The following is a 57,671-nucleotide window of genomic DNA, read 5'->3' as shown; positions in this document are numbered from 1 at the left end:
AAATTTTAGAAGATGCCCCCAAACATGTATGTTTCTTTCTGATCAATCATTCTATAGGATTAGTTTTACCAACAATTAAATCCCGGTGTTTCACGTTAAAATTTTTACCATTGCAAGAAACAATAATAAAAAAACTTTTGGCTTCTTATTTAGATGATACTCTTGATGAATCTTACCAAAAAACTTTATATCACCTTTCAAATGGTAGTATAAAAAAAGCTATGTTTTTACATGATATAAATATTATAAATTTTTTTCCCTATATTGAACAGGCAATATTATCCAAAGATTATAACTATTTGTTTTTATCCACAATGGAAGAATTTTCAAGCAAATATAATTCAAAGGATTTTTTTAATATTTTATTGTATGCTTTACAACAGTGGCTTGAAATTATAATAAAGTCCAAGTCCCATATCACGGACCCCATTACTCAAACATTTTTTGATTTAAATAAAATAGATCTATCAAAAATTTTTGATCATGAAATATGGGTATTATTTGATAAAATTAAACAACTCCCCCATCAAATAAATCTTTTAAATTTTGATCCACAAATGATATGGATTGATTTAGTATCTGATTTTAGAAAAGTATTTAAACTGGTATAAAATAATGTCACAAACTAATAATTCTTTTTATATTACAACCCCTATATATTATGTAAATGATACCCCGCATATTGGACATGCTTATACAACATTAGCGTGTGATGTATTGGCCAGATTTGCACGATTAGATGGCAAAGATGTTAGATTTGCAACTGGAACTGATGAACATGGGCAAAAAGTTCAAAAATCAGCAGAATTGGCTGGAATAGATCCACAAACATTTACAGATAAAGTTTCAAAAAATTTTCGTGATTTGGCAGATACATTAAATTTTAGTTATGATGATTTTATTCGTACCACAGAATTAAGACATCAAAAAGCATGTCAAACACTTTGGCAAAAATTAAAAAGCAATGATCAAATTTATCTGGATAGTTATAAAGGTTGGTATGCAATAAGAGATGAAGCCTTTTATGATGAAAGTGAATTGCGTCTTAATGCAGAGGGTAAAAAAATAGCCCCCAGTGGGGCAGAGGTTCAATGGTTAGAGGAACCCAGTTATTTTTTTAAATTATCGAATTGGCAAAAACCTTTGTTAGATTTTTATAAAGAAAATCCAGATTTTATTGCGCCCACAAGCCGTAGGAACGAAGTGATTAAATTTGTTGAAAAAGGATTACAAGATCTTTCTATATCGAGAGTAACGTTTAAATGGGGGATACCAGTACCGGATGATCAACAGCATATTATGTATGTTTGGCTTGATGCTTTAACCAATTATTTAACCGTTGCTGGTTATCCAGAAATTAAAAATCCAGATTTTAAAAAATTTTGGCCAGCCACATTACATATGATAGGAAAAGATATATTGCGTTTTCACGCCGTATATTGGCCAGCCTTTTTAATGGCTGCCCAATTACCCTTGCCCAAAAGGGTTTTTGCTCATGGATGGTGGACTAATGAAGGTGAAAAAATTTCTAAATCCCTGGGCAATGTTATTAATCCTTTTAACCTCGTTGAAAAATATGGTCTTGATCAGACACGATATTTTTTATTGCGTGAAGTTCCATTTGGAAATGATGGTGATTTTTCACATCAAGCGATTTTAAATAGAAGCAATAGCGAACTCGCCAATGACCTTGGTAATCTTGCCCAACGTGTTTTATCCATTATTAACAAAAATTGTAATGGTGTCGTTCCTGAATGCGAGCAAAAACTTGAAAGTGATAATGATTTATTAAATCTATCTGAACAGCTTTTAAATAACGTTAGAAAAGAATTATTAATTAACCAAGCTTTTCATAAATCTTTAGAAAGTATTTTTGCTGTCGTGGGTGCTGCTAATCGTTATGTTGATACGCAAGCCCCATGGAATTTAAGAAAAAATGATTTAAATAGATTTCATACGGTTTTATATACCTTAGTTGAAGTGATCCGCCGTTTAGGAATTATTATTCAACCTTTTATCCCACAATCAGCTAATCTTTTATTGGATCAAGTAGGACAAGAAAAAAATGAACGAAACTTTAATTTCTTTCATATACCTATAAAATCTGGGATTATTTTACCTAAACCTATGCCAATTTTTCCAAAAATTCTTTTAGAAGAATAGGGTATTATGCTAATTGATAGCCATTGTCATCTGGATTTAATAAAAAAAGATATTGATCTTGATCAAATTATAAACAATGCCCATAATTCTTCTGTCAATGTTTTGTTAACAATTTGCACAAGTAGACATAATTTTAATGATATCCATCAATTGACAGAAAAATTTGAAAATGTTTTTTGTTCAATTGGTACCCATCCCCATGAAGTCGAAAATGAACCCTTTGATTTAGAAACACTTGTTAATTTTTCCAATCAGAAAAAAGTTATCGGTATTGGTGAATGTGGATTGGATTATTATTATGACAATGCACCGATAGATTTGCAAAAAGAATGTTTTATGACCCATTTAAAAGCTGCCCAAATCACGGGCTTACCTTTAATTATTCATAGCCGAAATGCCGATCACGATATGATCGATTTGCTTACAGAATTTAATCAAAAACAAAAAATTACAGGTGTTATTCATTGCTTTACAGCAGGATCTGATCTGGCCCAAAAAGCTATCGATCTTGGTTTTTATATTTCTTTTTCAGGCATTATAACATTTAAAAATGCACAAAATTTACGTGATATAGCAAAAACCATTCCATTAGATAAAATTTTAATTGAAACAGATTCCCCATATTTAGCGCCTGTACCCAAAAGGGGCCAAATTAACCAACCAGCCTATGTTAAATATGTGGCAGAATTTATGGCAAATTTGTTGATGATACCTCTTAATGATTTTATTAAAATAACGCACGACAATTTTCTGAATTTGTTTAATAAGGCAGAAATAATATAATGAAAGTTACTATTCTTGGGTCTGGTGGTTCTGGCGGTGTACCTCTTATTAACGGCAATTGGGGGAAATGTAATCCCAATAACCCAAAAAACCGAAGACGTCGTGTATCTTTACTGGTAGAAATTAAAAATAAAGTTATCTTAATTGATGCATCCCCCGATTTGCGAAGCCAATTATTAGATGCAAATGTCAAAAAATTAGATGCAATTCTTTTTACCCATGCACATGCGGATCATTGTCATGGGATAGATGATATACGTTTTATGCCACGACCTTTAAAGGATCAACCTTTTAATTGTTATGGTGACCAAGAAACTATAGAAGAATTAAAAATTAAATTTAATTACATATTTAATCAAACACATAAAGGTTCATGGAATTTATATAAACCATTTTTAAATCCACATATTGTAACAGAATCTTTTTATATTGATGATATCGAGGTAATTCCATTTGAACAAAATCATGGACCAAACACCAAAACTTTAGGGTATAGAATTGGAAATATGGCTTATTCAACTGATGTTGTGAAAATACCAGAACAATCTTTCCAATATTTACATAATTTGGATTTATGGATTGTCGATTGTTTATTATGGGAAGCACATCAAACACATGCGCATGTTGACCTTGCCTTAGAATGGATTAAAAGGGTTAAACCAAAACATGCTGTACTTACACATCTTGGGACTTTAATGGATTATGATGAATTGAAATCTTATTGTCCGCCCAATGTTGAACCAGCCTATGATGGCTTGAATTTTACTTTAGTATCATAATTCCTAATTGTAATTTTAAATTCAGTTTTAATCGTCAATCCAAGCTTATTAAACTTAATCTTTAATAATTTACAAAATGTTATATTAAAATTTAAATCCGCAGATTTCCTGGTATTTTTCATGCTATTTGTTTCCAGAATATATATTATGCGAAATTATGATATATATTAAATCAATTCATGAAGACACTATTTTTACATTCCTTTCTATTCTATCTCTTAATGATCTGTTTATTTAAAATCAAAAAATATACTACATATTAGTAAAAGAAAAAAAATGGAAATACAAAAATATAAAATTGACATGGTTTGTAATACTGAAGAATTTTTTATCCGTACGCTTCATGGTCTACGTCCAATACAACCTACTGATCAAAAATCATTAGGGGTTTTACATTATCATGCATATTACGGAACAGTAGATGATGATGGAGAAACATGTGAAGAAGCAATAACTGAAGCTGAACACACCTTGATTGGTCAATACGGTGCTCAATATTTAATTAGACATAGCCTTCATCAATTATATCTACAAGATTACGAAGCATTAAATCTTTTTGTTACAAATACGAATTTGCCTGCTGTAAATTTATATCATAAACTTGGTTTTAAAGAAAAATTAATCAGTTTTAATCCTTAAAAATATCCCCTATTCTTTAATTGATAAGCTGCAATTTCTTTAATTCCCGCGCTTGATATTCATCCACCATACTATCTATAGCAACTCTTAAAGTTGGGAGATATTTATTAATAAAATCCCACATTAAATGATGGTCAATGTTTCGATAGCCATTCTGTAAAATCTGATGAATTTTTTTAAATTCATCCCAAGGTACACGTGGGTAAAATATTTTTTGTGTTTCTGGAATGTTATTATTAGCTTTTAATATAATTTCAAAACACCGTTCAACAGCCTGATGAACCATAGTATTTGATTCATAATATGAAAAATTTCGGCCAGCTAAATAATCTTGGATTTTATCAATTGCCTCTGACACATCAACCAGGCAAAAATAATATTCTTTATTAGTTGTAGTTCCGAAAGATAAAGACATTGGTTCCTCCGCTTTTTTTATTTAATATTTTACCGTTTTATTATGTACTCGGTAATTGCCTGCTACATAGGTATGAAAATCTTTAACCATAAAATTATATGTTGTATAAAACCCATCTACAGGTATCATTTTTGGGACTGGTACAAATGTGCCATCTGCAAGCACAAGGCTATTTTTTTCTGTAAATTGCGCAATTTCCCTATATCTATTACCTGGTGTAAGAAATGGATGAGATGGTGTTACTTTTAATCCATCTAAATCATATACAAAACAATCTTCATGTTTAAATGTTTTTAAAACTTTTGTTGGGATCAATTTTTCTAATCCTTTAAAAGACATAACCCAATCACCTACTTCAATATCTTCAATTGGTTTATAAGTCCCATCTTCCATTAAAATTGGCGTTCCTTGACCAAAACACGCATCTTGCTTAACATAACGACAGCGGTACAACAAAATATTTCCTCCAAATTAATTTTATTTATTTAAAAATATATATATTCCAATAAATAATTTATATGTTCTAAATAAACTTTTATCAATAATATTAAATTTTTTTGAAAATATATAAATTGGCTATCATTATACTATATATTGTGTTCAGAAAAAATAAAATTACCATTAGGTAGTTGTTATGGTTTTGATACAAAAAAACAAATATTTTAGTCAAAAAAAATATTTTTTATTATTTATCAAAAATTTTAATCAAACTTGATGTATCCAAATGCCCCATATTTTTATTTTGCAACAACGCATAAAATTGATCAATAAGAGCTGTTATTGGTAAAGCAATATTATTTTGCTGTGCCCGGGTAAGACAAATTGATAAATCTTTACGCATTAAATCAACAGCAAACCCAAAATTGAATTCACCATTAAGCATCGTTAGCAAACGATTATTCATTTGCCATGATTGTGCCGCCCCCTCAGATAAAGCTTCCAGTATTTTTTTGCCATCCAACCCTTCTTTTTGGGCAAAGGTTAACCCTTCTGCTAAACCTTGAATAACGCCTGCAATACAAATTTGGTTGATCATTTTAGTTAATTGACCATTTCCACTTTTACCCATCCATACTGATTTTTTACAATAACAATTTAATAAAAATTTGGTTTGATTATAAACGGACTGCTTACCTCCAACCATACTTATTAATTGGCCTTTTTCTGCGCCAATTTGTCCTCCCGAGACAGGGGCATCCAGAAAAGATTTATTATATTTGCTAGCTTCTTTTGCTAAAGTTTCTGCCAAAGTGGCTGATGCTGTTGTATGATCAACAATAACTAATTTCTTTTTAATATGGGGTATTATACCATTTTTTCCGAGCATCAATTCATACATATCGTTATCGTTTCTAACACAGGTAAAAACAATATCTGCTTCTAAAGCAACTTCTTTTGCTGACAACACATAGGTACCTTTATATTTTTTCACCCATTTTTTTGATTTATCAGTTGATCTGTTATAAACAACAAGATTATGACCAGCCTTTGATAGGTGGCCTGCCATTGCTGATCCCATTACCCCTAATCCAATAAACCCTATTTTATATTTTTTTGTTATCATTTATTTTCCAATCTCTTCTAATGAAATTATTCCTGGAATTTCTCTAATTGAATTTCGGGCGGCTATTGATAAAAACCAACATTGATCCAACACTATTTGAATTTTTTGCTGACGCGTTTTTTCTTCAAAAAGAATATAAATTTTATTTTTACCAGCTGGTTCATTTGATAAAAATTCTTTCAGCGATTGAATTGCCTGTTCATTTGATACGGTAATTCTATAATCTGTCACCATTTCATTAATTAATTTATCCAAGGCTTGTACATTATTTATTGTAAGCCGTGCTTCATCATTTTCATAACGTACATCCATGGTAAGCAAAACTAATTTACCAGGTTCTAGTAATTCTCTAAAACGTGATAAAATATCTGAAAATGCCAAAGCTTCATACATACCAGCCGCATCAGAAAATTGAATAAAAGCGAAACGATTACCTTTTGCAGATCGACGTTCCTGTTTACTAATAACGATACCCGCCATTTTAATTTTATTCTCAAGCTTTTCTGTTTGCAAAGAGGTAGATGTGACAATTTCAAAACGCGTTAGACTAGAAGAAAAATCATCTAAAGGATGGGTAGAAAGATAAAAGCCTATCACATCAAATTCTTTATTTAAACGTTCAATGCTTGGCCAATCAGCACATTCCGGTAAATGTAAATTTGAAACCTGAGATTGGTCAAAATTATTAAAAAGTAATGATTGATTTGATTGATTTTGATCTAAACGTGATTGAGTTTGGGCTTGTTTAAGTATTAAATCTACATGGTCAAAAAGTTGTTTACGGTTATGATTAAGATTATCAAAGGCACCCGCACAAATTAAACTTTCCAATTGTCTCTTATTTGGTATTTTATTTCCAAGTCTTGATATAAAATCATTTAAATCTTTAAATATTCCTACCTCTTCACGAATATTAACTAACTCTTCCATAACACCAACACCTACATTCTTTATAGCTGCTAGGGCATATCGAATAGCAAAACCCTGGTCTGTTTGTTCAACCTTAAAATTACTAAAACTATGATTAACATCGGGGGGTAATAGTTTAAAATTTAAACGACTTAATTCTTGACGAAATGAATTTAATTTATCTGTATTTCCTATTTCATAGGTCATGGAAGCCGCAATAAATTCCAGGGGATAATTAGCTTTAAGCCATGCGGTTTGATATGAAATAAGGGCATAAGCCGCCGCATGGCTTTTGTTAAAACCGTACCCTGCAAATTTATTAACTTGTTCAAAAATTAAATCAGCTTTATCTTTTGCGATATTATTGTGGGCAGCACCTTCAATAAATTCTTTTCTTTGGGCAGCCATTTCTGCTTTATTTTTCTTACCCATGGCACGTCTTAAAATATCTGCTTTAGCCAAACTAAAACCTGATAAAATTTGGGCAATTTGCATAACTTGTTCTTGGTAAATAATAATACCATGCGTTTCTTTTAAAATAGTTTCTAATGATTTATGCAAATAATCTGGTTTTTCTAATCCGTGCTTACAGGATATATAACGTGGTATATTATCCATAGGACCCGGGCGATAAAGCGCAACAACCGCGATAATATCTTCAAAACGGTCGGGTTTTAATCGACGTAGGACATCCCGCATCCCAGAACTTTCAAGTTGGAATACACCCATTGTCTCCCCTTCCCCTAAAAGAGAGAACGTCAATTGATCGTCCATAGGAATATTTGTTAGATCAAGATCAATACCCCTATCTTTGATCATCTCTAGAACTAAAGCCAACACTGTTAACGTTTTTAAGCCTAGAAAATCAAATTTTATTAACCCAGTTTGTTCAATATATTTCATATTAAATTGGGTAACCGGCATATCTGATCTTGGATCACGATAAAGGGGAACTAATTGATAAAGGGATCTGTCAGCGATAACAACCCCAGCAGCATGGGTGGACGCATGCCGATATAAACCTTCTAATTTTAAGGCAATTGAAATTAATTTATGGACATTAGCATCTGTTTCTTGTGCTTGTTTAAACTCAGGCTCTTGGGTGATGGCTTCATGTAAGGTTAAAGGATTAGCAGGATTATAAGGAATTAATTTACATAAACGATCAATTAAACCAAAGGGTAATTGTAAAACTCTGCCAACATCACGCAATACTGCACGGGCTTGAAGTTTACCAAAGGTTATAATTTGCGCAACACAATCTTTTCCATATTTATCTTGCACATATCTGATAACTTCATCTCGCCTATTTTGACAAAAATCTATATCAAAATCAGGCATCGAAACACGTTCAGGATTCAGAAATCTTTCAAACAATAATCCCCAACGTAAAGGATCAAGATCAGTAATAGTTAAAGCCCAGGCGACAACTGAACCTGCCCCAGAACCCCGCCCTGGACCCACAGGTATATTTTGTGATTTTGCCCATTGAATAAAATCAGATACAATTAAAAAATAACCTGCAAAACCCATTTTTGTAATGACATCAAGTTCATATTCTAATCTTTCTTGATATATTTTTTTACTATCAAGTTCGTTTTTATTAAGAGTAGAAAGATAAAAATTTTTATTTGTTAATCGTTCTTCTAAACCTTGGCGCGCTTTTTGATATAAAAATTCGTCTTCTTTGATATTTTGGCCAGAATTAAATTTCGGTAAAATAGGTTGCGAAGGTTCAATAATAAATGAACAACGCTTTGCAATATTAATTGTATTCTCTATACTTTCCGGTAAGTCAGAAAATAATTGGTTCATTTCAGCTTTAGATTTAAAATAATTATTTTCTGTGACGCGATATCTATTGGCGTCATTAATATATGTGCCTTCAGAAATACATAATAAAGCATCATGCGCTTCATAAAAAGAAGGGTCGGAAAAAAATACCTCATTTGTTGCAACTAAAGGTAAATTTAAATCATAGGCAAAATTTATAAGATGTTCTTCTGTAACTATTTCATCTTGCAAACCATGGCGCATCAATTCAACATAAAGATGCTTGGGAAAAATTTCTTGTAAAAATTTAAGTTTTGCTAAAGCTGCATCTATTTGATTATTTTTTATATAACGTGAAATTAATCCCTTTGACCCACCGGTAAGAGCAATTAATCCTTCGTTATAATGGGCAAGATCGCTTAGTTTTATTTGTGGATCTGTTTCTTCTTTATTATTAAGAAATGAATTACTTACAAGTTGAATTAAATTTTGGTATCCTATTTTATTTTTTACAAATAAAACAAGATAATCAGGTAATAAAGTTATATGGGAGGCATTATTGGTTTTAATATGATTATCTTCATTTGTAATGGCCAACTGGCATCCAATAATAGGTTGAATTCCCGCTTCTTGGGCATAAAGACAAAATTCAAAAGCACCAAATAAATTTCCTATATCTGTTACACCAACCGCAGGCATAGCATGGTGAAGTGTTAAATCAATAAGATTTTTTGTAGTCAAAGCGCCCTGGGATAAAGTATAGGCTGAATGAACTCTCAGATGAATAAACTCTAAATCAGACATTTAAATACTTATTTACTTTCCTAAATACAAATTTTTTGCCATAAATTTTACCATAAATTTTGATTGCATAATTCATTACAAATCTTGTACCTATTGAATATCTATCATATAATCTTTTGCTTTTAGTTTAAATGTACAATAATATTAAACTAAAATTTATTTTTATGCATTAGTGAGTCAGTTTATATGAAAAAATCTTATATTATTCCTTTAATTGTTATCGTGGTTTTAATTTTATGGCTATTATCTGGACAGTTTAGTAACCATCAAACAAATACATCAGATGTACAAAAAAATCATAATGCTAATGGCAATACCCCAAATAACAATTCAACTTTACCGCAAGTTCGTGTTCAAAAGCAATTAGCGCAGACGCATACCGTATCTCTTATATTACGTGGCCAAACCTATGCGAACCGCGTAGTTCAATTAACTGCAAAAACAGCTGGAACAATATCTAAGATCGTAAAGGAAAAAGGTAATAAAGTTACAGCAGGTGAACTTGTTGCCGAAATTAACAAAGCAGAGCGTGCTGCCAAATTGCGCCAAGCCAAAGCTTTATTAGATCAAAGACAAATAGAATATAATGCATCAAATAAAATGTTTGCAAGTGGGTACCGGGCAGAAACTGCTTTTGCAGATTCCAAAGCAAGATTTGAAGAAGCAAAAGCGTTAGTTACACAATTAGAAATTGATATTGATTATACCAATATAACAGCCCCATTTGATGGAATTTTTAATGAGAAACAAGTCGATGTTGGAAGTTATGTAAGAATTGGTGACCCTATTGCAGAATTTGTTGATCTTGACCCTCTTCTTACAACAGTACAAATATCTGAAAGAGATATTCATCTTATTAAAATTGGTGATCCCGTTTCCATTAAGCTCCTCAATGACCAAATATTTCAAGGCAAGATAAGTTATATTTCGTCAACCGCAGACGAAAAAACCCGTACCTTTAAAATTGAAGCTGAATTTCCAAATCCTGATTATAAAATTCCTCAGGGATTATCTGCTGAATTAAGTATTCCGTTGACTGATGCCAAAGCACATTTAATTTCCCCTGCTCTTTTAACATTAGATGATAAAGGCGTTATGGGTATCAAAATAATTGATCAAAATAATACGGTTAAATTTATTCCTATCACTGTAGCGGAAGATACGCTAGAAGGTATTTGGATAACAGGCCTGCCCGATGAAATTACTCTGATCACTGTGGGTCAGGAATTTGTCAAAGATGGTGAAAAAGTCACCCCTGTTTATAATACTACTGCTTCAAATTAAAGAGTAATATCCCTGTGAAAAATATTATTAATATTGCTATTTCAAATACCCGTACTGTAATCACAGCTTTAATTTTATTGATTATAGCTGGGGGAATTACTTTTAACAGTTTGCCTAAAGAATCCGATCCGGATGTTCATATCCCAATTATTTATGTATCCATGATCTTATCAGGTATTTCACCTGAAGATTCTGAAACCCTCTTGTTAAGGCCCATGGAACAAAAATTACGTGCTGTTGAAGGTATTAAAGAAATGCGTTCAACTGCATATCAAGGCGGGGGCAATGTTATATTAGAATTTGACGCCGGATTTGATTCAGAAAAAGCTTTGCGTGATGTACGACAAAAATCTGAGGAAGCAAAACCAGATTTACCCGATGAGGCTGAAGAACCGGTCGTAGAAGAGGTTAATCTTAGTTTATTACCAATCCTAGTTGTCAGTGTTGCAGGTGATGCCCCCTACCGAACATTAGTAAGTTTATCAAAAAAACTGCGCGATAAAATTGAAAGAATTGATAGCGTTTTAAAAGTAGAAATCAGCGGCGACCGCGAAGAGGAAGTTGATATTATTGTAGATCCTTTATTACTGGAAAGTTATGGATTAGATGCAAATGATATATTCAATCTTATCGGGCGCAGCAATCGATTAGTTACAGCAGGTAATCTTGAAACAGGGCAAGGTAGTTTTGCCATCAAAGTACCAGGATTATTTAAAAATGCAGAAGATATTCTTGATATGCCCTTGAAAATTAATGGTGATGCTGTTGTCAAGGTACGTGATGTTGCCACAATCCGAAGTACATATAAAGATGCCCAAAGCTATGCCCGTATGAACGGAAAAACAACCATAGGGTTAGAAGTATCAAAACGTAGTGGTCAAAATGTTATAGAAACAATCGACAAGGTAAGAGCTGTAGTCGATGAAGAAAAACAATATTGGCCCCCTACAGTTCAAGTTAGCTATTCGTCCGATGAATCAGTTGAAATTAAACGTATGTTGGTGGATTTAGAAAATAGCTTATTAATTGCTGTCATATTAGTGATGATCGTTATTATTGGGTCACTTGGACTGCGAAGCGGATTACTTGTGGGTACCGCCATACCTGGATCCTTTCTTATCGGTATTTTAGTACTAGCCCTGCAGGGATTAACGCTAAATATCGTTGTTCTCTTTAGCTTAATTCTGGCTGTGGGTATGTTAGTTGATGGGGCCATTGTTTTGGTTGAATATGCAGACCGCAAAATGGTTGAAGGCTATGGCAAGATGGAAGCCTATAGATTAGCGGCCCATGCCATGTTCTGGCCTATATTTGGATCAACCGCCACAGTTATTGCAGCATTTTTGCCTCTCCTTTTTTGGCCAGGTACGGTTGGGCAATTTATGAAATTTTTGCCTTTAACGCTGGTTGCAACTCTGGGTGCTTCGTTTTTAATGGCAATGTTTTTTGGACCAGCCTTGGGATCGGTTTTTGGTAAAACAATCGGTGCGGAAGAAATAGCAAAAATGAAAATATTAGATTCTGGAAGTATTACGGATCTAAAAAATTTAAGAGGTTTTACAGGCTGGTATGTGCGGGTTTTAGATAGGGCCCTTAATAATCCCATTAAAGTTTTATTGGTTGCTTTTGTGGTTTTAATTGGGGCATGGGTTGCCTATTCAAAATTTGGAAATGGTGTAGAGTTTTTTCCCAATATTGAACCAGACCGGGCATCATTACAAATTAGAGCGCGCGGCAATCTTTCTTTGGATGAAAAAGATATTTTGGTCAGAGAAGTTGAAAAACAAGTTTTTGCTGTTCAAGAACAAGGACATGAATTTAATGCCATTTATACGGTAACACGTGGGGGCAATCCTGCTATGCGCCGTGACATTGCCGAAGATGTTATTGGTATCATACGTCTAGAATTTGCAGATTGGCAAAAAAGAAGAAAAGCCGTTGATATTTTAGAAGAATTACGCCAAAAAACAGCACATTTAGCCGGTATCATAGTTGAACCCAGTGAACAAAAACAAGGTCCCCGTTCTGGTAAAGATATTGATATAACCTTGTCTTCAAGATTTGCGGAACTTCTGCCCCCTGCTGTCGTTCAATTAAGACAAAAACTTGAATCCATGTCGGGATTACAAGATATTGAAGATACAAGATCCGTACCTGGAATTGAATGGGAAATTAGCGTTGATCGTTCTGAAGCTGCAAAATTTTCGACAGATATTACAAGTATTGGGAATGCTATTCAATTTGTAACACGTGGTTTAAAATTCAGCACGTACCGACCAGAAGATAGTGATGATGAAGTTGATATTGTTGCTAGATTCCCTGAAGAATTTCGAACAATTAAACAGCTTGATAATATTCGCGTGGGAGAAAATAATTCTGTTCCTATCAGTAATTTTATTAAACGGGATGCAAAACCAAAAGTTGGTGTTATCGAAAGATTAGACGGGGAAAGAATTTTACATGTTAAAAGTAATGTTCAACCTGGTGTTTTAATTAATGATAAGGTTAAAGAAATCCAAAGCTGGATTAGCCAAGCTAATTTTGATTCACGTATTAATATACAATTTAAAGGTGATGATGAAGAACAAAATAAATCACAAAAATTTTTAACTGGTGCGTTTATGGCCGCACTTGCTTTAATTGGGATGTTATTGTTGGCCCAGTTTAATAGTTTTTACAATACTTTATTAATTTTAAGTGCGGTTATCATGTCAACCATAGGTGTTATGATTGGCCTGCTTATTATCAATCAACCTTTTGGTATTGTAATGAGTGGCATTGGTGTCATCGCACTTGCTGGTATTATTGTCAGCAATAATATTATTCTTATCGATACATTTGAACATATAAGACATGAAACAGGTTCTGTCAAAGAAGCTATCATCAGAACGGGGGCGCAGAGATTACGGCCTGTGCTCTTGACAAAAATTACAGCTATTTTAGGATTGTTACCCTTAGTGATAGGATTAAATATTGATATCTTTACAAGAGAAATATCGATTGGGGCACCTGCGACGCAATGGTGGACACAACTTTCGTCTGCAATTGTTTTTGGTCTTTCTTTTGGAAGTATTTTAACATTAATTGTGACCCCATGTTCTTTAATGTTAAAATTTATTGTAAGAGATTACGCAAAGAAAATATTTAGAAGATAATTATATAATATTTTAATTATTTATATTATCTTTTGGATCCATAATTTGTGTATGAATTGATGGGTTTATAGATAATTTACGGTACGCATTAAAGCTTATTGGAATACAGATAATATATAAGCTTCCCATAATAATCATGGTAAGCCATGGCATACTTACCAATAATGCTGCCAATACCCCCACTATTAATAAAGTGGGTAAAACAAAATAATAAGGAATTTTAACGCGTTTAAAAGAAAAAGTTGGTATTTTAGAAATCATTAAAAAACTGATACACGTCATAAATAATCCAACGAATAAAGGTGCTTTAATAAAACTGGCAGAAAATTCAAAACTTGCAATCATAGGCATTAAAGTTAAATAAGCAGCAGCAGGTGTTGGAATACCATAGAAAAATTTCATCGTTATATTATAATTATCCCTGTTATCTAAATGTGTATTAAACCTGGCTAAGCGAAGGGCGCAACATACTGCATAAAATAAAGCAATAACCCACCCTATACCCCCTGCGATATAAAGGCTCCATTGATAAAGAATGATGGAGGGTGCAATCCCAAAGGATACAAAATCACATAATGAATCAAGTTCTTCACCAAATTTGCTTGTGCTATTCAGCATACGCGCAATACGCCCATCCAAGCCATCCAAAACAGCAGAGAAAAATATGGCCATTACCGCAAATTCCCAGTGGTTCTGAAGGGCAAGTTTAATGCTGCTTAATCCTGAACAAAGTGCAAGCACAGTTAAAATATTAGGAATAAGTCTATTAAGAGATTGATCTCTAAATTTGTGAATATGTTTTTTACGCATTAATTTTTATATAGTACTATTTTCTTCAAGTGATACGGGTATCTGCGCAATGATTGTTTCACCAGCAACCATAGTTTGCCCTATTTCAACAAGAATTGGAAAATGATTTGGTATGTATAAATCCACCCTACTTCCAAATCTGATAAGCCCAAATCTTTCACCTTTAGAAACAGTTTGATCAATTTTTAAATAGCATACAATACGTCTTGCAACCAATCCTGCAATTTGTACGAACGCAATTTCTTGGTCATTATCGAGTTTTAATTTGACCATTTGACGTTCATTAAATTCACTCGCTTTATCAAGTGACGCATTAAAAAATTTTCCTGGTTTATAAACCAATTCTGTTATTTTACCTGATGCAGGGATACGGTTGACGTGAACGTTAAAAATGTTCATAAAAATGCTAATACAAATATGTGGCTCTTTTTTCATACACAATTCTTCTGGTGGTAATATATGCCTAATATTTTGAACTACGCCATCAGCTGGGCTAATAATCCCGTTAAAATTATCACTATGAATACGTTCTGGATCACGAAAAAAATAAATAATCCAAAGTGTTATCAATAAACATGGCCACACAAGGGGTGTCCACATTAAAAAGAAAACAAAGGTAATAAAGGCTGCAAAACCTATAAAAGGCCAACCTTCTTTATGAATGGGGACAAAAATATCTTTTAACATAGAACCATTATAACCAGAATTCGTAAATTATTAAAATAAATTAAGCCACCATCAATAAAAAGTACAGCCTATAAAATATAAGTTCTTGAATTTGGTTTTAAAGTAATAAGATTTTTATAGCCTATAAGTTTTAGAAATATTTTATGGTATATTTGTTTGCGGTACATACTCACCCCTAAAAGAATTATTGGGGATAGGATCAACCCAATCTTTTATTTTCTGTACTCTTTTAATCTGATTTGGGGACAATCGATCAGATTGCATAATATTTTTACGGCTCATGGGTTTAGTATATCGATTGACCATCCATTTGGTTGTTGCAATCACCATTCTGCTATAGGCCAACCTTTGGGATGGGGTTAAAGAAACATCAGAATTATTAAGTAATTGATATGCTTTTTTAACGATACCATTCGCGCGATCAGTTAAAATATCAGAATATAAATGTTTGGCGCGTTGATATTTTTGGAAAAATTCTTCCTCTTCATTAAGCCAAAGCATTATTTGATCTAAATTTGGAAATTCATCCCCCAAATTTTCTAATTCATAACCCTGGGCAATTTTTATACAAATTTTTTGGCCAATAACCGGATCATAGGGGATATTTTTAAAATTATCTGACATGGCAATTCTTTCTGGTTACAAACAGTTTAATAGGACTCATATTATTATAGGCTTATTCCTATCATATTTTTGTATGTTTGTCCAGTACTTTTTTAAAATTATTAAGGGATAAGAGAAAAAGCCAAGAAAAATAAGGATCTTATAGATAACCTCTTATAACAATTTAAGGTAAAAAGACCTTTCATTTTTAAAAAATGAAAGGTCTTTAAATTTAATTTCTTATAATTTAGAAAATGGATTATGTATAGAAAGCACTAGATGCTGTAAGCAATACAGAAATTGTATCTGTTTTTTGTGAAGAATTGACAACTTGACTAAAAGCTATAGCGTTATCGTTAAATGCTGCCATTAATGAGTTAAGTTGTTCAACGGTGGCTCTATCATAAGCATCAGTTGATATTTCTAAAGATATTAAATTATTAGTTTTTGTTTCTACGATTGGCATAATTGTATCTCCTAAACTATTAATGTTTTAATTAGTATTTTTTTATTATAAAATAATTTTAATAATATTTTTTTATTATAAAATCAATATCTTTTGAGCAAAAAATCAAAAATTTGATGATGATGCTATCAGTGATAATTTAGAAGAGCTCTTATTTTGTACATATCAACTACTTGGCTTTATATTTATTCGGCGTATGGAGTAATTATAAGATGCATATCGAAAACTAACAGAATCCAATCCACTTCCGCTATTGACAGTATCCATACTGATACATGATCCTGCATCTATACTATCATTGCCGTTTCCGCCATAAAGAATGTCATTTCCATCACCACCATTAATATTATCTTCATCCCCATCTCCATAAATCACATCATTACCATTATTACCTTCAATAATATCATGCCCATTTCCGCCATAAATTATATCATCATCTGAATTGCCATCAATTTGGTCATCCCCACTCTCACCCCAAATAGTATCACGATCACTTCCACCATAAATTTTATCATTACCATCCGCACCCATGAACTTATTAGATCCACAAAAATCTAATATTAAATCATCGCCATTACCTCCTTCTACCTTACCACCACTTAATCCTGAAATAATGACATCATTACCATCTCCACCATCGATATCATCTGATAAATCACCACCTGTAATAAAATCATTTCCACCTAACCCTAAAAGGTGATTATAATCATCCACTTTACCAGTAATCACATCATCTGCTGCTATTCCAGTTTTATAATAGTGAGAATAAGGTGAAAATATTAAAAACCATTAAATGAATTTTTATGCTCACTTATATTTAGTGAATTATTTTGATGAATTACTTTTTTAACATTTTTCTGCAACTTTGTTTAACTGACATGAAATTCCCTCATAAATTTATCATTAATGTTATTTATAATAATATTTCATATCATAAATTAATTTAATAACAATAATTTTATATTAAAGATTGTTAACGTTTTGAACAAGTTTAAGTTTGCTTTACTATTATTTACCAATCCTATATGTATAGATAAGCAAAACATTAAAAAATGAGTACTTGCCTTATAAAACAAGCAATAAAGTCAAATCTTTAAATATGTCCAAAACATTATCCATTTGTGTATATTGCGGTTCAAGAACCGGGAATAACCCTATTTTAGCTGAAAAAGCTATAGAATTAGGTAGGCTTATGGCACGTCATAATATCCAACTTATTTATGGGGGGGCACGCATCGGTATTATGGGGGGGATTGCCAGCTCCATTATGGAACATAATGGAAAAGCAATTGGTATTATTCCCCATCATCTCGATGAAACAGAGGTTGCTAACAGGGGTATTAGCGAACTTCACATTGTTGATGATATGCATATAAGAAAACGTCTAATGTCCGAAAAAGCAGATGCTTTTATTATTATGCCCGGGGGTCTTGGGACATTAGACGAAACATTTGAAATGTTAACATGGAAACAATTAGGGCTTCATAACAAACCCATTATTTTTTACAATATGCTTCAATTTTGGGATCCTTTATTAAAATTAATTCACTATATTGTGGATAATGGCTTTGCAGAAAAATCAACTTTTTCTTTTTACGAGGTTGCGGATAATATTAATGACATTATGAAGATTATCCAATCTCATTTTCCATTTATTGAACTATAACGAGGGTACTATGCAAAAAATTAAAGTGAAAAATCCGGTTGTGGAATTAGACGGTGATGAAATGACACGTATCATATGGGATTTAATTAAACAAAAACTTATTCTTCCCTACCTTGATATTGATCTTAAATATTATGATTTGCATATTGAAAACCGTGATAAAACAGATGATTATGTGACAATTGAATCAGCGGAGGCCATTAAAACATATGGGGTTGGTGTCAAATGCGCAACCATTACCCCGGATGAAGCACGCGTTCAAGAATTTAACCTAAAAAAAATGTGGAAATCACCAAATGGTACAATTCGTAATATTTTAAATGGGACGGTATTTCGCCAACCCATCATTTGTCAAAATGTACCACGATTGGTACCAAGTTGGACGCAACCCATCATTATTGGCCGTCATGCTTTTGGGGATCAATACCGCGCCACAGATATAAAAATTAAAACACCTGGAAAATTAATTTTAAAATTTATCCCAGATAATGGAAGCCCAGTTGAAGAGCATACCATTTTTGATTTTAAAGAATCTGGTGTGGCATTGGGTATGTATAATCTTGATGAATCAATCAAAGGATTTGCCAGATCATGTTTTAATTATGGATTAACCTTAGGTTGGCCCGTTTATCTTTCAACTAAAAATACCATTTTAAAATCATATGATGGAAATTTCAAAGATATATTCCAACATATTTTTGATACAGAATTTGCCAAATTATTTAAAGAAAAAAATATTACCTATGAACATAGGTTGATTGATGATATGGTCGCGTGCGCAATGAAATGGAATGGTGGGTTTATTTGGGCATGTAAAAATTATGATGGCGATGTTCAATCAGACTCCATCGCCCAAGGTTTTGGATCGTTAGGGTTAATGACCTCTGTTCTCTTATCCCCAGATGGTAAAGTTGTCGAAGCTGAAGCGGCCCATGGAACTGTTACAAGACATTACCGCGAACATCAAAAAGGTAATCCTACCTCCACCAATCCCATTGCCTCAATTTATGCATGGACACGTGGATTATGGTATCGCGGAAAATTTGATCAAACACTGGAATTACAAAATTTTGCAGAAAAGCTTGAAAAAGCGTGTGTTGATACGGTTGAAAATGGATTTATGACAAAAGATTTAGCCTTATTAATAGGTCCTAATCAAAAATGGCTTACCACCGAACATTTTTTAGATAAAATTAAACAAACTTTTGAAAAATCATTAGCCTAAAATATTAGATTTATTGAAATTTAGATTTATACCTATGACCTGATAGATTAAAATTTATCAGGTCTATTTTTTACCTGGGCTGATTTAGTTTGGTTATTGAGATTTTAAAATCTCATTTTCTATGGCTTCTATACAATCTTTTATTTTTTCAGGTTTATTTCCACCAGCCTGGGCCATATCCTTGCGTCCACCCCCGCCTTTGCCACCCAAAATTTCTGCCCCAAGACGTACCAATTTAACAGCATCAAATTGATGGGTTAAATCATTTGTCACCGCAACAATAAGTGAAATACTGGTATCAATTTGATTAATAAGTAAAATAATCCCTGAACCAATCTCTCTTTTCAAAGTATCAGCAATACCTTTCAAATCCTTTGGCTGCTCATTAAGTTGCAAAGAAAAAAGTTTAATCTTCCCAATAATTTTTTCTTCTTTGTTATTTTGTGTTTTGTTAGAGGATATTTGCACCGGTTTATTTTTTAACATTTTATATTCTTCTAAAAATGTATTAATTCTCGAGGCAAGATTTTCAGGATTAATTTTAAATTTTGTTGCAAGATCATTAATAATTTTTTGCTGGTCACGTACATATAATTCAGCATAACGACCGGTTACAGCCTCTATCCTTCGGACACCTGATCCTACCGAACTTTGCCCTGAAATTTTGAAAAAACCAATATCCCCTGTTCGATTAACATGCGTACCCCCACAAAGTTCTGTTGAAAAGGGGCGTGTATGATCATCTTCATGTCCCATACTGACAACTCGTACTTGGTCTGCATATTTTTCAGAAAATAGGGCAAGTGCACCTTGATTAATAGCATCCTTTGTTTCCATAAGTACCACATTGGCTTTGGTATTACGGCGAATTTGTTTATTTACCTCTTCTTCAATTTTTGCTATTTCATCTTCAGTTAATGGGGAGTTATGGCTAAAATCAAAGCGAAGTTTATCAACCTCAACCAATGATCCTTTTTGGGTTACATGCTTGCCTAAAATTTTGCGAAGTGCTTGATGAAGCAAATGGGTTGCCGAGTGATTGGAACGTAAATTATTACGGCGTTCTTTATCTATCTTCATAGTAACGGTTTGATTGACGTGAACCGTACCTTTAATCACTTGTCCATAATGAATATATAAACCATCTACCTTTTTATGGGTATTGGAAATAGAAATTAACAAACCATTTATATCTGTTAATGTACCTTTATCCCCAACTTGTCCCCCAGATTCAGCATAAAATGGCGTTTGGTTGGCAATAACAATAATATCGCTACCTGTTGGGGCTGTTGAGACTTCTTTCCCATCTATACATAAAGATAAAATTTTACCTTCTGTTTCGTCTGTTGTATATCCCAAAAATTCTGTCGGTCCATATTTTTGGTACAAATCAAACCATAAGTTTTCTGTTGTTTTTTCACCCGATCCAACCCATGCCTTTCTGGCCTGTTCTTTTTGCTGATTCATAATTTGATTAAACGTGTCAAGATTAACAGCCAAATTATGGCCACGTAAAATATCTTGGGTCAAATCAAGTGGAAATCCATAGGTATCATATAATTTAAAAGCAACCTCACCCGATAAAGATTTACCTGAACCTAATTTTTTTATTTCTTCATCTAATAATTTTAATCCTCGGGCCAGTGTTTCTTTAAAACGGGTTTCTTCAAGTTTTAAGGTTTCAACAATTAAATCTTGGGTTTGTTCAAGTTCAGGATAAGCTTGTCCCATAACATTGATTAACGTTGGAACCAGTTGCCACATAAGGGCATCTTGATAGCCAATTTTATGAACATGACGCATAGCACGGCGCATAATTCTACGCAAGACATATCCCCTACCCTCATTCGAAGGTAAAATACCCTCCGCAATTAGGAAACATGATGATCTAATGTGGTCTGCAATCACGCGGTGTGAATTTTTATGTGTACCATCAGGATCTGTTTTGGTTAAGGCTGCTGAATCTTCAATTAAACTTCTGATACTATCAATATCATAATTATCGTGCTTACCTTGCAAAACAGCTGTCAAACGTTCTAATCCCATACCTGTATCAATAGAGGGTGATGGTAAATTAATACGCTGTTCTTTGGAAATTTGTTCATATTGCATAAAAACAAGATTCCATATTTCAATAAAACGGTCCCCATCGGCATCAGTACTTCCAGGTGGGCCACCGGGAATATCTGATCCATGATCATAAAATATTTCCGAACATGGACCACATGGCCCTGTATCCCCCATGCTCCAAAAATTATCGGATGATGCTATTCTAATAATACGTTTTGTATCTAATCCAGAAATCTTATGCCATAGATTATAGGCATCATTATCATCATGATAAACAGTAATAGATAATTTATCTTTATTAATACCAAGTTCATTAGCAATAAAATTCCAAGCAAGGTAAATTGCCTGTTCTTTAAAATAATCCCCAAATGAAAAATTACCCAGCATTTCAAAAAATGTATGGTGACGGGCTGTATACCCCACATTTTCCAAATCATTATGCTTTCCACCTGCTCTGATACATTTTTGTGCTGTAACCGCACGTTTATAATTTCTTTTTTCTAAGCCCGTGAATACATTTTTAAACTGTACCATTCCTGCATTTGTAAAAAGCAATGTTGGGTCATTTTGGGGAATTAACGAACTGGATGATACAATTTCATGATTATGACGGCGAAAATATTCTAAAAATTCCCGCCGCAAATAATTAGCTGAAAACATAAATTAATTCCAAAAATCTATGCGCTTTCTTCTTCCAGATTGGAGTGGCCTTCCATCATATTTCCCGCAATCAGTCCTGCATTTTGGCGTATAGCTTTCTCAATATTATCTGCCATGGTTGGATTATCGCGAAGAAACTGTTTGGCATTTTCCCGACCTTGACCAATGCGCTGATTGTTATGGGAAAACCACGATCCAGATTTTTCTACAACACCTGCAGCAACACCTAAATCAATAAGCTCACCCATTTTGGAAATACCTTCTCCATACATAATATCAAAATCAACCACACGGAAAGGAGGGGCCAATTTGTTTTTTACAACTTTTACCCTTGTTTGATTACCAACCACCGTTTCACGTTCTTTAATGGCACCCGTGCGTCTTATATCCAATCTTACGGATGCATAAAATTTTAAAGCATTACCACCTGTTGTTGTTTCTGGATTACCAAACATAATACCGATTTTCATTCTAATTTGATTAATGAAAATAACCATACATCTTGATCGTGAAATAGATGATGTCAATTTTCTTAAAGCTTGGCTCATTAATCGGGCTTGAAGACCAACATGGGTATCACCCATTTCACCTTCTAATTCTGCCCGTGGGACTAAGGCCGCCACGCTATCAACAACCAAAACATCAACAGCACCAGAACGTACCAAAGTATCCGCAATCTCTAACGCTTGTTCACCCGCATCAGGTTGCGAGATAAGTAAATCTTCGACCTTAACACCTAATTTTGTGGCATAGGCTGGATCAAGAGCATGCTCCGCATCAATAAAGGCACAGGCACCCCCAGTTTTTTGTGCTTCCGCAACAACATGAAGTGCCAAAGTTGTTTTCCCAGAACTTTCCGGTCCATAAATTTCTACAATTCTGCCTCGTGGTAATCCCCCAATACCTAACGCAATATCTAAACCCAAAGAACCTGTAGAAATTGATTCTGTTTCAATGACCTTATCTTTCTGTCCTAATCTCATGATTGAACCTTTACCAAATGCGCGTTCGATTTGGCCCAAGGCTGCCTCAAGTGCTTTCAATTTATCCATATGTCTTGCTTTCTTATAAAAAACAGTTAGTCAAAATAGTATAAAGAATTAAATAAATATTGCATCATAAATAATAAATATCTTTATTTGTTAAATGCATTATTTTGATTGATGTAAGACCTCTTTAACTTTACCAACAAGTTGTTTCAGATTAAAGGGTTTACCTAAAAAATGAATATGCATATTTTCATCCAAACGCTTTCTAAATGAATCCTCTGCATAGCCTGAAATAAAAATTACCTTAAGCGCAGGTTTTAAATGGCTGACTTCATGAATTAATGCAGGACCATCTATACCTGGCATGACAACATCGGTAATTAAAAGATCTATTTGATTTTTATGATCTTTAACATCATCCTTAATGATTTGCAAAGCTTCTTCACCATTTCGTGCTTCTAAAACTTTATATCCTTTATTTTTCAAGGCACGGGCACTAAATAATCTAACGGCGTCTTCATCTTCAACTAATAATACTGTTTCAAACCCTGTTAAGTCCGATGTATCTTTATTAGTTGTTTCAATCTTTGAGGATAAATTATCAGGTTGGTCAAAACGAGGAATAAAAATTTCAAAACTCGTCCCTTTACCAATAGTACTTTGGACAAAAATAAAACCATTTGTTTGTTTTATTATACCATAAACTGTTGATAATCCAAGACCTGTTCCCTGCCCCACCTCTTTTGTTGAAAAGAATGGATCAAAAATTCGATTAATAATATTAGGATTAATACCACTACCTGTATCCGTAATTTTTATTAAAACATAATCACCAGGAAGTATTGTTTCATTGTTTCTAATTTCAGGTTGATTTATGCTACAATTACTTGTGACAATTGTTAAAGTACCACCTGATGACATAGCATCTCTGGCATTTACTGCCAAATTAATAATAACTTGTTCAAGCTGACTTGGATCTACCTTAACTGTATAAAGATCAGAACCATGGATCATATCTAATTGGATACTTGACCCTAATAATCTTCTTAACAGATGGGTTAATTCGACAATAACATCTGTCACCAAAATTATTCTAGGTTGTAAGGTTTGTTGTCTTGAAAATGCCAAAAGTTGCCGCACTAAATTTGCTGCACGATTAGCATTCTGTTTTATTTGCATAATATCCGCAAATGATTGGTCCCCTGGTCTATGACGCATAAGTAAGAGATCACAAAATCCAATCATGGCTGTTAGCAAATTATTAAAATCATGAGCAATACCCCCAGCCAATTGGCCAACAGCTTGCATTTTTTGGGACTGGCTAATTTCAGATTCTAATCTTCTCTGTTCTGTTGTATCTACAAAATGGGCTGTTATACCCGTACCATCATACCAAGGTGACAAATATAAAAGTGCGGTGCGATTATGATCACCTATCATTTTTACTTCAAAAGGTAAAATACATTCTTGGCGTGAAATAACCTCCTGAATAGCATCTGTAACGGATTTGTGGTTTTCAGATTTAATATAATGAGTAAATAAATTTTGCTGTTGATTTTTTGTATGATGAGCAAGACGATAAAATGCAGCATTGGCTTCAATAATTAAGCCCGCGGGATTAATAAATACCACACCCACAGGTGCTTCTTCAAAAAGTTGCTGATAAAGTTTCTTTTGATTATATTGGATTTCCGAAGTTCCATCAGAATTATTAAAAATAGCAAGACCAATAATAAAATCTTTTTGGTCATCTAAAATATTATGAAATTGGATATGATCACAACATAAAGATTGTGTATACCCATCATCCGCTTTGATCTTTGTTTTTTGGTAAGAAATTTTATAGTTAATAAAATTTTGTTCTAAATAATGGTCGTCACTATTTAAAAAAAAATCAAAAAAATTTATTTTTTGATCTTGTTTTTCAAATGATTGTTTTGATATCCCAATTTTCGAAATTAAAAATTGATTACAATAAATAATATCTTTTTCTTTATTAAGTACATAAAGACCTATGCCCAATTTGGCGCAATAATTACCAATCTTTTCAATATTATGTTGAGCTTTTCTATAAAGGTTAAAATCATTTGCTATCCAAATTTTATGGTTTTTATCTAAATTATAAGAAAGAAAAGACCAATTTTCTTCCGCACTCTTTAAAAGAGAGTTGCTATAAAATTTGTTTATCATCACAGTTTTATTATGTTGATTTGTAATTTTTATAGGTAAAGAGATTTGATCAAAAATTTTTAAAAATAATTTTTATTTTTTACTAAATAAAAAAGAAAAAATCAAAGAGAATATTGTTATGGTTAACAAACAAAGGATTACAATTTCTATGTATATATTCATGGGATAAGCTAATTTAAAGTGTAAGATACATTTTCAATTTAAAGTTAAATAGATATTTTATGATAATCACAAAACCATTTAATAAATAAAGGAATACCCTGTTCAAGAGAAATTTTTGGATTGTAATTAAATTGTCTTTGGGTTTCTGAAATATCGGCTTGTGTTTTTACAATTTCCCCAGGTTGAATAGGTTCATAGATAATTTTTGCCTTTTTATTTGATGTTTTTTCGATCAATCTAACCAGCCTAATTAAGGGTTGAGATTGACCCGCACCTAAATTATATATCGAATGAAAGGGTTGTTTTGTATGTTTGGGTGGCTTTGATAAAATTGACATTATACCCTGCACAATATCATCAACATAAGTGAAATCACGTTTCATTTTGCCATGATTAAATAATTTAATTGGCTGCCCTGCAAAAATTGATTTTGTAAAATTATATACAGCCATATCAGGTCTACCCCATGGTCCATATACCGTAAAAAATCTTAATCCTGTACTTGGTATATTATATAGATATTGATAAGCATAAGATGTTAATTCATTGGTAATTTTGCTGACGCTATAAAAAGTCAAGGGTGTATTAACTGGATCATTAATTGTAAAAACATCTTTTTTGGTATTACCATAAACGGATGACGAACTTGCATAAACAAAATGCCGTAATTTTTTATAATCTTTAAACGCTTCCAAAAGATTTAAATGTCCCAAAATGTTAGAAGAAACATAAGCTTGGGGATTAATAAGTGAATAACGAACACCAACTTGGGCTGCAAGATGAATAACAAATTCTATATCATCATATTGTTGAATAAGATTTTTTAATTGCGGTTGATTACTAATATCAATTTGATAAAAATTAAAGGTATTTGGGTACGATTTTTTGATATTATTTAATCTTGCTTTTTTTAAATTTAGGTTATAATAATCATTCAGATTATCAACCCCAATAATAGATTTTTGTTTCTTTAATAAAGCTTGGCATACATGAAAACCTATAAAGCCTGCTGCACCTGTTATAAGTATTGCCATCATTAAAACCAAAAATTAAGCTTTGATATTTTTAAAATCTTATTTTTTTAGATCTTTATATCCATAACATAGACTATATATTATATGTATGCAAAGCTAAATACTGATATAACAGTATCAACTTAAACTTCGGGAGATTATTATGGCTTTAAAGACTGTTACACTAGAAGATAAGTATCTTATAAAAGATGAAAAGGTCTTTTTAACAGGCACGCAAGCTTTAGTAAGATTACCCCTTAGTCAAAAAAAACGTGATGAAAAAAATAATTTAAATACAGCCTGTTTTATATCTGGCTATAGAGGATCACCGTTGGGGGGTGTAGACCAAGCTTTATGGCAAGCTAAAAAATTTCTAGAAGCTAACCATGTAAATTTTCAACCAGGGGTCAATGAAGATTTAGCTGCAACTGCCGTATGGGGAAGCCAACAAGCCCAGCTTTTTGGCGATCAAAAATATGATGGTGTTTATGCCATGTGGTATGCCAAAGGACCAGGTATCGATCGCTCTGGTGACGTCCTTCGTCATGGTAATTTAGCCGGTACTTCAAAAAATGGCGGGGTATTACTACTAGCCGGTGATGATCATGGAAGTAAATCATCAACCACTGCACATCAATGTGAATTTACCTTTATGGATTTGGGGATTCCTGTTTTAAATCCTGCAGGTGTTCAAGAAATTTTGGATCTTGGTCTTCATGGCTGGGCATTATCCCGGTATTCAGGATGTTGGGTTGGTTTTAAGGTAATTTCCGAAACAATTGAATGTTCCGCCTCAGTTTATGCAGATCCTTTTCGTATTGACATTAAAATACCAACCGATTTTTCAATACCTAAGCATATCGATCCACATATTCATCTATATGCGGATCCTCATGTAACTCGCGTCGCTTTAAATCAGGAAATGACCTTACACCAATATAGATTACCTGCTGCTCTTGCTTATTGCCGGGCCAACAATTTAAATTACCCTATTTTTTCTTCAACAAAAAACCGATTAGGTATTATTACATGCGGAAAATCATATCTTGATGTCCGCCAAGCTTTTGACGATCTTGGTATTAGTAATGAAGAAATAAAATCTTTAGGTATTAATATTTATAAAATAGGCATGACATGGCCTCTTGAACCTCAAGGCATACAAGCATTTGCAGAAAATTGTGAAGAAATATTAATTATAGAAGAAAAACGTCCCTTAATTGAAAATCAAATTAAAGAACAATTATATAATTGGCCCAATTTCAAAAGACCAAAAATTTTAGGTAAATATGATGAGAATCAAAAACCTCTTTTACCTGCTATTGGTGAACTTAATCCTTCTATTATTGCTGAAGTTATTGGATCACGTATTAAAGGATTTAGCCCAGCGATCCAAGATAAAATAGATAGAAGAATTCAATTTATACAAAGTAAAGAATCTTCACTTTCTCATATTAAAACGTCACTTAAAAGAATGCCTTATTTTTGTTCTGGTTGCCCTCATAACACATCGACAAAAGTACCTGAAGATAGTCGTGCTTATGCGGGTATTGGATGCCATATTATGGCCCAATGGATGGACCGAGAAAATGTAACTTTTACCCACATGGGGGGTGAAGGTGTTAATTGGATTGGCCAAGCACCTTTTATTAAAACAGATCATGTCTTTCAAAACCTTGGAGATGGCACTTATTTTCATTCAGGCATATTAGCTATTCGTGCCACTGTTGCAGCGGGCGTTAATATAACATTTAAAATACTTTATAATGACGCCGTTGCTATGACAGGCGGGCAACATGTGGATGGTCCATTAGATGTACCTATGATTGTTAACCAATTAAAAAATGAAAATGTTAAAAAAATTGCTATTGTGAGTGACAATCCTGGTCAATATCCATCTGATACACTATCATATCCAGATGTTACAATATATCACCGGGATCGCTTAGATGAAATTCAAAAAGAATTTCGTAAAATCCCAGGAACAAGTGTAATTATTTATGATCAAACTTGCGCGGCTGAGAAACGTAGACGACGCAAAAAAGGTATTATGCCAGAACCAGATAAGAGACTATTTATCAATGAAATGGTATGCGAAGGTTGTGGTGATTGTGGCGTGCAATCAAATTGCTTATCACTTGTTCCTGTTGAAACAGAATTTGGACGTAAGCGTAATATTGATCAATCTACATGTAATAAAGATTATTCGTGCGTTAAAGGTTTTTGTCCGAGTTTTGTTAATGTGCATGGCGGCAAATTAAAAAAGCATCAAAAGCAAAATCTACCTTTCAACGTTTTACCTGAACCTACCTTACCAAATCTTAATGTACCCTATTCTATTATTGTCACAGGGGTTGGTGGTACTGGCGTTATAACTATAGGCGCTTTATTGGGGATGGCAGCCCATTTAGAAAATAAAGGTTGTTCGATGTTAGATATGACAGGTCTTTCCCAAAAAGGTGGGGCCGTTTTCAGTCATATACGCTTAGCTGATAAACCAGAAAAAATTCATGCTGCCCGTATAACAACAGGGGGAGCAAATTTATTAATTGGGTGTGATATAGTTGTTGCTGGAACCCCTGATGCTTTATCTAAAGTGCATAAGGGTATTACACATGCCGTTATTAATACTAATCAAACAATGACAGGTGAATTTACAAAAAATCCAGATCTTGCTTTCCCAGCAAAAGAATTAGAAACAACCATATCAGATGCTATCGGTTATACACGTGTGGAATTTCTTAAAGCAACTGAACTCGCTACATTATTATTTGGCGATTCTATTGCCACCAATTTATTCATGGTTGGGTATGCATACCAAAAAGGATTGATACCCCTCTCAGCCGAAGCTATCAACCGTGCGATTGAATTAAACAAAGTGTCTATCGACATGAATAAACAAGCGTTTTTATGGGGGAGAAGAGCTGCTTTCGATTTAAATCTTGTCACTCGCCTAGCTTCGCAAGATTTATTTAAACCTCAACATCAAAAAGTTTCAACTACTTTGGATGAAATTATAACTAAACGTTTTGATTTTTTAAAATCTTATCAAAATAATCAATATGCTGAACGTTATCTTAAAGTTGTAGAAAAAGTTAAAAAGATTGAAATAGAAAAATTTCCTACCCATCAACACCTTAGCACGACAGTGGCTAAATATTATTTTAAACTTTTGGCATATAAAGACGAATATGAAGTTGCACGTTTATATAGTAATCCAGATTTTATTAAACATCTTAAAAATACATTTGAGGGTGATTTTAAAATTGAATTAAATCTAGCTCCTCCTCTTTTAGCAAAAAAAGACCTTACAACGGGTATACCTAAGAAAATGGTTTTTGGACCCTGGATTTTTGGCTTATTTAAAATTTTATCTAAAATGAAATTTTTACGTGGTTCATTTTTGGATATTTTTGGCTATACCCATGAACGACGCCAAGAAAGAGCTTTAATTAAAGATTACGAACAAAAAATTGATTCTCTTTTAAATCAATTAAACACCCATAATTATGATTTAATTGTAAAAATATTGTCTTTACCAGAACATATACGTGGATACGGACACGTTAAAGAAAGACATATCTTTGAAACACAAGAAAAAGAGGCAGTTTTATTAAAACAATTAGAAGGTACAATGCAAAGCAATCTGAAAGCAGTGGGATAAAAAGAAATCAAAGCATTAAATTGTTATCCAATATCTTTATAAGCCTTTTCGTTGCATAAGGTATAAGTTCTGACGATTGCGCTATTTTTGATCCATATGTAAATATAACAAAAATAATTTTTGTTCTTTTATGGGGTAATTTTATAATCGCTGCATCATGTCTTGTGGTTGAGGTCCAACCTGCTTTGGACCACAGACTAGCATTATGGGGTAATGCCTGTCCCATAAAACCTTGAACTTGATATGTAAGGTTGTTCTTCCATAGTGTTGGATCTAAACTTCGTTTTAATAATTGTTTTATTTCCAAAGAAAATTTTTGTTTAACCAATTCCTCTTTTTCAATTGCCCATAATAACCGGGCAACTGCGTTGGTTGTTAAAACATTGCGATTATTAGGAATTTGATATCTTGATTGATATTCCCGTCCATATGGACCTTCATCCCATGTTTTTTGTGTAAGAACAATATTGTTAAATTCTGGCCATTTTAATGTTCTAAAATAATTTTGGATAATCCTGCGCTTTTTAACCCAGTTTTTTAAGGAAGATGATGTCAATTCCGGCCCACTTGTTGTTTGTGTTAAAATATCAATAATATAGTTTGTTGCATCATTACTTGATTCTCTGATCATAGCTTTCAAAGCACGTCTTATTTCTGTATTAAAAATTAATTTATTGTGCTCTGCCCAAATAAAAGTTGCCGCCATGTAAAAGAGTTTTATAACACTAGCGGGATATATTAAATCATTCCCTCTAAAATTTGTTCCCCAAGATAACTGTCGTGGTTTATTTAAGATTACTGTCAAAGCTATATTTTTTCTTGATAAATTAAGATGAACAAATTTGTCAAAAAGATCTTGGATTAATTTTTCTTTAGCTTGTTCTAATGCTGCATCTGCGTAATAAAAATTCATTTTTTAACTTGACCTTGATTTTTTGATTTAATAATAAAAAGTCATTGAACTTTTGAAAAAGTTCCCCCACTATCAATTAATCCTGTGTATAATTTATAGTTATACTCTTGGATTAATATACATTAAAGGATTTATTATTTTTTTAAGGGAGACTAATTGATGATAAAACAATTATCCGGTTTCAAAGCATTGTTGCTTGCCGCTGCATTCGCAGTCGCTGGTATAACAAATGCCGGGGCCGAACAAGTTCTTAATCGCGGTAACGGTACCGAACCGGAAACCCTAGACCCTCATCTTTCAACAGGTGTGCCGGAAGCTAATATTATATATGATCTTTTTGAAGGTCTACTTACTAGAAGCGCAGACGGCCAACCAGTACCAGGTATTGCAGAAAAATGGGAAATAAGTAATGATGGTAAAGTTTACACTTTCCATTTAAGAAAAAATGCAAAATGGTCAAATGGTGATCCTATAACCTCTGATGATTTTGTATATTCATTACGCCGTCTTGTTGATCCAAAAACCAACGCTGATTACGCATGGTTTGCCGATCCAATTTTGAATGCTGAAGATATCAGAACAGGAAAAAATACAGATATTAGCCAGCTTGGTGTCAAAACTGTAGATCCACAAACTTTACAAATTACACTTAAAGCATCCGCCCCCCACTTCATAGCTATGCTTGTGCATCATTCACTTTGGCCAGTACACAAAGCCACTGTTGAAAAATTTGGTGCGCAATGGACAAAACCAGGGAATATGGTTTCCAGTGGCGCTTATATGTTAACAGAATGGACACCACAATCCAAAGTTGTGTTAAAAAAGAATCCAAACTTTCATGATGCTGCTAATGTAAAAATTGATGTTGTTAATTATTTTCCAACGGAAAATCAAGCAGAAGAATTTAAACGTTATAAAGCAGGCGAACTTGATATTACTTATGATGTTCCTATGGACCAAATTAGCGTTGCCCAACAAACCATGAAAAATGAATACCAAAACACACCATATTTTGGTACATATTATTATGGTATTAACATGGAAAAAGATCCACTTGGTAAAGAACCAACTGTTCGTAAAGCACTTGCTTTAGCTGTTGATAGAGATGTTATTGTAAAGCAAATTACTAAAGGTGGCCAAATTCCAGCTTATGCTTTCGTACCACCTGGAATACCAGGCTATGAACAACAAAATGCTGATTTTGCTTCTATGACCCAAGCCCAACGTGAAGAAATGGCAAAAAAACTTTTTGCAGAAGCAGGTTATGGTGCAAGTAAACCTTTAAAAGTTGAAATTCTTTATAACACCAGTGATCAACACAAAAATATAGCTGTTGCTATCCAAGCTATGTGGAAAAAAGTTCTTGGTAATATTGAAACAACATTAACAAATCAAGAATGGAAAGTTTATTTAGATACGCGTGATAAAAAACAATATCAAGTTGCTCGTGCTGCTTGGATCGGTGATTTCAAAGACGCCAGTAACTTCTTAGATATGTTCCGTTCTAATGCAGGTCAGGCAAATAATATTGGGTATAATAATGCCAAATATGATGAACTTTTAACAAAAGCTGGTGTAACAAGTGACCAAAAAGAACGTTTTGGTCTTTTACAACAAGCTGAAAAAACATTGATTAGTGATCTGCCAATTATACCAATATATCATTATACAGATGATCATATGGTAAATCCAAAAATTCAAGGTTGGAAAAACGATCTTTTAGGTTTCCACTTGACACGTTATTTATCTAAACAATAACGTTATTTGATCAATCCCCGATTAAATAAGTTTAATCGGGGATTTTTTTGATTGTGCTTTTTATTTTCTTATACTGGTTAAAATAAATAAATCATGTTGTTTTATACAATTAGACGTATTTTTTGGGCTATACCTACGCTTCTTTTAATTATAACAATTGCTTTTTTTCTTATTAAAATTGCACCTGGTGGTCCATTCAGTAATGAACGTGTCCTTCCCCCAGAAATTGAAGCAAATCTTAACCGTACCTATCATCTTGATGAACCTATATGGAAACAATATTTACGTTATTTAAATAATATTGTGCATGGAGATTTTGGTCCTTCATTTAAATATAAAGATTTTACAGTAAGCGAACTTATTTGGGGCGGATTTCCAGTGTCTGCTAAATTAGGTGGTATTGCTATTTTATTAGCCACATTTTTTGGGGTTATGTTGGGTACCTTGGCCGCCCTCCGGCAGAATAGCTTATTTGATTATGGTACCATTGGTTTTGCCATGGTAGGTATTACTATCCCCAATTTTGTCATCGCACCTTTATTAACTTTAATAATCGGATTATATTTAAAATTATTACCCGTCGGTGGATGGGGTGATGGTGAATTTAAATATTGGGTTTTACCTATAACGGCTTTGGCTTTACCTCAAATAGCTATTATCGCACGATTAACTCGCGGATCAATGATTGAAGTATTACGAAGCAATTATGTACGCACAGCTCGTGCCAAGGGATTACCTGAAAGAATTACCATTTTACGTCATACAATTAAAGCTGCCATGATTCCAGTTTGCTCTTATCTTGGCCCGGCGATAGCAAATATTATTACAGGTTCCATTATTATAGAACAGGTTTTCAGTATACCTGGTATTGGAAGATATTTTGTTCAAGCGTCATTTAATAGGGATTATACACTTGTTATGGGTGTAACAATTTTTTATGGCGTATTAATCATTTTATTTAATTTAGTCGTTGATATTGTTTACGGATTTTTAGATCCCAAAATTCGTTATGAGTAACCAAATGCAAAATATTAATATCATTTCTCAAGAAATCCCTTCTCAACAAGAAATTAAGGGGCGCAGTTTATGGGCAAATGCAAGATCCCGCCTTTTTCGTAATAAAGCAGCTGTCTCAAGTATGGTTGTTCTTTTAATAATTAGTCTTTCGGCTATTTTTGCACCTTATCTTAGTCACTATTCATATGATGAAGTTGATTTTAGCAAATTTGCATCTGCACCAAGTATCGAAGATAAACATTATTTAGGAACAGATGCCAATGGCAGAGATCTATTAGCCAGAGTTTTAAATGGCGGACGTATTTCATTATCTGTAGGTCTGGTTGCCACTTTTGTCAGTATGCTTATTGGTGTTAGTTGGGGGGCAACCGCAGGATTTATTGGGGGGAGAATAGATGCGATTATGATGCGTATAGTTGATATTCTTTATGCCATGCCTTTTATGTTTTTTGTCATCATGTTGACAGTGGTTTTTGAAAAGAGTATCTTTTTAATATATATAGCAATCGGTGCAATCTCTTGGCTGGATATGGCAAGGATTGTCCGAGGACAAGCCATCAGTTTAAGACGTAAAGAATTTGTTGAAGGTGCGATGGCATGCGGTGTATCAAATTTTAATATAATTCGTCGCCATATCATTCCTAATGCTTTAGGCCCAGTGGTTATCTATTGTACATTAACCGTACCAGCTGTTATTTTAACAGAATCTTTTATTAGCTTTTTAGGCCTAGGCGTGCAAGAACCCCATACAAGTTGGGGAATGCTTATCAGTGAAGGCGTTAGAACTATGGAAACTTCATGGTGGATGCTTGTATTTCCAGCGTCATTTTTAGCGGTTACTTTATTTTGTTTTAATTATATTGGTGATGGTCTACGCGATGCATTAGACCCAAAAGATAGATAAACATGAATAATATTCTTGATGTTAAAAATCTTAATACTGTTTTTTCTACTCCTGAAGGAGAAGTCAAAGCTGTTAATGATGTAAATTTTGCAATAAAAGAAAGAGAATGCATTGGCATTGTAGGGGAATCAGGTTCAGGTAAAAGCCAAATTTTCTTATCTATTATGGGATTACTTGCCAATAATGGTCGTGCTACAGGTAATGTTTTATTTAAAAATACGGAAATACTGGGATTACCACCATCTACACTAAATAAAATTCGGGGGGAAAAAATGTCTATGATCTTTCAAGATCCGATGACATCTCTTAACCCCTATTTAACAGTTCGGCGCCAAATGACCGAGGTACTTATAACTCATAAAGGATTAAGTGAAGATCAAGCGTGTAAAAAATCTATTGAAATGCTTGATAAAGTTCATATACCTGAAGCTTATAAAAGAATTAATATGTACCCTCATGAATTTTCTGGTGGAATGCGTCAAAGGGTCATGATTGCCATGGCTCTATTATGTCATCCTGAACTCTTAATTGCAGATGAACCTACGACAGCTTTAGATGTTACTGTGCAGGCACAAATTCTTAATATTTTAGCTGAACTTCAACATGACAATAAAATGTCACTGGTTATGATTACACATGATTTAGGAATTATAGCAGGTTTATGTGACCGCGTTATTGTTATGTATGCGGGTAGAATAGTTGAAGCTGGCCCTGTCCGAGATATTTTCTTTAATCCCCAACACCCTTATACGATTGGTCTTATACGTTCTATTCCAAGGTTAGATGATCACATGGAAAGATTATTGACTATTGCTGGTCAACCCCCAAATTTACAAAAATTACCTGAAGGTTGTTCCTTTCAAACGCGCTGTCCAAATGTTATGTCTATATGTAAAAATGTCAGACCATTACTTGAAAACTATACCGAAGAAAGATGGAAAGCATGTCATCTCAGTTAACCTCAAAACAAACTAATTCTTTTCTTTCTATTCAAAATTTGAAGGTATATTTTCCTATTGGTACTTCTTTATTTAACATATTCCCAACCCATTTTTTAAAAGCTGTTGATAATGTTAGCTTTGATTTAGTAGCAGGCGAAACTTTGGGTTTAGTTGGTGAATCTGGGTGTGGTAAATCCACCTTGGGCCGCGCTATTTTAAGATTGATCCCTGCAACCGATGGAAAAGTTATATGGTTAGGTAATAATATTTATGATCTTAGTGATCAAAATATGCGTCAAAAAAGACGTGAAATGCAAATTATTTTTCAAGACCCTCTTGCGTCACTTAATCCCCGAATGACCATTGGTGAGATCATTGCAGAACCATTAGTTACATTTCATCCAGAATTAAAAAGAAAAGAAATACGTGCACGTGTCCAGGACATAATGCAAAAGGTTGGATTATTACCCCAACAAATCAATCGCTATCCTCATGAATTTTCTGGTGGACAATGCCAAAGAATTGGGATTGCACGTGCCATGATTAATCATCCTAAATTAATAATTTGTGATGAACCAGTTAGTGCGCTTGACGTATCAATTCAAGCACAAATCGTTAATTTATTAATGGATTTACAAAAAGATATGGGACTCTCTTTGATCTTTATATCACATAATTTAAGTGTTGTCCGGCATATCAGCCATAGAATTATGGTTCTTTATTTAGGTAAAACAGTTGAAATTGCGTCACGTGATCAACTTTATGCCAATCCTCGCCATCCTTATACACGTGCTCTTATTTCTGCTGTACCCATCCCAGATCCCGATATAGAAAAGAAAAAGAAACGCATTGTGTTAAAAGGGGACCTCCCCTCTCCTTTAAATCCACCAAGCGGATGTAATTTTAGAACACGATGCCCGTTAGCAACAGAAATTTGTGCTGAAAAAACTCCCTATTTACAAGAAATAGAAAAAGGTCATTCTGTTTCATGTCATCATTGGGATAAAGCTTTATAGAATTTATAATCCAACAGCTTGTTTATATATATCCAAAATAGCTTCTTGTTCTTGACGAACATTATCATCTAGTTTTCTTAATCTGACAATTTGTCTCATCGTTTTTGTATCAAACCCGTTTGCTTTGGCTTCGGCATATACGTCACGAATATCCGACATTAAGCTTGCTTTTTCTTCTTCTAATCTTTCGACTCTTTCAATAAAAGAAAGTAATTGATCTTTCCCTACAGTTTTATTTTTCATCATTTATCCTTATAATTACTAATAGTTTTTTTAAATAGGTTTTTGATATTGATTTTTCCATTGTTCATAAGACATGCCATAAATTATATTCCTAGCTTCTTCATAATTTAAATCAATATTTCTATTTTTTGCTGCTTCTACATACCATTTTGCTAAACAATTTCTACAAAAACCTGCAGTATTCATTAAGTCAATATTTTGTACATTTGTACTGTTCTGTAAATGACTTATAAGCTTTTTGAAAACATCTGATTCTAGTTTTTCAATCATTAATTTATCCATATATCTCTCCTTATTAATGCTTTTTAATTTGATGTAGGTTTTTATTTAAAATGATTCCTTTTAGCAAACTGAATAATTTTTTTGCCCAAAAGCAAACACCATCTTCATGATCGATCAAATCTTGTTTTAGTTCAATTAAAACGTGGGGGATACCCAAAGATTCCGCATGAAAAGGTAATGTATACCCCGTACAAGTTTGACCACTATAAGGTTGGTTATCCCCTACACATAAATGGGTATCTTCTTTTAATAAATTAAACATAAGTGTGGCTAATCTTTTATCACGATTCCATAATATACCTATATGCCATGGTCTTTGGTATCCCTGCATCACAGGTGTAAAACTATGAAGAGAAACTAAAATAGGTACCTTATGGTTTTGAAGAGAATGATTGATAATATTATTTATATAATTGTGATAAGGTAAATATATTTCTGTCACACGAAATAATTGTTCTGTTGATAATAGGTTATTGTTGCCAGGAATTAAAATATTATCACTTATGGGGCTTATACAATCGGGACTAGACGTTGCCCTATTACAATCTATAACAAGACGAGAATAGTGATTCATAATAAACATAGAATCTAAATATTGCGCTAGTTTTATCCCGACATTTTTTATGCCTATATCGTAAGCAATATGAAGTTTTAGTAAATTGGAAGATAAGCCTAGATTGTTAAGTTTTTGGGGTATAGCTCTGCCCCCATGATCAGCAAGCAATATAAGCGGTGAAAGACTGTTTTTATTATAAATAAATATAGGATTTGGATCGTTAGGATTTAATAACATTATGCATCTTTGCTTTATTATTAGTATAATAGTAAAAGAAAATTATATTGATTGTTGACTTAACATTTCAATTAATCTTTTATACAATAAGTTCAGATAAAAAATGACTTATTTTAAATGTATTAAAGGTTAATACCTTAAATATTTGGGGTTAATTATGAATTATAAAATTGTTGAAAAAGAAAGCTTAACCATTGTAGGGATTAGTGTAAGAACAACCAATCAAAATGGCCAAGCCATGAAAGATATTGGCGAACTTTGGAATAGATTTATTAAAGAAAACATTAAGGATAAAATTACAAATAAAATTGATGATGAAGTATATTCTGTTTACACAGATTATGAAGGTGATTTTACAAAACCATATACAGTGATTATAGGGTGTAAGGTACCCCATACAAATAATATTCCAAATAACATGCAAAGCAAAATTATACCTAATTCTACATATGCGGTTTTTACAGCAAAGGGTAAAATACCAGAAGCAATTATTGATACTTGGCAAACAATATGGCATGAAGCCATAAAAAGATCATATACAAATGATTTCGAATTATATGATGATAGATCAAAAAATATGGAACATGCTGAAGTAGATATTTATATTGCAATTAACCAATAGGTTCTTTATGCAAAGACAAAGAAGAGCAAAAATAATAGCAACTCTTGGTCCTACAAGTTCTTCTGAATCTATTATATCTAATCTATTTCAAACGGGTGCAGATGTATTCCGATTAAATTTTAGTCACGGCACCCAAACAGACCATGAAAATAAAATTAAAATTCTTCGCCATATAGAAAAACAATTTAATCATCCCATTTCTATTATTGCGGATATGCAAGGCCCTAAATTAAGAATTGGTGAATTCGAAAATAACTATATTGAGTTAAAAAAAGGGCAATCATTTATATTGGATTCAAAAAATGATTTAGGAAATGATCAAAGAGTTTATTTTCCTCATCCCAATATTATTAAAATTCTTCAACCTAATACCTTACTTTTATTAGATGATGGTAAAATTCATTTAACTGTCATAAAAACAGAAAATAATTGTATTGAAACAATCGTAAAAATAGGTGGAAAACTAAGCAGTAAAAAAGGTGTTAATATACCGTCAGTTATTTTACCAATTCCTTCTTTAACAGAAAAAGATTTATCGGATCTTCATTTTTCTCTTAATCATGATGTTGATTGGGTTGCTTTATCTTTTGTACAAAAACCAGAAGATGTAATCGAAGCACGCAAAATCATTAATAACAGAGCGGGTATTATTGTTAAATTAGAAAAACCATCTGCGGCTATTGAACATTTAGATGAAATCATAAAACTTACTGATGCTGTGATGATAGCCCGTGGTGATTTAGGTGTTGAAATGCCACCTGAAAATGTTCCACCCATTCAAAAAAGCATTATACAATTATGCCGCAAAGCAGGTAAACCTGTAATTGTTGCAACTCAAATGTTGGAATCTATGATTAATTCTCCAACCCCAACAAGAGCTGAAGCTTCAGATGTTGCCACCGCTATTTATGATGGCGCCGATGCTGTTATGTTATCAGCAGAAAGTGCATCTGGTTTATATCCTATAGATGCTGTAAATATGATGGATAGAATTATTAAAAAAATTGAGCAAGATCCACTTTATTGGAAAATCCTTGATGCACAACATCAAACCCCAGAAGCAACATCAAGCGATGCAATTACAGCTGCTGCCGCACAAGTTACACACACTATATCAGCCAAAATAATTGTGACGTATACAACATCTGGTTCTACCACATTACGCGCAGCGCGAGAAAGACCAGAAGCACCAATATTATGTTTAACTTCTAATAAAAAAACAGCGCGAAGATTAAATATGGTATGGGGAACATATTGTGTTGAAACCGAAGATGTAAAAAATTTCTCTGAAATGGTGATTAAGGCTTGTGATATTGCCCAACAACATAAACTAGTTAATAAAGGAGATAAAATTGTGATAACTGCAGGTGTACCTTTTGGAACACCTGGTGCTACAAATTCACTTCGGATTGCAACTATATAAATGTTATTTAATTCTTATATTTTTGTCTTTATATTTTTACCAATAGTATTATGTATATTTTATAAAATTGGCCCAATAAACCATAGATTAGGAATTGCATGGCTTACTGCTGCATCCGTCTTTTTTTATGGATGGTGGAATCCAAACTATTTAGTTTTGTTATTTTTTTCTATTATCATTAATTTTCTCTTTGGTATAAAAATTGCACGAACATACAACCAATCATTTAGAAAATTTTTATTTATTCTTTCTATTGTTTTTAACCTAATTCTTTTAGCTTATTATAAATATACCGATTTTATTATTTTTAATTTCAATAATATTAGTACAACTGAATGGGCACTTCCTCATATAATTTTGCCATTAGGTATTTCATTTTATACATTCACGCAAATTGCTTTTTTAGTTGATACATATCGTGGTGAAGTGAAAGAGTTTAATTTTCTTCATTACATGCTTTTTGTCACATATTTTCCTCATTTAATTGCTGGTCCTATTATTCATCATAAAGAGGTCATGCCACAATTTAACAACAAAAGTATCTACGCAGAAAAATTTAATAATGTAGCTATTGGTCTAACTGTATTTATTATTGGGTTATCAAAAAAACTTTTATTGGCAGACCAAATTGCCCCAACTGTTGATAGTATATTCCTTACAGCCAATCAAAATAATTATATAAGTACATATCAATCTTGGATTGGGGCTTTGGGCTATACACTCCAATTATATTTTGATTTTTCTGGATATTCTGATATGGCCATTGGCCTTTCAAAAATGTTAGGTATTAAACTTCCTCTTAATTTTAATTCCCCTTATAAAGCATTAAACATTATAGATTTTTGGCGTCGTTGGCATATGACACTTTCTCGCTTTTTAAGGGATTATCTTTACATTCCCTTAGGAGGCAACCGTAAAGGTACCTTCAGACGTCATATCAATCTTTTAATCACAATGTTTCTTGGCGGTTTGTGGCATGGTGCTGGGTGGACCTTTATTATTTGGGGAACTCTTCATGGAATTTATTTAATCATTAACCATATTTGGTCAAACACAATTGGACAAATAATTAAAAATAAAATAAATATTTATCCTATTTTTGTTTTGCTTTATAAATTAGTCTGCCAGCTTATTACATTATTGTGCGTTATAATTGCTTGGGTATTTTTTAGAGCACCTGATACATCGACAGCAATTTCAATAATAAAATCAATGTTTGGAAGGCAAAATAACGTACAGTTCATCCAATCTCTACCTTATAGCACGGAAATTATTTATTGGCTTATTAGTCTTCTATTAATTGTTTGGATGTTACCAAATACCCAACAAATTGTCAGACAAATTGGCGATTTTACCCCTAAAAAAACGAATTATATTAACACCATTATTCATTGGAAACCAAATTTTACATATTTATTTATTTGCTCTTTATTATTTGTTATTTGTCTTCTTTTAATTAATAAAGAAAGCACCTTTCTTTATTACCAGTTTTAAAAGTAAAAGTGAACAATTCTATGAATCCACGTCGATATACTTTTTATCTTATAATTTTAGTTCTATTATTTTTAATACCAATTATTGTCTTTAATTTTTATATTGATCCTGCAAATTTATTTAAAAGCAGTATCTATGAAAAAAAAATTGCTGCCCTTCTTTTACAAAATAAAAATATTGCGAATATTGTAACATATAAAGAAAAATTGACCCAAAAATATATAATCTATGAAACTCAGAATTTTCCTGAAGTTTTAGCATTTGGATCAAGCCGTATGGGTATTATAGATAGAGATTTCTTTCCCAATAAAACCTTTTTTAATCATTTTGTAACCGGTAATACCATTGAAGATATGTTAGCCTTTTATGGTTTTTATAAAATAAAAAACCCAAATTATAAACCAGAGATTATTATAATGGGATTAGATGCATGGCTTTTAAATCCGCAATATAGGCAAAATTTTCTAGAAACTGCTACACCTTTAGAAGATGGTATCAACAAAGGAAGGGAATTAATTCATTTAACACCTTTACATTTTAATAAGTCAAATCTAAGCAAATATTTAGAATTAATATCATTCGATTATCTAAAAGCTTCTTGGCAAGATTGGAAAAAGATACATAAAAAACAATTAAAAAATTCATATTTTATTACAGAAGAAAAAATTGGGGAATTTTCTATTAAAAGAAGCGATGGTTCTTATGTATATCCCAAAAAATATAGGGAAATGAATGACACAGAAAAACAAAAATTAATGAATAAATATATATCTAGAGAATATTTATCTGGTTATGATGGATTTAAAGAATTAGATCAAGAACAGGCTAATATTTTTGACTCTTTCATTAATTATTTAGTTAATACAGAACATGTCAAATTAATTTTTTACTTTCCACCAAATCACAATGTTGTTTATAACGAATTAAAAAATAATCTATCTAAATACAAAAACTTTTTTTTAGCAGAAGATTACTTTTTATCTATAGCTAAAAAATATAATATAGAAATTATTGGAGATTATAATCCTGAAAAATGCGGGCTCAATGAAACCAATTTTTATGATCCAAGCAGCCATATAAAAATTGATTTCATTCACCAAGCATTTAAAAAATGTTCTTAGTTATCTATTAATCAGAACCCGAAAGCGCACTAATCACTTTTGTATTTAAGTTATTAGTTTTATCAAAAAGATCTGAACAGCTATATCGCGGCATTTCCCAACGCATAGAAATATCTTTGGGTTTAATGATATTTCTTTGTAAGGTAAAACTTGAATCAAAATTATTATCTTTAAGTAATCGTTTTGTATAATTATTCCATGTCCCAGATGAACCATAAGGATAACAAAAATGTAATTTATCTAGATGTAATTTTGATTTAAAGAAATCTGTTGGAATTTTTATTTCCTGTTCTTGTTCTATATTGGTTAATCGACTTAATACAGGATGTGAATCTGTATGAATTCCAATATCCCATCCAGCATCTTGACATTTTTTAATATCGTCTAGTGACATATAAATTTGGTCAACAGCACTTTTTTGGGAACCAAATTCCTTATCAAATAACTTATCAAGTATATCTGTTAATTGGTTATAAGGTAAAAGGTAATTAAGTAAAATTTTAAATTCTCTTGTTTCTGGAGTATCATAAGGATATAATTTATCCTGGTTAATACCAGTAGAAGTTAAAGCTTCTCTACTATTATGGCCAGCAAACGAAGAAGGTAACAATTCATAGAAAGATTTTCGGAATTTTTCCAATCCCCAACGTTCTTGTAACATATGAATTTTATGTACATTCAAAACCTTTTTCTCTCGTAAAGGTAAAGAACAACAATATACAACCGCTTTTTCTTGCCATTGTTTAAGTATAGGATACATATGATCGAATGTACCTTTTAATCCATCATCGATAGTAATTAAACAAACCGTTTCTGGTAAATCGATTTTAGGATTAATGAGTTCTGTAGGCGTTACCAAAGTAAAATGTTGGCGCAAACTTCGAACTTGTGCTTCAAATGATTTTGGATCAATTGCATGCATACCTTTAAAAAGATCTTTATCTGCATTAATCCAATGATACGTTAAAGCAAGTCCATACCGATCTAAAATTGTTGTTTCACTAGGTGCAAAATCAAAATCAATATTACTTGCTGTAATTGATGTAGTTGATTGATTTTTTATTTGGTATTTTGTTGTATAGTCTGGATTCATCATTGGCCAAACACCAGGTAAAGTATAAATTAAACTATCACTTGAATCATCATACAAAGTGAAAATTTGCTTATTACCAGAATGTTTTTTAGCTAATTCAACTGCAAAACGTTGATATTCATGTGTAGAAATAAGAACACTATCAACTTTGGTCCAATCTACTGAATTAATATTTGATTTATTATAAAATGGGCATTGATCTTTTTCCCCTGTTTTATTTTCAAGTTCTACATAACCAATAATATTAAGTTCAGGGAAATTTGTAATATATGAATACAAACAACTAGTATGTGCCGCTGTACCAATAATTAAAATTTTATGGTTATTTTTTAACCAATTATCTACAGCTTCATCTAAACGAGTTTTAGCACGAAAATCACGATGCCAATCAGCTATTAAATTTTCTTTTGTTAAAAATGTATCTCTTTCTTTTTCATCATATAAAGGACAATATTTTTTTAAAATATTTTGCCATTGTCTATCTAATTTTTCTGTTCTTTTTTCAACTAATTGTTTTACTAAGCTTGATTGGTTATATTTTCCACAATCTACCAACATCCCATTTAAATATAAATAATCTATAGCCGTCCCAATAGAACATATCAAAGCATCTTCAGGTGTTTCAACAATAGGCTCACGATTTATATTAAAAGATGTATTTAAAACTAAAGGTACACCAGTTAATTGATAAAAAGCAGAAATCATTTTATGATAATTTGGATTTGCTTCTTTAGTTACTGTTTGAGGTCTGGTGGTCCCATCAACATGGGTAATAGCTCCAACAATTTGTCTTTTATCTTTTTTAACAGGAACAACTTGTAACATAAAAGGGCTTGTATCTTTTAATTCCAACCAATCATAAGCATGTTCCGCCAATATACTTGGTGCATAGGGACGATACCCTTCCCTAAATTTCACTTTAGAATTTAATTTATCTTTAGTTTCTGCTTTTCTTGGGTCTGATAAAATTGAACGGTGTCCCAATGCCCGTGGTCCATATTCAGAACCACCTTCAAACCAGGCAACCACTTTGCCTTCAGACAATAATTTTGCAACTTCCTCCGGATTGGACGAGGTTGCTTGGATTTTATATTCATCTAATAATTTCTTTATATAATCTTGGGAATAATTAATTCCCGTATAAGCATGAGGCATGGATACAGTTACTGAATTTTTCTTTTTATCAGCTAATTCATTAAAATACCCCCATAAAGCTGCACCAAAAGGTACACCCATATCTGAACATGCAGGTTGGCAAAACAATCTTTCATAAGGAAGTTTTTCTAAAATACGTGAATTAGCAGCACCATTAAGAATAACCCCCCCTGCTAAACATAAATTCTTGCTCCCAATTTTTTTATATGCATAGTCAGCCATTCTAAGCAATTGCCGTTCACATTCAAGTTGTAAGTCATAGGCAGCTCTTGCAAAATAAGGGAGCAAAGCATCTTCGCGATCAATGCATCTTTGAACATCCTCTGCAACCAATCTTGAGATAGGATAACGGCTAAAAAATTCACTATAATCTGAGGACATGCCTTCATCATGAGCATTAAATTTTAATACCGGCCCCGGATGTGCCGCACCATAAGGGGCCAATCCCATTGTTTTACCATAACCTTTTTCTGGACCATAAGGTAATACAGCACCAGTGATTAAACTGTAAAGCCTTCCTATACCCCAATCAAATCCACGTTCAACAAGTTGAAGCCCATCTTTACGAGATGCTTTATATAAAGATTGTGTTTCTAAATTTGATCCCAAACCATCAATAATTAAAACAGCTGCTTCATCAAAGTCAGATGGGTAAAATGCACTTGCCGCATGTGCATCATGGTGGTTAACAAGACGAATTTTATTTCTTGGAAAATCTAGTTTTAATTTAATATAATCATGATCTAATTTACGGTAACCAGGACCACTATTTATCCATCTTGCTTCACGCGCATAATCTGTATAAATATAGTCAACTTCACGCAATGATTCCAAACCAAAAGCATTTAAACAATAATCCACGCCATAAAGTGGAAAGGTATAGGAATGTTTTTTTCTATTTAATCTTTCTTCTGGAATACAAACATAATCAATCGAACCTTCTTGTGGTACACGTAAAAGGGCAGTCGCTGGTTCATAACTAGCAAAATTTGGAACACCAAGAATGTATGTATATTTTTTATTTAATTGTGACATTTGTTACCCATAAATTATTATAGTTAGCTAACTTTTAATTTTTGTTAATTTAAAAACATTTCTAGCAAATTGCGTTACCTTAATATTATCAAATCTATTAAGATTTGTTTTTAATCTTTCTAATTTATCTTTCACTTCACTTAAAGGTAAAGTTGGAAATACAGATTCTATAATTAAAGCATTATTTCTGTGTCCTGGACGTTTTGATCTTTTATATTTTTTCCATCTTCTTTGCCATATTCGTTTATGAGCATCAAATCTAGTATTCAATGAAGGTTTTTGTGCCGGGATAACACCATTATCATCCAATTCTTCTAAAGCATCAACAATCCTTTCAGACGCGAAAGGACCTTTTAACCCATTAATATAATTCTTTAATTCTTCTTCTTGTTTTAATTTATGATTATCTTTATTAAGATACAAATTGCTTTTTTGATCATCAAGATCTTTAATCATTGCAATCAATGAGTCAGGATTTGTTGCAGAATAACTTACCCTATTAGGAAGCACATCATCATAATCTTGGTCAATAACAGGTTGATAAGCAACAACAGGATGATTTAATAAAGCTGCTTCTATAGCCGTGGTACACCCGTTATGAATAACTATTTTTGAAGCTAAAATCCATGGAATAATATTACCTTGATGAATAACATGTACATTAGATAAGCCGTGTGCAGCATTTTGCCAAGCTTGATGATTTTCCGCAGGATGAGGCCTTACCACAATTGAATAATTAGGAAACTTTTGGGCCAATGTTGGAATTAAATTTAAAAATTCCTTAAATAATATATTCTTATGTCTTGCAAGTTCTACAGTATACCCCATACCTAATTTACCTTGTGCCTCTTTTCCTGATGCATCAGGGTCAGGTAATGGGGTCAAATTAGAAAAAATTTTATTTACTAAAGAAAAATTTGAATTCACCAATATATATTGGCCATATTGATCATGTAATTTTTTAATATCTTTGGAATAGAAATTTTTTAATTCAGGTCTCATTAAATCTGCTCGCGGATGCCCCGTTATGTAAATTGGCACACCATGATAATCTTTGGCACTACGCCATAAGTCATAATTATTCTGTCCCCATGCAAATAATGCGGATGTATGCGAAAGCACTGGAGGACTTAAACGCCTTTTATAATAAATTTCTGGTGAAAAATAAACCAAAGCCTCTTCATCACATGATACCATAGCATGACCTAGATCTTTCATAATTTTAAACATGCGTAATGTTCTAGCTGTCATACCCTTAGCCAAATAAATTGAACGAGGCATAAATGACATCCAATTATTAATTTTTGAACGACATCCAACAATGACTTTAAAACCACGTTCTGCCGCAATAGCAGCCAATAAAAGTTTTGCGTCAAATTCACGGTTAAGTATTTCAGCTGGGATAATGACTGAGCGACGAGGATTATTCATATTATTTTTAATTATAACCAATATTATTTATTATTTTCTAACAAATACAATAAATTATGTATACAAAAATTATATACATACAATGCATTCCAAATTATTCGAAATATAAATAAGTTTAACGTATGTAAAAGCTTAATAAAACCACATATTTCTATAGATTTTTATTACACAAGATCCTAATTAAATCAATAGATAATCAAAAATATTTCGTTTTTTACTAAATTGACAAAAAATATTACAATTAGCAGAATTATTATCTATACTTTCAAAATTAACCATTATTTAAAATAACACAAATTTATGTTATTCGCACATGGCTTTACTGATTTTTACATCCCATTTGAAACGACATTTAAATTGCGATGATCAAAATATAGATGGCTATTCTGTAAAAGAAATATTGGATAATTATTTTCTTTTTAATCAACAAGCACGTGATTATATTTTAGATAATCAAAATCAACTTCGTAAACATGTTAATATTTTTATTAATAATTCACATATTAAGGATAGAAAAAATTTAACAGATCCCGTAAATGCTAATGACAAAATATATATATTCCAAGCATTATCAGGTGGATAATTAAAGGAGATGCCTATGACCAAACATCTTTATGTTGCAACCCGCAAAGGGCTATTTCATATAGAAAAAAATAATAAAAACTGGGAGGTCCAATCTGTATCCTTTTTAGGTGATCCAGTTACAAGTTTTGTTTTTGATCCACGAGATAATAATTTTTATGCTGCTCTTAATCTTGGGCATTTTGGGGTGAAATTAAAACGATCAAAAGATATGGGTAAAACCTGGGATGAAATTGCCTCTCCTGCTTTTACTGAACATGACGCAACAGAAGATAACCCAGAAAAAAATAATGTTGAGATGATATGGTGTCTTGAAACTGCAGGTCATAAAGATTCAAAAGGAACGTTATGGGCAGGAACTATTTCTGGCGGGTTATTTTATTCAAATGATCATGGAAATTCATGGATATTAAATAAACCCTTATGGAATTTACCTGAAAGAAAAAATTGGTTTGGTGGTGGTTATGATAAACCAGGCATTCATTCTATTCTTGTTGATCCACGTAATACTGATCACATATGGATTGGTATATCTTGTGGTGGTGTTTATGAAACCTTCGATTCTGGAAAAAATTGGACAAATACTTCCAAAGGTATGTATGCCCAATACATGCCACCAGAAAGAAAATATGATGGCAGTATACAAGACCCCCATCGAGTTGTTTTTTGTCAAGCGTCACCCGATTATTTATGGGCACAACATCATAATGGTATTTTTCGTTCCGTAGATGGTGCAAAAAATTGGATAGATTGTTCAGAACAGGCAAAACCTTCATCTTTTGGGTTTACAACAGTTACCCATCCTCAAAATCCAGATTATGCATGGTTCGTCCCTGGTATCAAAGATGAATGCCGCGTGCCTTATAATAATCAATTGGTTGTAACCCGAACAAAAGATGGCGGTAAAAACTTTGAAATTCTTAATAAAGGACTACCTTCATCTCAATCTTATGATTTGATCTATAGACATGCTCTAAATATTGATCAAACTGGCAATTACTTAGCGATGGGATCAACAACTGGAAATCTTTGGATTACCGAAAATGGGGGCGATGAATGGAAAAGTATTTCCAATCATTTACCACCAATTAATGCGGTGTATTGGGTTAATTAATAAAATGAATTATACTACAATTTTTGATAGCATTCCTTGGCCCTATATAGGGAATTCAATTATACAAACAATCTCAATCTATATTTTAGTTTTACTAGGATTAAAAATTGCAGGACGCCGTGTTTTTAGTGAACGCAGCCCCCAAGATTTAATAATCTTATTATTAATTGCTGAGGCATGTGACCTTGGGCTTAGTGATGAACGTGCTGGCTATTGGGGTACAATTGCAAGTGTTATAACAATTTTACTTTTAGGTAGTTTATGTGAACGTATTTCATGGTTACGACATTTAATTGAAAGCAAACCCATTATTATCTACCAAAATGGTCATCTTTATCAAAAGGTTATGCAACAACATATGATAGAAGAAGACGATTTAGAAGAAACAGCACGGCAATATGGTCTAAAAAGCTATAAAGAATTTACAAAAATAGTTCTTGAAACGGAAGGCCATATAACTGGAATTTTAAAATCTTCCCCGTTGCGCAAAAACCATACCAAATAAATTAGAATCTTATTTATTTTCAAATAATTTTCCATTTACATTTTTAAGCATTACAGCACATTAAAAAACTAGATTAATTTAATTTTAATACATATATAACTTATCTATTTTGGGGCAATTTATAATTATCCTTACTACTATTTAATATTCAATTGATATTAAGAAGTTCTACAAACCCAAATCAGTTGTCATTGGGTTACAATTATGTACACGAATCCCAGCTGCAATATAGGTATGATAATCTTCCACCGTTAAATTATAGACACGGGCAATTTCCGGAAGTTTGACAATTTCTTGAATAAGAATGATAGACCCAATTTGCCCTACCAACCTGTCTTTTACTGTTAAGTCTTTAAGGGATTTATATAAAACTGGAATCTTTTCTAGCATCATGTTTGTTTTTATAGGTCCCACTAAAAACAGGTGATCACCCGTAGCTTTCACCACACGACCATCCACCGTCGTTAATTGATAAACAATCTGCTCATCCTTTATGCTTGTATTACTCACACGTTTAGCCACAGGGTTATCTACAATTCCCTGATAGGCATAGACACGATCCCCAATTTTTACCTGTTCAATTGGTTTTTTTGTATCATCCGCCATACTAATGAGAGTACCAGAAGTAAAGCAATTGCGATCGTAATATTTATCATGGTCCATTATATTTTGGCCGTATTCTTTATTATGTAAAAAAAAATTTTTATTTTTATAATTCACTATCTGATTAGAAAGATTTGATTGTGTTGTGTATATTATTATTGAACTATCATTTAGATAATTGTCATTTATATATCCGAACTTATTCATATAATTTATCCCTTTAAAACAAGGCATATAAGGAAATAGTGGAATAAAGATAATCTTTAAAAGAATTTGATTTTTTCTTATCTGTTATAAAGGGATAATATGTTTGAATCTTTTGTTCTGAATCATCATTTTTATTTGATATAGTTGGTTGATCCGGAATTGATATATTATCTATATGATCATTTTGATTATTATGAAAAGATTTATTAGAATTTGATGCAGAGAAATTTTTTCCATTTTTTTGTTGATTTTCCTTTTTTGCTGGTATCACCAAAAAAGGATGGTCCCCAGTAGCTATTATCACACGTCCATCTGCCAAAGTTATCTGATATAAAGGTTGATTGTGTCGAATACTTGTAAAGGTTACCTTTTTACCAACAGGCTTATCTTTTGTCCCCTGAAAGGACATGACACTATCCCCAACCTTTACTTTTTCAATAGGTTTCTTTGTCCCATCTGCCATACTGATCATCGTACCAGCCACAAAACAATTACTATCCCGGTACGGGTCATGGCCATATTTATCTGTTATACTATCATAATCACGGTAATCTAAAGTTAAATCACGGCCCATACCATCTTTGGTACGTTTGTAATTATAATCCGTTATTCGTTTCGCATATACCGATTTCTCACCCCATATATCAAGAGAGTTTTTGATTTTCTCTAATTCAAGAATATAATCTTTAATCGCATGCGTTCCATTTTTAAGATTAACTACAGCATGGTTCATATTAGGACCAGCCGAAGCATATATATCCCCCGCTGCAAATACATCAGTTAATCCAGGAAGATAATTGTTTATCCTTCCAATCCCACCAAAACTGGTTACCATACCAAGACGAGATCGAGTTGTAGTGTTGCTGTAAAGGAGACCGCCCGTTAATTGAGCATAAGTACCACCCAATGAATGACCTGTGACATTAAATATACCATCATATTTAGGTATAATATCGGTTCCAATCCAATCAGCTATTTTGGAACTTACCCCATAATAACCAGAAAGCAGACCAACCTTTTGTCTATTTAGCAGATCATAACTCTCTCTAAAATCTCCTGCGGTCCATTCAGAAAATGAACTGGGAGATAAATCTGTACCATCAATTGCTATAAATAATTCTTTGCTGTTTTTATTTCGAAAAACAGATACATCTATATTCTCGAACCTTTTCGTTTCTAAAACTGTAAAATTATCCTTTAAAAAATTAGCTTCTGATTCATTAAAACGCTCTTTACCGAAAAAAGCTCTGTTTCTTTCTTTAAGCAAAGCTTCTTTAAATTCACTATCACTCATTCTACCTTTCAATTCATCTGTATATGCAGCTTCGGCCAAACGTGCGGATATCTCTAATTTGCTATAAAAATCTTTAAGCCTTTCATAATAACCTTTATCTTTTTGAGTATCAGTCATGATTGCTCCTTATTAATTATATAAAATATTATATTTGTTTGATTAAAATTAAGATTGTGGTGGAATTAAAATATCTTTTATTCTAATTAAACCCGTATCACATTGAGCCCCGTTAATAATACGCCAATAATTCCAACCAGCTGTTCGCGGACTAAAATAAAAATTGCGATTTTGAGCTAAGATAAAATTATCTCTAAGTCGAATTATATCTGAACCTCTTATATCAACTTGGCCAAAATAATTTTTAAACAAAGTTGTTTCTTTTATTCTTTTATAAAAATATTCGGCTGTAGGTTTGGCTATTTTTTTCCATACAACACATTTTTTATCTTTGAGATATAAATCTAATTCTAGGTTAGGAATTTTATTATCGTGTAAAAGTAACGTATTATAGTCATATTTCCGTTGATTTTCTGGTTTTTGTTCTAATTTATCTAATAGAATCACACGTGCATGTAACCAATTTTCAAATGGCTCACATTGGGGATTAGGCTGTGGAACTGAGGTGCTCTCATCCGAGATTTTTTCCGTATCACTTACTTGATTTACTGCATTTTCAATATAACGTGAGGCCAAAGTAAAATGATAAAGGCCTGGTTTTGTTACATAAGATGGAATGTCTTTTGTAATAAAATCTATTTGATTAATTCTTTTTTCTACAAATTTATAAGAAGCACCATTTTTATTCATTAAATCTTCTATACAATCGCTATCACATCCGTATTCACTCCAATTAAAATCATAATAAATTCCTTCAACATTTTGGGCTGTTTGGTAAATAGCAGGATGAGGATATTGGTAACATGGCAATAAAACCATAATCCAACCCACAGCTATATTAAAAAATGGCCATAATGCGATACAGCCATAGATAACAATTGCCCCACGGCGCCACCCTGTATGACGTATTAAAAGAATAATTAAAATAGGGATAATAATTACAAATGCACTGTAATAGGTTAAAGCTTTATGTACCCCATCAATAATTACTGTTTCATCTATATCATTCATCTTAATTTCCTCCCCCAATACACTTTGTTTTAATTATGGTGATTTAACATCAAATTTTTGCTTTTAATTTTATACACAAAATTATCCCCATAATTACCCAGTTTATTAGTGATTTGATAAAATTTGTTTTCGAATAGAATCTAATCTGTTTAAATATGATTTTATTGCCGTAATATTTTTAATCATAAAAACTCTCCCAATAATTAATCTATCAGACTTCTTAGATTTCTGTTCCTAAGATATTGGTTCATAAATAATTATTTATATAGATCAATATTGGAACATTCTTATTAAATATAAAATTGTTCTTATTTCAATTATATTAAATTTATTAATAATTATATGAATAAAACTAATTATTTTTAGTTTAGTGTATCATATTTGGATGCTAATCAAATCGTTATAATCAGCGCTTAATTATGTAATAATGAATTGGATTGCGTTGCTTTCATACTCATGCTATTTAGTAAGAAATCAATGGTCCTTATTCATAAGGATAATAGGGAACGCGATGTAGGGTTTTATAAAATCCAAATCCGCGGCTGCCCCCGCAACTGTAAGTGGTAAGCTAAAGTGTCCACGAAGATCACTGGGAAACCGGGAAGATTGACGCAAATGGCCAAGATCCACGAAGCCAGGAGACCTGCCATTGATAACGGTAAAATTAGGAACGGGGAGTTCCAAGCAGAACCGAATTTCCTTCACCTTAATTGGGAGGAATGTCCAGAATTTATCCTGGTTTTTGTTCTTTAATACTCCCTGCCAAGTAAACTTTAATTTTGTGGAGGACATTATGAAAGCTCAACATATTAATCACTTTGATCATTTGGGGACATTGCCTGATACTGTAGCACGACGTGATATTCTTTTAGGAATAAGCATGGCTACTTTATTGGGTCTTATTCTTGTCTGGGGTGTAGGTTTTTCTCATATCAACGCATTTCATAATGCTGCACATGATACAAGACATTCTAATGGTTTCCCTTGTCATTAGGAAAATAAAAAGTGGAAACATTTCGCCGTTTATTTTTGGTTGCACTCTTTGCTGGTTCATTTTCCGGGCTTATTGTCACCCTTATCCATCAGATTTCAACAGTCCCTCTTATTCTTAAAGCTGAAATTTATGAAAAAGCTGCAGATGAGAAAATAATCGTATCATCTACAGATAATCAATCTTCGGCCAATACTTTATCCTTTACAAAAAATAATAGCACAAACCATGCTGACCACAATGAAACATGGGAGCACGAACGTATATTCTTCACATTTCTTGCTGATCTTTTAACCGGTATCGGGTTTTGTCTTCTACTTGCTGTGTCTTATAGAATTTGGGGCAAATCTGTTCATTGGCGTCAAGGTTTATATTGGGGATTGGCGGGCTTTATTATTTTCACTTTAGCCCCTGGATTAGGATTACCCCCAGAGGTTCCAGGTACAATTGCCGCAGATTTGGCTGCACGTCAAATATGGTGGATAGTAACTGTGTGTTTTACGGCAGCTGGATTAGGTTTAATTTTTTTAAATAAACATATGATATATGCAATCATTGGTATTGCTTTATTAACTCTTCCACATATTTATGGGGCACCACAACCAACAGAATATATCAGTACTGCCCCCGAAGCTTTAACCCATCGTTTTATTGTTGTTGTCATAATAAGTGGTTTAATCTTTTGGACCAGTATGGGTTGTTTAACAAGTTTCTTTTACAACAAATTTTTTAAAAAAGATATTTTTATAGATAATTATCAACAATCTTGATCATAAAAAATAAGTACCCTTTTTAAAACAGGCTTCATTTTCTTTAATTCAAAAATATAAAATAACAAAGCCATTATAATGAATAATGGCTTTGCTTATATATCGTACGTTTTTCTTGAAAATTATAATTGTAAAATTAATAATCCAATAGAAATATAAATAACAGCTTGGAATGCGCCGACAGCAATATTTCTTTGCCGTATAACCTCATCATTTATATTGGCTTTATATAAAATGATCCAACATGTGACCCAACCAAGAATTCGCCAAATAATAATAATACCAATTAAAACTATAAGCCATGCAGATAAAATATTTATAATATTATATTCATCATAAACAACAATTTGTGCTGCTGTTGCAATAGCAAATGCTGCGCCTATTTTTTCACCTGCAAAGCGCACTGCTAAGGCAATATTATTATCTTTTAACCCATCATAGAAATTTGTATTATTAAATCTACTAAAAAACTTCATATTGATAATGGTCATAATCGTCAAAACAATCTGCGCTATAATATAGCCACCCAATAAAATTGTAATACCTTCAACAGAGACAACTGTAACCCAAATCATTATAGCCCGAATAATAATTGCCACTGCAAGGACGTTACTAGCATCAGCAATAGCGACAGCTACATTTCCTTTAATTATTTCATCCCGAATTAAAATAGATGATAAAGTAATTTTTGCAAAAATCACGCGTGTAAAAACCATTAATAAAATGCCGAGTATACCAAATAACCCAACAGAAACTGCAGAATCTAACAAGGTACTTTCTGCATCACCATAAATTGTTCCACTTAACATAATCGTAACAGCAAGAGTTGCTGCTGCAAGTGAAATACCAAATGCTGTATTATCTTTTTTAAACAATTCTTTTGATGTATTAATATGGGCTATTGCTCCCAAAAATAGCCGCAACCATACAAATAAACCAATAACAATAAGCAAATTAACAAGTTGAATTGTATTATAATAATGATCCCAATAAATCATTTCTGTTATATTCATCATATTACCTTTCATAAATAGTAGTCATTCGATAATTATTAATTAATAATTAGGGTTACCTTTTGATAATCAGCATCTTCTAAATCATTACTGAATTGAAACTCAAATTTATTACATATTGCTTTAATACTTTTATTTGTTTTCATAATTTTTTCCCATAATACGTGTATATTTCTATAGATTGCATAATCAATAAGTATCTGCATTAAAATTGTACCTATTCCCTGGTTATGATAATCGCTCCTTACCATTATTGAACATTCGGCCTGGGTATAATCTGATTGAATATTTAAATGAGCAATACCTAAAATTTCATTTTGTTTTAAATTAAAAGCAATAAATACCATCGAACGCATATAATCAGTTTGTGTATATCGCGTCAGAAATTTTTGAGTAAAATATTGAAGTGTAGTCATCATACAAGATTGTAAATCATGAGGTTTCATTTTTTGTAAAAAAGCATGACAATATTCTATATCTTCTGCCTTTATTGGCCGTATAAATATATTTTTATTATTAGTAAGTTTTTTTTCTTTTTCCCATGATTTAGGATAAGGGCAAATAGCCATGCGTTGGTTTTCAGTTTTTGAAGTATAATATAACTTATTTAAGACAATTCGTGCATCTAAAGCTAAAACTCCTTTGTCATCTACCAAAAGTGGATTAATATCAAGTTCTGATATTTCTGGTAAATCACTAGCCATAGCTGACAATTTAATTAAAGTTAAAATTATATCATTAATAGCTGCAGGCGGTGTGTTCCTATAACCTTTTAGTCTCTTATAAATACTTGTTCTTTTTAATAAATCATGAGCTAAATTTATATCCAGAGGTGGTAATTCAATAGCCATATCTTTAATTATCTCTACAGCTGTACCGCCAGCTCCAAATAAAATTGTAGGGCCAAAAATTTTATCATCTCCTATTCCGAGAATTAATTCATGTGAATTAGATCTATGAATCATGGGCTGAATTATAAACCCTTCAATTTTTTGATTTAATTTTTCGATCATTCTTTCAATAAATTTTTGTGCTTCTTTTCTATTTTGTATATTTAATGCTACACCACCAACATCAGATTTATGAATAATTTCTCTGGATAATATTTTAATAACAATTTTTTGTTCTTTTTTTAATAAAGTTTCTACTACTGCAAGAGCCTCATTCATAGTTTTAACTATAAACTCTTGAACTGTGGGTATTTTATATATATCTAAAATTCTTTTTACTTCTGGTTCAATTAAAAAAGTCCTGTTTTCTTGCAAAACAGAATGAATAATTATTCTAGCTTCCTGGATTTCAGATTCTAATAAAGGCAGAGGTGATGGAGTATACATCAATATTTTTTGTGACCGTACATATTGATTTAAATAAATAAAACTATGGACTGCATCTTCTGGTGTATTATAAACTGGAATATTGTGTTTATCTAATAATCTATGAGCATCATATGCATCTCCTAGCCAACTTGTTAATATTGGTTTAGAGAATTTGTTTTTTGTTATTGTATCTATAACTGCTTGAGCAGCATTCACACTAGATGCTAATGCTGTCGGACAATTAATTACTAGTACTGCTTCTGTTTGTTGATCAGACAAAACAACCTCTAAGGTTTTAGCATATCTCTCAGGGTTTGCATCACCAATGATATCAATTGGGTTTGTACGAGACCAATTAGATGGTAAATATGTATTAAGCTTCTGAATTGTTTTGGAACCTAAACAAGCAAGTTTACCGCCATAATCAATAAGAC

At 32.5% G+C, this 57,671-nt stretch carries 48 protein-coding genes and 1 riboswitch (1 of these 49 running past the window's edge); of the genes, 24 read left to right on the top strand and 24 right to left on the bottom strand.

The window, feature by feature from the left end:
* The 5 genes from K1X44_01780 to K1X44_01760 all read left to right on the top strand — a co-directional run.
* Positions 1–611, top strand: partial view of an AAA family ATPase gene (locus K1X44_01780; protein MBX7146019.1) — the 3' portion only. It extends 403 nt beyond the left edge of the window; 611 of the gene's 1,014 nt are visible here — the last part of the coding sequence; the start codon falls outside the window, past its left edge; its stop codon occupies positions 609–611.
* Positions 612–615: 4 nt separating this feature from the next.
* Entirely contained in the window at positions 616–2,163 is a 1,548-nt protein-coding gene (metG, locus tag K1X44_01775) for a methionine--tRNA ligase (protein ID MBX7146018.1), read from the top strand.
* Between the two features lie 6 nt (positions 2,164–2,169).
* Entirely contained in the window at positions 2,170–2,946 is a 777-nt protein-coding gene (locus K1X44_01770; GenBank protein ID MBX7146017.1) for a TatD family hydrolase, read from the top strand.
* Positions 2,946–3,725: an MBL fold metallo-hydrolase gene (locus tag K1X44_01765; protein MBX7146016.1), complete on the top strand. Its 780-nt coding sequence runs from the start codon at positions 2,946–2,948 to the stop codon at positions 3,723–3,725. The genes K1X44_01770 and K1X44_01765 overlap by 1 nt, the downstream gene beginning before the upstream one ends.
* A 303-nt stretch (positions 3,726–4,028) precedes the next feature.
* The gene (locus tag K1X44_01760; protein MBX7146015.1) at positions 4,029–4,364 is read left to right on the top strand and encodes a hypothetical protein; all 336 of its coding nucleotides are present in this window, start codon (positions 4,029–4,031) and stop codon (positions 4,362–4,364) included.
* Between the two features lie 16 nt (positions 4,365–4,380).
* Here K1X44_01760 and K1X44_01755 read toward each other — a convergent pair whose 3' ends face one another.
* The 4 genes from K1X44_01755 to dnaE all read right to left on the bottom strand — a co-directional run bounded on the left by K1X44_01755 (position 4,381) and on the right by dnaE (position 9,829).
* Positions 4,381–4,779 carry a DUF86 domain-containing protein gene (locus tag K1X44_01755; GenBank protein ID MBX7146014.1) on the bottom strand — a complete coding sequence of 133 codons (399 nt, stop codon included), beginning with the start codon at positions 4,777–4,779 and terminating at the stop codon, positions 4,381–4,383.
* A 21-nt stretch (positions 4,780–4,800) separates the two neighbouring features.
* A complete protein-coding gene (locus tag K1X44_01750; GenBank protein MBX7146013.1) occupies positions 4,801–5,235 on the bottom strand; it encodes a hypothetical protein in 435 nt (144 codons plus the stop codon).
* 229 nt (positions 5,236–5,464) lie between these two features.
* A complete protein-coding gene (locus tag K1X44_01745) occupies positions 5,465–6,343 on the bottom strand; it encodes an NAD(P)-dependent oxidoreductase (protein MBX7146012.1) in 879 nt (292 codons plus the stop codon).
* Positions 6,344–9,829, bottom strand: a complete 3,486-nt coding sequence (gene dnaE / locus K1X44_01740) for a DNA polymerase III subunit alpha (protein ID MBX7146011.1) — start codon at positions 9,827–9,829, stop codon at positions 6,344–6,346.
* A 186-nt stretch (positions 9,830–10,015) separates the two neighbouring features.
* Here dnaE and K1X44_01735 point away from each other — a divergent pair, with 186 nt between their 5' ends.
* Both K1X44_01735 and K1X44_01730 read left to right on the top strand, forming a co-directional pair.
* Entirely contained in the window at positions 10,016–11,113 is a 1,098-nt protein-coding gene (locus K1X44_01735; protein MBX7146010.1) for an efflux RND transporter periplasmic adaptor subunit, read from the top strand.
* Between the two features lie 14 nt (positions 11,114–11,127).
* Complete coding sequence (locus K1X44_01730) at positions 11,128–14,268, top strand: efflux RND transporter permease subunit (GenBank protein MBX7146009.1); 3,141 nt, start codon at positions 11,128–11,130, stop codon at positions 14,266–14,268.
* A gap of 12 nt (positions 14,269–14,280) precedes the next feature.
* Here K1X44_01730 and pssA read toward each other — a convergent pair whose 3' ends face one another.
* The 5 genes from pssA to K1X44_01705 all read right to left on the bottom strand — a co-directional run bounded on the left by pssA (position 14,281) and on the right by K1X44_01705 (position 17,563).
* Positions 14,281–15,078, bottom strand: a complete 798-nt coding sequence (pssA, locus tag K1X44_01725; protein ID MBX7146008.1) for a CDP-diacylglycerol--serine O-phosphatidyltransferase — start codon at positions 15,076–15,078, stop codon at positions 14,281–14,283.
* Between the two features lie 6 nt (positions 15,079–15,084).
* On the bottom strand, positions 15,085–15,765 hold the full coding sequence (locus K1X44_01720) for a phosphatidylserine decarboxylase (protein ID MBX7146007.1): 681 nt from the start codon (positions 15,763–15,765) through the stop codon (positions 15,085–15,087).
* A gap of 141 nt (positions 15,766–15,906) precedes the next feature.
* Positions 15,907–16,389 (bottom strand): hypothetical protein, encoded by a 483-nt coding sequence (locus K1X44_01715; GenBank protein ID MBX7146006.1) that lies wholly within the window; start codon positions 16,387–16,389, stop codon positions 15,907–15,909.
* Positions 16,390–16,627: 238 nt separating this feature from the next.
* Positions 16,628–16,834 carry a hypothetical protein gene (locus K1X44_01710; GenBank protein ID MBX7146005.1) on the bottom strand — a complete coding sequence of 69 codons (207 nt, stop codon included), beginning with the start codon at positions 16,832–16,834 and terminating at the stop codon, positions 16,628–16,630.
* Positions 16,835–16,999: 165 nt separating this feature from the next.
* A complete protein-coding gene (locus K1X44_01705; protein MBX7146004.1) occupies positions 17,000–17,563 on the bottom strand; it encodes a hypothetical protein in 564 nt (187 codons plus the stop codon).
* A gap of 370 nt (positions 17,564–17,933) precedes the next feature.
* Here K1X44_01705 and K1X44_01700 point away from each other — a divergent pair, with 370 nt between their 5' ends.
* Together K1X44_01700 and K1X44_01695 are read left to right on the top strand one after the other, a co-directional pair.
* Positions 17,934–18,500, top strand: a complete 567-nt coding sequence (locus tag K1X44_01700; GenBank protein ID MBX7146003.1) for a TIGR00730 family Rossman fold protein — start codon at positions 17,934–17,936, stop codon at positions 18,498–18,500.
* A 10-nt stretch (positions 18,501–18,510) separates the two neighbouring features.
* Positions 18,511–19,725, top strand: a complete 1,215-nt coding sequence (locus K1X44_01695; GenBank protein MBX7146002.1) for an NADP-dependent isocitrate dehydrogenase — start codon at positions 18,511–18,513, stop codon at positions 19,723–19,725.
* 93 nt (positions 19,726–19,818) lie between these two features.
* On the opposite strand, the gene alaS is transcribed toward K1X44_01695, so the two are convergent.
* The 4 genes from alaS to K1X44_01675 all read right to left on the bottom strand — a co-directional run bounded on the left by alaS (position 19,819) and on the right by K1X44_01675 (position 26,833).
* A complete protein-coding gene (gene alaS, locus K1X44_01690) occupies positions 19,819–22,455 on the bottom strand; it encodes an alanine--tRNA ligase (protein ID MBX7146001.1) in 2,637 nt (878 codons plus the stop codon).
* 17 nt (positions 22,456–22,472) lie between these two features.
* Complete coding sequence (gene recA / locus K1X44_01685; protein ID MBX7146000.1) at positions 22,473–23,507, bottom strand: recombinase RecA; 1,035 nt, start codon at positions 23,505–23,507, stop codon at positions 22,473–22,475.
* 99 nt (positions 23,508–23,606) lie between these two features.
* A complete protein-coding gene (locus tag K1X44_01680) occupies positions 23,607–25,634 on the bottom strand; it encodes a response regulator (GenBank protein ID MBX7145999.1) in 2,028 nt (675 codons plus the stop codon).
* Positions 25,635–25,840: 206 nt separating this feature from the next.
* Positions 25,841–26,833, bottom strand: a complete 993-nt coding sequence (locus K1X44_01675) for a GDP-mannose 4,6-dehydratase (GenBank protein MBX7145998.1) — start codon at positions 26,831–26,833, stop codon at positions 25,841–25,843.
* A 139-nt stretch (positions 26,834–26,972) separates the two neighbouring features.
* Here K1X44_01675 and K1X44_01670 point away from each other — a divergent pair, with 139 nt between their 5' ends.
* Complete coding sequence (locus K1X44_01670; protein ID MBX7145997.1) at positions 26,973–30,470, top strand: indolepyruvate ferredoxin oxidoreductase family protein; 3,498 nt, start codon at positions 26,973–26,975, stop codon at positions 30,468–30,470.
* Positions 30,471–30,477: 7 nt separating this feature from the next.
* On the opposite strand, the gene K1X44_01665 is transcribed toward K1X44_01670, so the two are convergent.
* Complete coding sequence (locus K1X44_01665; GenBank protein ID MBX7145996.1) at positions 30,478–31,383, bottom strand: class A beta-lactamase-related serine hydrolase; 906 nt, start codon at positions 31,381–31,383, stop codon at positions 30,478–30,480.
* A 159-nt stretch (positions 31,384–31,542) separates the two neighbouring features.
* On the opposite strand from K1X44_01665, the gene K1X44_01660 reads away from it, so the two are divergent.
* The 5 genes from K1X44_01660 (at position 31,543) to K1X44_01640 (ending at position 37,019) form a co-directional block, all read left to right on the top strand.
* Complete coding sequence (locus K1X44_01660; GenBank protein MBX7145995.1) at positions 31,543–33,141, top strand: peptide ABC transporter substrate-binding protein; 1,599 nt, start codon at positions 31,543–31,545, stop codon at positions 33,139–33,141.
* A 93-nt stretch (positions 33,142–33,234) separates the two neighbouring features.
* On the top strand, positions 33,235–34,158 hold the full coding sequence (gene oppB, locus K1X44_01655) for an oligopeptide ABC transporter permease OppB (protein MBX7145994.1): 924 nt from the start codon (positions 33,235–33,237) through the stop codon (positions 34,156–34,158).
* Positions 34,151–35,062, top strand: a complete 912-nt coding sequence (locus K1X44_01650; protein ID MBX7145993.1) for an ABC transporter permease subunit — start codon at positions 34,151–34,153, stop codon at positions 35,060–35,062. The genes oppB and K1X44_01650 overlap by 8 nt, the downstream gene beginning before the upstream one ends.
* Positions 35,063–35,064: 2 nt before the next feature.
* The gene (locus K1X44_01645) at positions 35,065–36,021 is read left to right on the top strand and encodes an ATP-binding cassette domain-containing protein (GenBank protein ID MBX7145992.1); all 957 of its coding nucleotides are present in this window, start codon (positions 35,065–35,067) and stop codon (positions 36,019–36,021) included.
* Positions 36,006–37,019 (top strand): dipeptide ABC transporter ATP-binding protein, encoded by a 1,014-nt coding sequence (locus K1X44_01640; protein ID MBX7145991.1) that lies wholly within the window; start codon positions 36,006–36,008, stop codon positions 37,017–37,019. Before K1X44_01645 ends, K1X44_01640 begins: the two co-directional genes overlap by 16 nt.
* Positions 37,020–37,022: 3 nt before the next feature.
* Here K1X44_01640 and K1X44_01635 read toward each other — a convergent pair whose 3' ends face one another.
* Genes K1X44_01635 through K1X44_01625 form a run of 3 tightly spaced genes read right to left on the bottom strand, consistent with a single transcriptional unit; the run spans position 37,023 to position 38,337 of the window.
* Complete coding sequence (locus K1X44_01635; protein ID MBX7145990.1) at positions 37,023–37,262, bottom strand: DUF2312 domain-containing protein; 240 nt, start codon at positions 37,260–37,262, stop codon at positions 37,023–37,025.
* 30 nt (positions 37,263–37,292) lie between these two features.
* Positions 37,293–37,544 carry a DUF1244 domain-containing protein gene (locus tag K1X44_01630; protein ID MBX7145989.1) on the bottom strand — a complete coding sequence of 84 codons (252 nt, stop codon included), beginning with the start codon at positions 37,542–37,544 and terminating at the stop codon, positions 37,293–37,295.
* Between the two features lie 13 nt (positions 37,545–37,557).
* Positions 37,558–38,337, bottom strand: a complete 780-nt coding sequence (locus K1X44_01625; protein ID MBX7145988.1) for an N-formylglutamate amidohydrolase — start codon at positions 38,335–38,337, stop codon at positions 37,558–37,560.
* A gap of 157 nt (positions 38,338–38,494) precedes the next feature.
* Here K1X44_01625 and K1X44_01620 point away from each other — a divergent pair, with 157 nt between their 5' ends.
* From K1X44_01620 to K1X44_01605, 4 genes are read left to right on the top strand one after another with little or no spacing between them, the layout of a single operon-like run.
* Positions 38,495–38,959, top strand: coding sequence for a GyrI-like domain-containing protein (locus K1X44_01620; protein ID MBX7145987.1), 465 nt, complete (start codon positions 38,495–38,497; stop codon positions 38,957–38,959).
* 7 nt (positions 38,960–38,966) lie between these two features.
* Positions 38,967–40,382, top strand: a complete 1,416-nt coding sequence (gene pyk / locus K1X44_01615) for a pyruvate kinase (GenBank protein ID MBX7145986.1) — start codon at positions 38,967–38,969, stop codon at positions 40,380–40,382.
* Positions 40,383–41,876, top strand: coding sequence for an MBOAT family protein (locus tag K1X44_01610; protein ID MBX7145985.1), 1,494 nt, complete (start codon positions 40,383–40,385; stop codon positions 41,874–41,876). It abuts the gene before it with no gap.
* 20 nt (positions 41,877–41,896) lie between these two features.
* Positions 41,897–42,997, top strand: a complete 1,101-nt coding sequence (locus tag K1X44_01605; GenBank protein ID MBX7145984.1) for a hypothetical protein — start codon at positions 41,897–41,899, stop codon at positions 42,995–42,997.
* A 7-nt stretch (positions 42,998–43,004) separates the two neighbouring features.
* On the opposite strand, the gene K1X44_01600 is transcribed toward K1X44_01605, so the two are convergent.
* Together K1X44_01600 and K1X44_01595 are read right to left on the bottom strand one after the other, a co-directional pair.
* Positions 43,005–46,280: a polysaccharide deacetylase family protein gene (locus tag K1X44_01600; GenBank protein MBX7145983.1), complete on the bottom strand. Its 3,276-nt coding sequence runs from the start codon at positions 46,278–46,280 to the stop codon at positions 43,005–43,007.
* Positions 46,281–46,307: 27 nt separating this feature from the next.
* Entirely contained in the window at positions 46,308–47,711 is a 1,404-nt protein-coding gene (locus K1X44_01595; GenBank protein MBX7145982.1) for a hypothetical protein, read from the bottom strand.
* A gap of 313 nt (positions 47,712–48,024) precedes the next feature.
* Between K1X44_01595 and K1X44_01590 the strand changes: the two genes are divergently transcribed.
* Genes K1X44_01590 through K1X44_01580 form a run of 3 tightly spaced genes read left to right on the top strand, consistent with a single transcriptional unit; the run spans position 48,025 to position 49,912 of the window.
* The gene (locus tag K1X44_01590; protein MBX7145981.1) at positions 48,025–48,294 is read left to right on the top strand and encodes a MoaD/ThiS family protein; all 270 of its coding nucleotides are present in this window, start codon (positions 48,025–48,027) and stop codon (positions 48,292–48,294) included.
* Between the two features lie 15 nt (positions 48,295–48,309).
* Complete coding sequence (locus K1X44_01585) at positions 48,310–49,407, top strand: exo-alpha-sialidase (protein MBX7145980.1); 1,098 nt, start codon at positions 48,310–48,312, stop codon at positions 49,405–49,407.
* Between the two features lie 4 nt (positions 49,408–49,411).
* Positions 49,412–49,912: a DUF421 domain-containing protein gene (locus K1X44_01580; protein MBX7145979.1), complete on the top strand. Its 501-nt coding sequence runs from the start codon at positions 49,412–49,414 to the stop codon at positions 49,910–49,912.
* A gap of 168 nt (positions 49,913–50,080) precedes the next feature.
* Here K1X44_01580 and K1X44_01575 read toward each other — a convergent pair whose 3' ends face one another.
* Genes K1X44_01575 through K1X44_01565 form a run of 3 tightly spaced genes read right to left on the bottom strand, consistent with a single transcriptional unit; the run spans position 50,081 to position 53,144 of the window.
* The gene (locus K1X44_01575; GenBank protein MBX7145978.1) at positions 50,081–50,722 is read right to left on the bottom strand and encodes a hypothetical protein; all 642 of its coding nucleotides are present in this window, start codon (positions 50,720–50,722) and stop codon (positions 50,081–50,083) included.
* 13 nt (positions 50,723–50,735) lie between these two features.
* Positions 50,736–52,133, bottom strand: coding sequence for a hypothetical protein (locus K1X44_01570; protein MBX7145977.1), 1,398 nt, complete (start codon positions 52,131–52,133; stop codon positions 50,736–50,738).
* A gap of 48 nt (positions 52,134–52,181) precedes the next feature.
* Positions 52,182–53,144, bottom strand: coding sequence for a hypothetical protein (locus K1X44_01565; GenBank protein ID MBX7145976.1), 963 nt, complete (start codon positions 53,142–53,144; stop codon positions 52,182–52,184).
* 461 nt (positions 53,145–53,605) lie between these two features.
* A riboswitch (cobalamin riboswitch) is annotated at positions 53,606–53,810 on the top strand.
* 127 nt (positions 53,811–53,937) lie between these two features.
* On the opposite strand from K1X44_01565, the gene K1X44_01560 reads away from it, so the two are divergent.
* Entirely contained in the window at positions 53,938–54,138 is a 201-nt protein-coding gene (locus K1X44_01560) for a CbtB-domain containing protein (GenBank protein ID MBX7145975.1), read from the top strand.
* An 11-nt stretch (positions 54,139–54,149) separates the two neighbouring features.
* The gene (locus tag K1X44_01555; protein ID MBX7145974.1) at positions 54,150–54,905 is read left to right on the top strand and encodes a CbtA family protein; all 756 of its coding nucleotides are present in this window, start codon (positions 54,150–54,152) and stop codon (positions 54,903–54,905) included.
* Positions 54,906–55,027: 122 nt separating this feature from the next.
* Here K1X44_01555 and K1X44_01550 read toward each other — a convergent pair whose 3' ends face one another.
* Together K1X44_01550 and K1X44_01545 are read right to left on the bottom strand one after the other, a co-directional pair.
* The gene (locus K1X44_01550) at positions 55,028–55,918 is read right to left on the bottom strand and encodes a DUF350 domain-containing protein (protein ID MBX7145973.1); all 891 of its coding nucleotides are present in this window, start codon (positions 55,916–55,918) and stop codon (positions 55,028–55,030) included.
* A gap of 38 nt (positions 55,919–55,956) precedes the next feature.
* Positions 55,957–57,671: GNAT family N-acetyltransferase (locus K1X44_01545; protein MBX7145972.1), on the bottom strand; the 1,715-nt coding region annotated here is incomplete at its 5' end.

The sequence above is a fragment of the Alphaproteobacteria bacterium genome (assembly GCA_019695395.1).
Classification (GTDB): Bacteria; Pseudomonadota; Alphaproteobacteria; order JAEUKQ01; family JAIBAD01; genus JAIBAD01.
The sequence above is the reverse complement of the archived record's forward strand: the minus strand, read 5'-3'. Positions and strand labels throughout refer to the sequence as shown.

Coding starts and splice junctions, on each gene's coding strand:
- metG (MBX7146018.1), top strand. CDS start 616: ATGTCACAAACTAATAATTCTTTTTATATTACAACCCCTATATATTAT.
- K1X44_01770 (MBX7146017.1), top strand. CDS start 2,170: ATGCTAATTGATAGCCATTGTCATCTGGATTTAATAAAAAAAGATATT.
- K1X44_01765 (MBX7146016.1), top strand. CDS start 2,946: ATGAAAGTTACTATTCTTGGGTCTGGTGGTTCTGGCGGTGTACCTCTT.
- K1X44_01760 (MBX7146015.1), top strand. CDS start 4,029: ATGGTTTGTAATACTGAAGAATTTTTTATCCGTACGCTTCATGGTCTA.
- K1X44_01755 (MBX7146014.1), bottom strand. CDS start 4,779: ATGTCTTTATCTTTCGGAACTACAACTAATAAAGAATATTATTTTTGC.
- K1X44_01745 (MBX7146012.1), bottom strand. CDS start 6,343: ATGATAACAAAAAAATATAAAATAGGGTTTATTGGATTAGGGGTAATG.
- dnaE (MBX7146011.1), bottom strand. CDS start 9,829: ATGTCTGATTTAGAGTTTATTCATCTGAGAGTTCATTCAGCCTATACT.
- K1X44_01735 (MBX7146010.1), top strand. CDS start 10,016: ATGAAAAAATCTTATATTATTCCTTTAATTGTTATCGTGGTTTTAATT.
- pssA (MBX7146008.1), bottom strand. CDS start 15,078: ATGCGTAAAAAACATATTCACAAATTTAGAGATCAATCTCTTAATAGA.
- K1X44_01720 (MBX7146007.1), bottom strand. CDS start 15,765: ATGTTAAAAGATATTTTTGTCCCCATTCATAAAGAAGGTTGGCCTTTT.
- K1X44_01715 (MBX7146006.1), bottom strand. CDS start 16,389: ATGTCAGATAATTTTAAAAATATCCCCTATGATCCGGTTATTGGCCAA.
- K1X44_01710 (MBX7146005.1), bottom strand. CDS start 16,834: ATGCCAATCGTAGAAACAAAAACTAATAATTTAATATCTTTAGAAATA.
- K1X44_01700 (MBX7146003.1), top strand. CDS start 17,934: ATGTCCAAAACATTATCCATTTGTGTATATTGCGGTTCAAGAACCGGG.
- K1X44_01695 (MBX7146002.1), top strand. CDS start 18,511: ATGCAAAAAATTAAAGTGAAAAATCCGGTTGTGGAATTAGACGGTGAT.
- alaS (MBX7146001.1), bottom strand. CDS start 22,455: ATGTTTTCAGCTAATTATTTGCGGCGGGAATTTTTAGAATATTTTCGC.
- recA (MBX7146000.1), bottom strand. CDS start 23,507: ATGGATAAATTGAAAGCACTTGAGGCAGCCTTGGGCCAAATCGAACGC.
- K1X44_01680 (MBX7145999.1), bottom strand. CDS start 25,634: ATGATAAACAAATTTTATAGCAACTCTCTTTTAAAGAGTGCGGAAGAA.
- K1X44_01675 (MBX7145998.1), bottom strand. CDS start 26,833: ATGATGGCAATACTTATAACAGGTGCAGCAGGCTTTATAGGTTTTCAT.
- K1X44_01670 (MBX7145997.1), top strand. CDS start 26,973: ATGGCTTTAAAGACTGTTACACTAGAAGATAAGTATCTTATAAAAGAT.
- K1X44_01665 (MBX7145996.1), bottom strand. CDS start 31,383: ATGAATTTTTATTACGCAGATGCAGCATTAGAACAAGCTAAAGAAAAA.
- K1X44_01660 (MBX7145995.1), top strand. CDS start 31,543: ATGATAAAACAATTATCCGGTTTCAAAGCATTGTTGCTTGCCGCTGCA.
- oppB (MBX7145994.1), top strand. CDS start 33,235: ATGTTGTTTTATACAATTAGACGTATTTTTTGGGCTATACCTACGCTT.
- K1X44_01650 (MBX7145993.1), top strand. CDS start 34,151: ATGAGTAACCAAATGCAAAATATTAATATCATTTCTCAAGAAATCCCT.
- K1X44_01645 (MBX7145992.1), top strand. CDS start 35,065: ATGAATAATATTCTTGATGTTAAAAATCTTAATACTGTTTTTTCTACT.
- K1X44_01640 (MBX7145991.1), top strand. CDS start 36,006: ATGTCATCTCAGTTAACCTCAAAACAAACTAATTCTTTTCTTTCTATT.
- K1X44_01635 (MBX7145990.1), bottom strand. CDS start 37,262: ATGAAAAATAAAACTGTAGGGAAAGATCAATTACTTTCTTTTATTGAA.
- K1X44_01630 (MBX7145989.1), bottom strand. CDS start 37,544: ATGGATAAATTAATGATTGAAAAACTAGAATCAGATGTTTTCAAAAAG.
- K1X44_01625 (MBX7145988.1), bottom strand. CDS start 38,337: ATGTTATTAAATCCTAACGATCCAAATCCTATATTTATTTATAATAAA.
- K1X44_01620 (MBX7145987.1), top strand. CDS start 38,495: ATGAATTATAAAATTGTTGAAAAAGAAAGCTTAACCATTGTAGGGATT.
- pyk (MBX7145986.1), top strand. CDS start 38,967: ATGCAAAGACAAAGAAGAGCAAAAATAATAGCAACTCTTGGTCCTACA.
- K1X44_01610 (MBX7145985.1), top strand. CDS start 40,383: ATGTTATTTAATTCTTATATTTTTGTCTTTATATTTTTACCAATAGTA.
- K1X44_01605 (MBX7145984.1), top strand. CDS start 41,897: ATGAATCCACGTCGATATACTTTTTATCTTATAATTTTAGTTCTATTA.
- K1X44_01600 (MBX7145983.1), bottom strand. CDS start 46,280: ATGTCACAATTAAATAAAAAATATACATACATTCTTGGTGTTCCAAAT.
- K1X44_01595 (MBX7145982.1), bottom strand. CDS start 47,711: ATGAATAATCCTCGTCGCTCAGTCATTATCCCAGCTGAAATACTTAAC.
- K1X44_01590 (MBX7145981.1), top strand. CDS start 48,025: ATGGCTTTACTGATTTTTACATCCCATTTGAAACGACATTTAAATTGC.
- K1X44_01585 (MBX7145980.1), top strand. CDS start 48,310: ATGACCAAACATCTTTATGTTGCAACCCGCAAAGGGCTATTTCATATA.
- K1X44_01580 (MBX7145979.1), top strand. CDS start 49,412: ATGAATTATACTACAATTTTTGATAGCATTCCTTGGCCCTATATAGGG.
- K1X44_01575 (MBX7145978.1), bottom strand. CDS start 50,722: ATGAATAAGTTCGGATATATAAATGACAATTATCTAAATGATAGTTCA.
- K1X44_01570 (MBX7145977.1), bottom strand. CDS start 52,133: ATGACTGATACTCAAAAAGATAAAGGTTATTATGAAAGGCTTAAAGAT.
- K1X44_01565 (MBX7145976.1), bottom strand. CDS start 53,144: ATGAATGATATAGATGAAACAGTAATTATTGATGGGGTACATAAAGCT.
- K1X44_01560 (MBX7145975.1), top strand. CDS start 53,938: ATGAAAGCTCAACATATTAATCACTTTGATCATTTGGGGACATTGCCT.
- K1X44_01550 (MBX7145973.1), bottom strand. CDS start 55,918: ATGAATATAACAGAAATGATTTATTGGGATCATTATTATAATACAATT.